The sequence below is a fragment of the Candidatus Brocadiia bacterium genome (genome assembly GCA_041658285.1).
In the GTDB taxonomy this organism is placed as follows: Bacteria; Planctomycetota; MHYJ01; order JACQXL01; family JACQXL01; genus JBBAAP01.
Genome location: JBBAAP010000014.1, coordinates 1 through 56,283 on the forward strand (window position 1 = coordinate 1; position 56,283 = coordinate 56,283).

Genomic DNA, 56,283 nt, shown 5'->3' on the forward strand with positions numbered 1-56,283 from the left:
CTTCCGTAAAAGATATTATCGGAGTCGAGTCGATTTTTCAAGGAGTTTTCTCCCCCCAAAACTCCTTGATATCTGCAACTTATTCCCCTTCATTCCTTTGTCTCAAATGCGCTGACGTTGAACAGTGAGGGGGTATCTACCCCTAGTCTGGGGGGATATCCCCCCTTATAGGTATTTTGAGCACAAAAGCGTGACTGAAATACGAAAAAAGGCATACTTAATACTGAAAGTTTTTCAGGTTTCAGGGCTATAATTTGGCTTTAAAAACATATGCCGCGTAAAGCATCTTTCATAAAAGTTACTGTTGAGCAAGACCAGGAATTAAGAGATTTTATCAATAAAAACGAGGCGCCGGGCGGTGATATACGGGCGTCTATCCGGGGCCGGACCATCCTGGCTTCAATTCGAGGGATGACAGTTAAAGAAATTGCCAAACGCCTTGGATTCACCGAGCGGATAATCTGGTCCTGGCGGGCGGACTATATAAAACACGGACTCGAAGGATTGAAATAAATTGGTTCTTTCTCGGGGATGGTCGTGAGTGCCTTGCCTTAGAGCGGGGCTTTAGTTAAGACCTTCATTTTCTTGAAACGGCGTAAGAAATAAGTAAGCTGATTTAGAGGATAAATTAATTATAAGTATTTACCACGAAGTCACGAAGTTGAAAAGGCACGAAACTTATTATTTCTAACTTTCGTGTTTTCGTGGTTAAAAGAGGGCATTGTAGTTATCCCGATGATACTTCGTTCATCGGGATCTAAGCGACACTAAAAGCATACCGACACTGCATGTCGGTATATTTAAGTGTCGTTAAGAGGAGCTAAGATGAAGCAAGGTTTCGTGGTAGCCGTGGTCGGCGCGACCGGAGCGGTCGGGCTGGAACTCATCCGTATCCTGGAACAGCGCCTGTTCCCCGTAGGCGAACTGCGCTTATTTGCATCGGACCGCTCGGCCGGCAAGGTGACTACCTTTAAAACTCCCAACGGACAAATTAAACTGCGTATCCGCAAGGTCGAGCCGGAGTGTTTCCTGGGAGTTGATATCGCCTTCTTCTGCGCCGGTAGTTCGGTCAGCAAGGAGTGGGCTCCGGTGGCCGCCCGCAACGGCGCCGTGGTCATAGACAAATCGGCCGCTTTCCGGATGGATAAGGCCGTGCCGCTGGTGGTGCCCGAGGTCAATCCCGGCGCCATCGCCACTCACAAGGGCATCATCGCCAGCCCTAACTGCTCGACCATTCCGCTGGTGATGGTCCTGAAACCCCTGAACGATTACGCCCGGGTGAAACGGGTGGTGGTGTCCACTTACCAATCGGTCTCAGGCGCCGGCCTTAAGGCCGTGGCTGAGATGACGGACGAGGCCCGGGCTCTGCTGTCCGGCCGGAAATACCAGCGCCGGATTTTCCCGCACCAGATTGCCTTTAACGTCATTCCCCAGATACCGCAATCCAATGCCTTCTGCCAGGATGACTATACCGATGAAGAGGTCAAGATGATTCAGGAGACCCAGAAGATAATGGGTAACAGTTCCATCAAGGTCAGCCCGACCTGTGTCCGGGTGCCGGTCAACCGCGGGCACGCCGAGTCGGTCAATATAGAGTTCTCGAGGCCGATATCGCCGGCCAAGGTCCGGGCGTTGCTGGCCAAGGCGCCGGGCATCCGGGTGATAGACGATCCCAAGCATCAATCATATCCGATGCCGGTGGACGTGGCCGGTAAGGACGACGTGCTGGTCGGCCGGATCCGGGTAGACCGGACCGTCAAGAACGGCATAAACCTGTGGCTGTGCGGCGAGAACCTGCGCAAGGGCGCGGCCCTCAACGCCGTCCAGATAGCGGAGACGGTCATACAGGATTATAAATAAAGCCACGGATTACACAGATTAATCTGATAAATTGATACATTAAATTAAGGATGTAGATATGAGATATGTTTTTATATTGTTAGTTTTGAGCTTATTTATTGTTGCCGCGGGGAAATCTGTGGAATCTGTGGCAGATATAGAGCAGTTATCCCGTGACGGCAAGAAGGTCGAGGCGGCCCGGGCTTACAGCAAATTGATAAACGCCGAGCCGGAGAATATCGAGGCGCACCGCGGTTACCAGAACCTGATGCGCGAGGCCGGCGATATTGAACGGGTCCGCAAGGAATATCTGGCCAGGCTCGAGGCCAACCCGGACAGCCCGCTCTATAATTATCTGTACGGACGTCTGATGGAAGGCGCCGAGCTGGAAAAGGCCTTCCTCCAGGCCATCAAACTGGACAAGACCTTTTTCTGGGCTTATTACGGGCTGGGCCAGTTCTATAAGGACAACAAGAAATACGACCAGGCTATGAAGTATTTCGAAGACGCCACAAAGGTCTGGCCGGAGTTCCTGGAGGCGCGGCACTGGCTGGCTATGATGGCTTACGAGTCCGGCGATATCGACCGGGCTATCGCCGAATGGGCCGCGGTGCTGGCCAAAAAGCCCGGCTATATTGACGCCCAGCTGGGACAGGCCATCGCCTACAAGGCCAAGGGCGAATATATCAAGGCCCTGGACATTCTTGAGCCGTTGATGATGGCCAAATACTGGAAGGCATTTGAACCGGCCATCCAGTGCTACCACGCCCGGGCCAACTATAAGCCGGCCATCCAGGCCCGCAAGCAGTTGCGCGAGATGAGCGCGACCATTCAGGCCATTCCGGACCAGATAACCGTGGACATCATTCGCACCGATAAATATATCCTGATTGCCCGCGAGTTCATCCGCTCCGAACAGAATCGGCTGGAGTTCGATGTTTACACCTGGCAAGAGGAGAAGGACAAGGTCCTGGATATTTCCGTCCGTCAGCCGGACAAGCTCTTGTATTCGTCAAGGGTTAGGGAGACCACCCTGGTGTTGCTGAGGAAAGAAGGCAAAAGTGACGACGGCAAGCCGCTGGCCGAAGAGGTGGCGTCTTATTATAAGATGATACCGTCATACCAACGCGTACTGGCCGATGTGCAGGAATACCTGAAGAAGTAGTTCCCGTAGCCACAGAGGCGCTCTACGAACCCTGACGGATTCTCAGAGCGAGAACCCGGAACGGGCAGAGAACACAGAGATAATTAATAATTTTATTTGGCCTCCGTGAACTCTGAGGTTCTGTGGCTAATAAGGTGAAATGAAGCGTAATATCAAATTGATCATCGAATATGACGGCACCAACTACTGCGGCTGGCAGATACAGAAGAACTCCCGGACCATCCAGGCCGAGATAACCAAGGCCATCGAGGAGATGACCGGCCAGAAGACGACGCTTTACGGGGCCAGCCGGACCGACAGCGGCGTGCACGCGCTGGGGCAGACGGCTAATTTCCGTACCCAGAGCAAGCTCGAGCCGGCCCGGATACAGCGCGGGCTGAACGGGATTCTGGATAGGGACATCGTCATCAGCCAGGCGGTTGAGGTGCCGGATAAGTTCAACGCCCGGTACGATGCCAAGGACAAGGTTTACATATATACCATGCTTAACGGTCCGGTGCGGACGGCCCTGCAGAGGCATTTCTGCTATTATAATCCACAGCCGGCATCCGTAAGCTTGATGCAGAAGGCGGCCCGGTACCTTGAGGGCCGGCACGATTTCCGCGCCTTTGCCTCCAAGGCCGGCAGTTATAAGGACAGCGTCCGGACGATTTATGACATCAAGGTCACCGGCAAGCGGCTGGCCGGCAACAGCCGGATGATTTACTTTAAATTCCGGGGCGACGGGTTCCTTTATAATATGGTGCGCAACATCGTCGGCACGCTGTTATTAACAGGTTATAAAAAGATTGCGCCGAACGCGGTAAAAGATATACTCAAGTCCAAAAACCGGGCCAAGGCCGGACCGAACGTGCCGGCCAAAGGTCTGTGCCTGGTTAAGGTGGAATATTAACCGATTATGAACTGGATTGACATCATATTCTCCGTGGTTTTGCTTATCGGTATCATCCTGGGGGTGTATACCGGTTTCTGGTGGCAGTTCATCAGGTTCTTCCTGCTGCTGGTGGCTCTTTACAGCACGCTTTATCTGCACGAACCCATTGCCAAATGGATTGGTCCGGAGATGGCCGACCCGTATATGGCCCAGCTTTTAATTTACCTGGTGGTATTTACATCCATCTACCTGATACTTTTTATGATTACCTGGGTGATGGAGATAACCTTTGGCAAGAAGTCCAAGGGAGAGAAGAAGTCCAAAGAGTCAAAAGGAGACAAGAAGCCCAAAGAGTCCGATGAGCCCAAGGAATCAAAAGGCGGCGGCAAAGGCAAGTCCGGCAAGAGCACGCTCAATAGGGCGTTCGGCGGCCTGTTCGGGTTCATGAAGACGGCGCTTATCTGCGGTTCGATACTGCTGGGCGTCAGCTATTACCCCACATCACAGCTTAGGGCACAAGTCAAGGAATCGGCTTTTGCCAAACCGCTGTTGTGGTACACCCGCAAGGTGGCTCTGTTTATGCCACACAAATATAAGCAGAACATCAGGTCTTTTATAGACAGTATTACCCGCCAGCAGAAAGCGCCGGAAACAGAAGGGCGGTAGATCCTGTCTATGAAAGTAGTTCACATCATCACCCGCTTGATACTGGGCGGCGCTCAGGAGAATACGCTCATCACCGTCGAGGGTCTACAACGGATGCCCGGTTATCCATCGGCTGTTAGCGACCTGTCTGCCGACAGTCAGACAAAGGAGCGTTACAGCCGAGGATACTCGGCAGATAAGTCGTTCCTCCAACTGCCGAAGTACGAGGTGACGCTTATCAGCGGCCCGGCGCTCGGGCCCGAAGGCGAACTGGTCAAGCGGGCCCAGGACAATAAAGTAAACCTGATCATCATTTCCCAGATGCGCCGGAACATATTTCCCTGGCTGGATTTGATATCGTTTATCAGGATATTTTTCCTGCTCAGGAAACTCAAGCCCGATATCGTCCATACGCACAGCACCAAGGCCGGCATCTTCGGCCGGATTGCGGCCAAACTGGCCGGAGTCAAGATTATCATCCACACCATCCACGGAATGCCGTTTTATCCTTACCAGCCGCGGATAGCCAACTGGTTTTACACAGCGCTGGAATGGCTGGCCGCCAAGGTGACCGACAGGATTATCTGCGTGGCCGACGCCATGACGGCGCAGGCGCTGGCCGCCGGCGTGGGCAAGCCGGAACAGTACACCACCATCTACAGCGCGCTGGAAATGGATAAATTTGTACCGCTCAAGACCAGGCTCGAAGAGCGCCGGGAGCTGGGCATCGGGCCGGACGACAAGGTCATCGGCGTGGTGGCCCGGCTGGCCAATCTGAAAGGCCACGAGTATTTGATTCGGATAGCCCACCAGATTATTCGCGAGGTGCCGGAAGTCAAATTGATGTTCGTCGGCGACGGCGCGTTGCGTGAACAGATTACCAAGGATGTCAAAGAGCGCGGGCTGGTCGGCCGGGTGATATTCACCGGGCTGGTCGAGCCGCAGCGCATACCCGGACTGATTCAGGCGATGGACGTGTTGGTGCACCCGTCGCTCCGGGAAGGTCTGGCCCGGGCGCTGCCCCAGGCGCTGGCCCTGGGCCGGCCGGCGGTATCGTTCGATATCGACGGCGCCCGCGAGGTGGTGCTGGACGGCCGGACCGGGTTTATCATTCCGCCTCCGCAGGCCGGACGGGAGTACGACTCGCTGGATAAGATGGCCGAGAAGATAATTTATCTGTTGAAGAATCCGGCTGAAGCGGCTAAGATGGGTCAGGCCGGCAAAGAACACATCAAGCAGAACTTTGATTCTGCGTATATGGTCAGCCGCATCGGACAGGTCTATGAAGAGGCGGCCAAGCAGAAATCGGCGCCGCCTACTTCCCTATAAACGTCTTGATACTTTCCACCACGTAGTCCTGCTGCTGGCTGGTCAGCTCCGGATAGATGGGCAATGACAGCGCTTCGAGCGAGGTCTTTTCCGATACCGGCAGGTCGCCCGGTTTGTATCCCATATATGTAAAGCATTCCTGGAGGTGGAGTGGCAGAGGATAATAGACCTCGGTGCCGATGCCGCGTTCCTTGAGGAAATCCCTGAGCCCGTCTCTTTTGCCTTTGACGATGATGGTATACTGGTGGTATATGTGGTTGCAGTCCGGATGGACAAACGGCGTAGTGATGACGCTGTCCAGCCCGGCTGACTTAAAGAGTTTGTTGTAATAAGCGGCCCGTTCGGCCCGGCCGGTGCTCCAGTTGTCCAGGTATTTGAGTTTGGCCTTGAGCACGGCCGCCTGGAGCGTATCCAGCCGGCTGTTCATGCCGACATACTGATGATAATATTTCTTGGAGCTGCCGTGGACGCGGAGTTTGCGGACCATCTGTCCGAGGTTATCGTCGTCGGTGGTGACCAGCCCGCCGTCGCCCCAGCAACCCAGGTTCTTGGACGGGAAGAACGAGAATCCGGTCAGCGCGCCCATGGTGCCGGCCTTTTTGCCTTTGTATGTCGAGCCGATGGCCTGGGCCGCGTCTTCGACCACGGCGCAGTTATGCTTTCGGGCCAGCTCCAGGATGGGCTGCATCTCGGCGCACTGGCCGTAAAGATGGACCGGCATGATGGCTTTGGCTTTCTTGGACTTCTTTAGGGCGTCGGCAATCCGGTTGGGGTCGCAGTTGAATGTCTTGGGGTCGATATCCACGAATACCGGCCGGGCGCCGGTCCGGGCGATGGAGCCGGCCGTGGCGAAGAATGAAAATGTAGTGGTGATGACCTCATCCCCGGTCTTGATATCCAGGGCCATCAGGGACAGGAGCAGGGCGTCCGAGCCTGAGGCCACGCCGATGGCGTGCTTGGCGCCGACATACTTAGCCGCGGCGGCCTCGAACTCGGCCACTTCTGGGCCCATAATGAAGTGCTGGGAATCAATGACTTTCTGGATGGATTGCTGGATGTCGTCCTTGATTTTCTGATGCTGCATTTTAAGGTCCAAAAGCGGGACGTTCATAATGTGCTCCTTGTTTTACTTAGTTAAATAAATCACAAATAGAATAAGATAAAAAATACCGGCCTATGGTCAAGTAATTTGATAACAATAAGGATGTTGAGCAGAGTTACGGCAGACATAAGGACGAGTCGCTCATTGGGTAATGGCAATATAATGTAAGATGAACAGGAACTTGATGTTCGGAATTGGAGACAAACGCCCCGTTAATGGGGGTGTTTTAGACCAGGCGAAAACAAACTTGAAAGATTGACACCGATTTTTCTTGCAAAGCTTTTTATAAATGATAGATTAAGAGGACTCGGTCAAGACAAAAATCAGTCTGGGCCAGACGGGTGGTTAAAGACCCGTCCGCGGTCGAGACAGGAACAATCGTTAATGAAAAAGGAGAAACCTTGTCTCTGGGCTAAAGCCAGCGAAGGTCGTATCTGCAAACACGGGTTCAATTGCGGAGCCTGCGGATATGGGCAATCGCTTCTGAAACAGGAAGATAAGAAGATCAAGGAGTTTACGGATAAAGCGGGGACCGACAATGTCCGTCCCGATAAGCTGAAAGAGCCGATGGAGAAGAGGCTCGATAAACCAGCTGCCGGACCCGGCAATCATAAGGATAACTCCGGTACCGCAAAGAAGACCGGCATATAGCACAATTCTTCTCCTTAATTTGTGAGGTTACCATGACTCAATCAACGCTTCTGACGGCCACGATACTTGTTCCCATCATCTGCGGCATACTTTGTTTCATACTTCGCAACCGGGCCATCCGGACATTGCTCATCACCGTCAACGCGCTGATACTTATCGCCAGTTCCGTCTGGCTTCTGACCGGAGGCGAATTCACTTTCTCGCCGGAACCATACTGGAATACCATCATCACCGTGCTGGATTTCGCCCTGCTGACGTATTTCCTCTACATCGGCTTTGCCAGCGGCAACCTGGCCGTAATTGTGTTGTCATTGCTCCAGATAGTTCCGCTCGGTTACTTTGAATACACCCAGGGCCATAACCTGGAAGCCAGCCCGTCGTTTGTGGTCGACCAGTTGGCCATAATTATGTGCCTGGTCATATCCATAGTTGGTTCGCTTATTTCGCTTTACGCCATCAGGTATATGGACGAGCACGAAGAGCACCTGCATCTGGCCAAGTCGCGCCAGCCGGTATTCTTCCTATTCTTTATTCTGTTCCTGGGCGCCATGAACGCGCTGGTATTTGCCAACAGCCTGATGTGGCTGTATTTCTTCTGGGAAGTGACCACCCTGGCTTGTTACCAGTTAATCCGGCACGATCTCAACGCCGAGGCCAAGAACAATGCCCTGCGCGCATTATGGATGAACCTTATCGGCGGCGTAGGTTTCGTGGTGGCCATTATCATGATTCAAAGCTCGATGAGCACGTTATCCTTGACCGAAGTTGTCCATAGCCCGGCCGGCGCGGCGATGCTGATACCGCTGGCCCTGCTCTGCCTGGCCGGATTCACCAAATCGGCTCAGCTGCCGTTCCAGAACTGGTTGCTCGGCGCCATGGTCGCGCCCACTCCGGTTTCGGCATTGCTCCATTCATCCACCATGGTTAACGCCGGCGTTTACCTGCTGCTCAGGCTGGCGCCCGCTTATAAGGGTTCGCCTCTTTCGACCATGGTCATGCTCATCGGCGCTTTCAGCTTCTTCGTTACGGCCATCATTGCTATGACCCAGAGCAACGCCAAGAAACTGCTGGCCTATTCGACCATCGGTAACCTGGGCATCATCGTTATGTGCGCCGGGCTGAATACACCCCTGGCCATTACTGCCGCCCTGATACTCCTGGTTTTCCACGCCGTATCCAAGGGCTTGCTCTTTATGTGCGCCGGCGTCATCGAGAATAAGATACACAGCCGTGATATCGAGAAGATGTCCGAGCTGATTACCCGGATGCCGTTAACCACCGTCATCACCGTCATTGGTATCATCACCATGTTCCTGGCGCCGTTCGGATTGCTGGTCGGTAAATGGGCTACCATGGAAGGCGCTATGCAGGCCAATACCCAGTGGGCGCTTATTGCCGTCATTATGCTGGTGCTGGGCAGCGCCGCCACTACGGTGTTCTGGACCAAATACCTGGGCCGGCTTATCAACCAGTCTTCGTTCGACGGCAAGCACCCGATCGAGCCGCTATCGTTCTTATACAAGCTTCCGCTGATTTCGCTGGTCCTGATTGCCGTTATTATGAGCATCCTGGTTGCTCCGCTTTACGATACCGTTATCATCCCGGCCGTAAGCGCCCATTATCAAGCGATTGTTAACACCGGCAGCTGGAATATCAATATTCCGCAGATTGGTTCATTCACCACCTGGCCGCTGTTCATCGTGGTCATAGCGGCGTTGTTGATGCCGTTGCTGCTGCTCAGGTCGCGCAGGCAGGATATCGGTCCGGTTTATATGTGCGGCGAGAACGCCCCGGCCGGCGCCTGCGAGTTCTGCTCCATAGCCGATTCCAGCGAGCCGCTCCAGACCGGCGGTCTGTATTTTTCTGACACCATCACCGAGGCTTCGATGGAAAAGATATTCACGCCCATCGGCATTATCATGATATTGGTGCTGTTCGGGCTATTATTGTAGTTGTAGTTAAAATAATTAAGAGGGGAGAATACGTATGAGTCCATTAGTAATCGCCATCATCGCTTTAGTCGCCGCACCGATAATCAGCGGGATATTAAAAGGCATCGACCGCAAGTTCACCGCTCGTTTGCAGGGGCGCATCGGGCCGAGTTGGTTCCAGCCGTTTTACGATGTCATCAAGCTCTGGAACAAAGACCGGAATGTTGCCTATACTTCGCATCTTATGTGGGCTTACGGCTATATCGGCCTGATGATGGCCAGCCTGGTGATGTTCGTTATCGGTGGCGATATCCTGATAACCCTGTTTCTGCTGGCCATGGGCAGCGTTTGCTTCGTACTCGGGGCGTTGAGCATCAAGTCACCTTACAGCCATATCGGCGGCAACCGCGAACTGGTTCAAATGCTGGCTTACGAACCGATACTTTTCCTAGTGGCCCTGGCTATTTATATGAATACAGGCAGTTTCAATCTGGGCAAGATTGCCACTCTTCAGACGCCGATGGTATTAACGCTGCCGCTGGCTTTTGTGGCCATGATTATTGTTCTTCTCATCAAGATGCGCAAGTCGCCGTTCGATATCTCCATGTCGCACCACGCTCATCAGGAAATAGTGCGCGGCCCGATTACGGAGTTTTCGGGCAAATACCTGGCGCTGGTTGAGCTGGCCGAATGGTATGAGCTGATTGTTATTATGGGCCTGATTGCCGTATTCGGCGTATCGACCATGTCCAATACCTGGGTCAGCAATCTCTGGATTATCCTGCCCCTGGTTTCTTATTTCATCGTCCTGGTTATTGATAATGTTACGGCCCGCTTGACTTGGTCTATTCTGCTTAAGTTCAGCTGGACCTTCGGCATCGGGCTGGTGATTCTCAATATGATCGGCTATTATATCATAAGATATTATAATACCATAAAGTAAGACGGAGGTAATTATGGGTTTAGTAACCAATTCAAGAGTGAAATCACCCTGGGTGCTTCATTTCGACTGCGGCAGCTGCAACGGATGCGATATCGAGATTCTGGCCTGCCTGACTCCGCTTTACGACGTGGAGCGTTTCGGTATCGTCAATATCGGCAACCCCAAGCACGCCGATGTGCTGGTGGTCACCGGTTCGGCCAACCGCCGCAACTCCCGGGTGCTTAAGAATCTTTATGACCAGATGCCTGGGCCCAAGGCCGTTATCGCCATCGGTTCCTGCGCCTGCACCGGCGGCGTCTTCAACGAATGCCCCAATATCCTGGGCGGGGTGGACAAGGTTATCCCGGTCGACGTTTATATCCCGGGCTGCGCCGCCAAACCCGAAGCTATCATTGACGGAGTAGTTCTGGCATTGAATAAAATAGCCGGAAAAGCGGCTGCTAAAGAAGGAGCAACGGCATGAGCAACACTAAATTCGTAGGAATCATCAAGGGCACCAATGAAATCAACGTCACCAAATCAGACCTGATTCCGACCATCCAGAAACTGTCCGCCAAGAGTCTGCGCTTTACCACGGCTTCCGCGGTGGAGCATCCGGACAAGATGGAAATCATCTACCACTTTGCCGACGATAGCTACAAGCTGACCAATGTCCGCCTGAGCTTTAAGAAAGGCGAAGAGGTGCCTTCGATTTCATCCATCTACCTGGCCGCGGTACTGATCGAGAACGAAATCCACGATATCTTCAACGTGGAATTCACCGGGCTGGCCCTGGATTACCACCAGAAATTTCTTCTGACCGAGGATTCCCCTCAGAAACCGTTGGTCAAGACCTACAGCGAGATAATGAAGATGGCGCCCCGGAAAAGGGGCCGTTGCCACGACGCCTGCCCGGCCGGAATAAACGTGCCGCGCTACGTCCGCCAGATAGCCGAAGGCAAATACAAGGAAGCCCTGGAAACGGTCTATCGCCGCAACCCGCTGCCGGCCATCTGCGGCCGGGTCTGCTTTGCCCCCTGCGAAATCAACTGCCGCCAGAGCCTTAAAGGCGAGCCGGTTATGATCCGGATGCTTAAGCGGTTTATCACCGATAAAATAGGGCTGGGCGTTCCCAAATCCAACGCACCCAAGACCGGCAAGAAAATCGCCGTTATCGGCGCCGGCCCTGCCGGATTAGTGGCCGGTTACTACCTGGGGCGCAAAGGACACTCCGTGACCATATTCGATTCACTGCCCAGAGCCGGCGGTATGATGATCGCCGGTATTCCCGAGTATCGTCTGCCCCGTGATATCATGGACAAGGAAATAGATATCATCAAGCAGCAGGGCGTTGAAATAAAGCTTAATACCAAGGTTGAAAGCGTCGAGAGCCTGTTGAAGGAAGGCTACAACGCTGTGCTGGTGGCCACCGGCGCCCATAAGAACATGGAAATGGGCGTGGCCGGAGAGAACTGCCAGGGCGTGCATAACTGCGTCACCTTCCTGCGCGACGTCAACCTGGGTAAGAAGGTCAGCCTGGGCAACAAGGTGCTCATCGTAGGCGGCGGCAATTCAGCCATCGACGCGGCCCGGGTGGCCCGCCGGACCGGCAGCAAAGATGTGACCATGCTTTACCGCCGGACCCAGAAGGAAATGCCCGCATCGGAGAAGGAGATACACGAGGCGCTGGAGGAAGGCATCAAGATAGAAAACCTGTGCGCCCCGACCAAGATAGAAAACAAGAACGGCAAGGTGGCCGTGACCTGCATCCGGATGAAACTGGGCGCGCTGGATTCCAGCGGTCGGCCCAGGCCCGAACCCATACCGGGCAGTGATTTCGTCATCGACGCGGACGCCATTGTTTCTTCCATCGGCCAGTCCGCCGAACTGCCGCCCAACATGGGCGTGGCCCTTAATAAGAAGGGCAAGATAGATGAAATCAAGATAAAGGGCGTGTTCGCGGCCGGCGATATCGTTACCGGGCCGGCTTCGGTGGTCGAAGCCGTCAAGACCGGGCGCGAAGCCGCTTCTCAGATAGATAAGTACTTGGGCGGCGACGGTATGATGGCCGCCGAGGAAAAAGTCGAGGGCGACGAGTTCGTCACCCGGATAAATCCAGGAGCTACGGCCAAGGAAAGCAAGCAGTGCCAGAATCCTTGCATGGACGCCGGTAAACGGACCGACGGTTTCAAGGAGGTCGAGCTGGGCTTGGATGAAAAGGCCGCCCGCGAAGAAGCCAACCGCTGCTGGGGCTGTGATTGGACAGAGTTCTAGATAGCAGTTCCGCTTTAGCGGAATACTGCTATCTACCCCTAGACCCTGAGGGGTCTCGGGGCGAGAACCCGAATGGGTACTGGGCTGATATAGTTATCAGCCCATGTATAAAAACAAAAGATAGGTCCGTTAAGAAGCGGGCTTGATAATATAAAAGTAAACAGGAGATAAAATTATGCATAAGACAGTAATTCCGTTTGGTCCGCAGCACCCGGTCCTGCCCGAACCTCTTCAGCTTAAGATAGTATGCGAGGGCGAGAAGGTAGTTGAGGCAATTCCCCAGATAGGTTATATCCACCGCGGCATCGAAAAGGGCGGCGAGCTGAAAGATTTCCAGCAGACCGTTCACCTGATCGAGCGCACCTGCGGTATTTGCAGTTTCATCCACGCCATGACATATTGTCAGGGAGTTGAGGACCTGCTTGGAATAGAAGCCACCCCGCGGGCCAAGTACCTGCGTACCGCCTGGGCTGAGATGTCCAGGGTGCACAGCCACCTGCTTTGGTTGGGCCTGCTGGCCGACGCCATCGGGTTCGAGTCATTATTCATGCAGATGTGGCGTATCCGTGAAAAGGTGCTCGACCTGCTGGAAATGACCACCGGTAACCGGGTCATCCAGTCCGCCTGCGTCGTCGGCGGCGTGCGCCGCGATATCGACGCCCAGATGGCCGCCCGGATAAAGGTTGAGTTGGCCAAGGTCAAGGAAGACCTGGATGAACTCTTGCCGGTGCTCCTGACCGATTATACCTTGAAAGTAAGAACCGTGGGCAAAGGCGTGCTGACCAAGGATCAGGCCTCTTTACTGGGCGCGGTCGGACCGACCGGCCGGGCCAGCGGACGCAACCACGACCTGCGCACGCTCAAGTACGCCGCTTACGGCGATATGGATTTTGAACCCATTCTGGAAACCGAGGGCGACAGCTACGCTCGCGCTTTAGTCCGAACTAAGGAAATATATCAGTCCATCGGCATGATTAACCGGGCGCTGGACAAGGCGCCGGCCGGCGAAATCAGGGTCCATCCCCAGTCCTGGCCCAACGGCGAGGCTATCTCCCGGGTGGAACAGCCCCGCGGCGAGGTGTTCTATTATATCAAGGGCAACGGCACCCGCTACCTGGAACGGCTGAAAATCAGGACGCCCACTTTTGCCAATATCCCGACACTGCTGGTTATGCTGCCCGGCTGCGAAATAGCCGACCTGGCTGTGATCGTGTTGTCCATAGACCCGTGCATTTCCTGTACGGAAAGGTAAATATATTATCCCGGCAGTAGGCCGGGATCTAAGAACCTGTAACGTCCTTGGCCGATGGATATCGGCCAATTACTAACCGGTTCTAAGAGGAGTTTATATGAGCAAAATGCTTAGCAGGGTTATCAAGAATCTGTTTTCCAAACCGGCCACCCGGAAGTATCCTTTTGAAGTGCGTCCGCCGCTGGACGGCTCGCGCGGCAAACTGACCTTTGACCAGGCCAAGTGCGACCAGTGCGGCGACTGCCAGCGGGTATGCCCGGCCGGGGCTATCGAGGTTAACGAAAAGGAAAAGAAGCTCTCCTACGACCCGTTCCGCTGCATTTATTGTTGGGTTTGCGCCGAAAGCTGCCTCCAGGGTGCTATCAAGACCGAAGGCCAGCACCACGCGCCGGCTTACACCAAGGAAAAAGAGACTCATAAATCTGACAAGAAGAATTAGTGCCGGGTCGAGTGGAACGAGTTACCGGCACTAATATCCAGTTAGGCTTGCCTTAAATGGATTAGTCACATCAGAGAAGCAATAATATCACCAGTTAAATCTGCTGTATCCGCTTACAAAAAATAAATCATAAAATCAGTGACCGAAAATACTTGACACATTGTTTTATATCAGTATATTCAGAATATACTGATTTATCAGAATAGATTAGGAGGCGATGATGGCTAAAAAAGGAAAGTCGAAATCCGAGTGTGTATGCGCCGATGGGGATACCGGCCAATGCTGCATGGAGTCTATGGTTACGGTGGACGAGCGCGGACAGATGGTCCTGCCCAAAACCCTGCGCGACAAGGCCGGCATCCGGGCCGGCGACAAGCTGACGCTGATCGGCTGGCAAAAAGGCGGCAAGGTCTGCTGTATCTCCATGATTAAGTCTGACAACTTTGCCCAGGTGCTCAAGAATATGCTCGGTCCGATGATGAAAGAGATGATAACCAAGTAGGTAGTATATAAAATGCAGAATGTAGGAGGTTGATATATGAAAAAGAGCGACATAAAGAAGATAGTCAAGGCCGGCTATGGAAAGATAGCCAAGAGCGAATCATCCTGCTGCGGTAGTGGATGTGGCTGTGGCGGTGGTGGCGTTGGCCTGTCCCAGAGCATCAGCCGGGGCATCGGTTACAGCGACGCCGAGATAAAGGCCGTGCCGGACGGCGCCAACCTGGGCCTGGGCTGCGGAAACCCGCTGGCGCTGGCCTCGCTTAAGCCCGGCGAAACGGTGCTGGACCTGGGCTCCGGCGCCGGGTTCGACTGTTTTCTGGCATCTAAGAAGGTCGGCCCCAGGGGCCGGGTCATTGGCGTGGATATGACGCCGGAGATGATAGCCAAGGCCCGGGCCAATGCACGCAAGGGCAATTACGCCAACGTCGAGTTCAGGGCCGGCGAGATAGAAAAACTACCGGTTGACGACGGCTCAATTGATATCATTATTTCCAACTGCGTTATCAACCTGTCGCCGGACAAGCCGGCCGTATTCAAGGAAGCGTTCCGGGTCCTGAAGCCGGGCGGACGGCTGATGGTTTCGGATATCGTTATGGTCAAGCCCATGCCCGCGGCCATAAAGAAATCCATCGGCGCCTATGTCGGTTGCCTGACCGGTGCGTTAATGAAGGCCGATTATATCCGGGCGGTCAAGGATGCCGGGTTTGGCAAGGTGGAGGTGCTTGACGAAGCCGCCTATCCGATAAAATACCTGGCCAACGACCCGACGGCCCAGGCATTGGCCCAGACGGTGAATGCCAGCTCCAAAGCGGTGCAAGAGGCGGCCAGGTCCGTGGCCAGCATCAAGGTCAGGGCAATCAAGGGGTAAGGGGGGTATCCAGCTGTACTGGGTAGGGTACTCAGCTATACGCACTAGGTATCCCAGCTATACCAGCCAGGGTATCCAGTATACCCAGGTAGTATACCTAACTGTGCTACCTAGGGTATCCAGTAACGGCAAGTAGTACCCCCAGCGCCGGCAGAAGGTATTCCGAGCTGTACCACCTAGTATATCCAGCGTTATTACCCGGTACCCCCAGCACCATTACCCTATACCCCTAACTAGTATAGGGTGTACCCCTAGCTACCCTACCCCGGGGGTGGGGGTAGGGTACCTCTACCCCCCAGGTAGGGAGGGGTAGGGTACCCCCTCTGATTATCTTGACACCAGGGCCGGAAGTGATAGTAATTCAATCTTTATTTTATTTATTAGAACGGAGCATAATTATGAACAGACAGAATATCTATCTGGACCGGTTTCAGAAGAAACTGGGCGAATTAAAACTGGACGCCTTCCTGGTCCTGAACACGGTCAATGTCCAGTATCTTTCGGGGTTTACCAGCGGCGATTCGTGGATGGTGGTGACGCCCAGCAAGGCATTCTTTATTACCGATTTCCGTTATGTCGAGCAGGCTGAGCAGGAACTCAATAACTGCAAGTTGGTCCGGCATACCAAGGGTTTGGTAGCCGAATCAATAAACCTGATGAAACAGTCTCGGGCCAAAAGGGTCGGTTTTGAGGACATTCATATCTCGCTGGCCCTGTTTAACGACCTCAAGAAGCGCACTCCCGCCAAGATAAAACTGATACCCCAGCAGAACGTCATTGAGACCCAGCGGATGATAAAGACGGCCGATGAGATTCGGCTTATCCGCCAGGCGGTTCGTTGCGCCGAGGAGGCCTTCAGCCGCATCCGCCGGTTTATCAGGCCGGGGCTGACTGAAAAGGATATCGGGTACAAGCTGGAATCATATCTCCGCGACGCCGGGGCCTTGGGCGGTTCTTTCCCGCCGATTATCGGCATCGACGAGCGCGGGGCTTTGCCTCACGCGCCGCTGACCGACAAGCCGGCCGGCAAGCAATGCGCCGTGTTGATAGACTGGGGCGCCAATTATAACGGCTACTGTTCTGACCTGACTCGGGTGCTGTTCCGGGGCAAGGTGCCGCCGCTGACCCGCCGGATTTACGATATTACGCTCGAGGCACAGAACCGGGCCATCGAAAAGGTCAGGCCGGGCGAGCTTATCGGCGCGGTTGACGACGCGGCCCGGGGCTGGATTGCCAAACACGGTTACGGCAAGTATTTCGGGCACGGACTGGGGCACGGCATCGGCCGGGGCGGGCACGAGATGCCGCGCATAGGCTCCAAATCTACCATGCCACTCCAGCCGGGGATGGTCTTTACCATCGAGCCGGGGATTTACCTGCCCGGCAAGGCCGGTGTGCGCATCGAGGATATGGTCATGGTTACCGATACCGGTTATGAACTGCTCACTCACGTGCCCAGGGAAATCAGGGATATGATTATTTAGCCACAGATTGCACGGATTTAATTTATGGCAGATGCGAAAAGACCAATTGCTATTACTGTGATTGGGTATGTTTCGCTGTTTTTTGCTTGCTTCATGATCTTGGGCAATATTATAAGTTATATCATTATCAAGTCACATGAAGCTAATTCCTCTTCATTTATTCTGCAAGAAAGCCCGCATAGATATATTAAAATAGCAGCGTTTTTGTCAGTACTATTCGGGGTATTCTTGTTAAAAGCAAGTATAGATTTTCTAAAGCTGCGTGCTTGGGCAAGAAAAGCTATTGAAATAATTTCTTGGGTATGGATAGTCTATGTGGCAGGCCTTATTGTATTTATAACAGTCAGGTATTTTATGGTAGGCGACGGAAATCTGTTAGCAATTCCATTGATAATAATGGGTATAATTATGGCCTCAATGGGTGCGATACCCTCTATTGCAATTATTTACCTTTTAAGAAGTAGATCTATAAAAGATGTATTTGGTAATAAAACATCTCAAGAGACAACTAATAAGTAATCCGTAAAAGCCAGTTTCAACCTGATTAATTTAATCCGTGTAATCTGTGGCTAAAAATATGCGTTACGAAGAGCCGGTTTACCGCCCGCCGTCCGAGTCGGACAGCCTGATTATCCAGGCGACCATAGGCTGCCCGCACAACAAGTGCTCCTTTTGCGGAATGTATAAAGGCAAGCGCTTCCGCATCCGTAAGGTGGCTGACATCAAGGAAGACTTGCTTGCGGCCCGGGATACCTACGGCCCCGACACCATACATTCGATATTTTTCGCTGACGGCAACACTATCATCATGCGCACCTCACAGCTGGCTGAGATATTAGCCTATTCATACGAGATTTTTCCCAAGCTTCAGCGGATAACCCTTTACGCCTCGGCTAAGTTCATTAAGTTCAAGACTCTGGCCGAGTTGGAAACTCTCCGTAAGGCTGGACTGAAAAGGGTGCATAAGGGGTTGGAAAGCGGTAGCGATAAGGTATTGAAGCTGATAAACAAGGGGGCAGACAGCAAGACGATGATAACCACCGGACGGTTGGTCAAGGATGCCGGATTGGAGCTGAGCGAATACGTACTGGTCGGCATCGGCGGGCAGGAGTTGTCCGAGGAGCATGCCCGAGAAACGGCCCGGGTGTTGAGCGCCATCAACCCTGATTTCATCCGCCTGCGCACCTGGGTGCCGGTGGAATCGGCGCCGCTTTATAAGGATTACGCCGCGGGTAAGTTCAAACTGCTCACGCCGCACCAGGCCTTGCGCGAGACTCGCCTGTTGCTGGAAAACCTTAAGGGCGGAGGCCTGCTCCTGAGTGACCACGTTTCTAATTTTGTCAATATTTCAGGCTACATCAACCGCGACCGCCAGAAGATGCTGGACAAGATAGACCGGGCACTCAAGATGGATGAATCGGAATTCCGGCCTTCTGTCATTGATGTGCTCTAAAGATACAGCGCCGGATAAATCATCCCGGTAGCCTCCTTTTTTATTGACATCATTGTATTATTTACTATAAATAAGCTTAATATTAAGAAAGGATAATAATATGAAGATTCTATCACGCCTGATGAAAACATCCAATTGGTTGGTCGCGGTCGCGGCCGGAATTTTTGGATTCCTATGGTTTGCCGACAAGATTAATTTAGACATGATATCAAAATGGGCTTACCAGACTAACACCGAGAATCCGTCCATGAGGACGATTCTGATGCTGTTGGCCGGCTATGTGGTGGTATTTAACCTGGCCTACGTGCTGGGCAATGTTTTCCGGCGTAAGTATGCCTCTATTATCAAGGTTAACGTTCCAGAAGGCGACCTGACCATCGACGTCTCGGCTATCGAGGATTCACTGCGCCGTTCGGTCAAGAAACTGCCGGAAATAGCCGAAGCCCGGGTGCATCTCTATAAGGAACGCAAAGGCGAGAAACCTATCCGCATCTGCACCACCTTTTCCGCCTGGGAAGACGCCAACATCAAGGAACTGACCGATAAAATCCAGAGCTCCATCAAGATACGGTTTCAGGAGATACTTGATGTTAAGGAACCTCCAGTCTTCACGACACTTCTTTCCAATATCGTGGTAGACAAGGATTCGAGGCGGACAGAGAGCAAGAAGCGCGCCAAGGAACGCGATATGGCCGCCCAACGGATGTTCTACGGCCCGGAATACCCGGTGGATTAAACCTCAGGCGATACCATAAAATTGCTTGGGAGTATAAATTAAGCAGCACAGGAGTAAGATATGAACAAAAATATTATCAAGGTCGCATTATGCTTGGTTTTAGGCGCGGGATTGTTCATAGCTTTAAGCCGGGTTCCGGTATTATCGGAAGACAAGAAACAGGCCGAACCCGAAGCCCAAGAACCCGAAGCGGAGCCGGCTAAGGGCGGCGACCAGCCGGCCCAGAAGGTTTTGGACAATATGACATATTCCCGCAAGGCTGATTATAGTACCATGTCCAGATTGATTCAAGAGGATGTTGTCCTGCTGGGGTGCCGGGACGATGACCCGGAGGGTTATGAGGACCAGGTCCAGGAAGTAATGAAAGCCTTAAGCATCAGTTATACCGGAGTGACTCGTCAGGAGTTGGAAACATATAATTTTTCCAAGACCGCTGCCTTGTTGTGTAACTGTAGCGAGCAGGGCGTTTCCCAGAAGGCGGCCGATAACATCAAGACTTTCCTGGCCAAAGGCGGGTACCTGTTTGCTACGGATTGGGCCATAGACGGAGTTATCCGCAAGGTGGCGCCGGGCAGTCTTAAGTCGTTGGGCATGGGCAGCCAGCAGGGCAAGCAGATGACTATGGTTTCGCCGTTCGAGAAGAATAAAGAGCATTTATTTTTAAGGGGTGTTTTTCCCAAGGACAAGCCCAGCCTGCAGTGGATGTTGGATCAGGGTTTCAAATATTACTCGGCCGAAAAGCCCGAAAACGTAACGGTGTTGATTGTGGGCGATGAGAAGATGAAAAAGGAATACCGCACTGACTTGGTGGTCGTTTGTTGGATTTATAACGGCAAGGGTGGCTATAACCCCAAGTTTAATGAGGAACAGCAGAGTAAGACCGGGGATTACTTAACCAAGCGCGCCAAGCAAGGCGTGATAATGTATGTTAACAGCCACTTCTATATGCAAAAAGTCGGGCTTAAGGACGTTCAGGGCAATTCATCGATGTACCAGTTGATTGCTAACTTCCTGATAGACGCCAAATTGGCCAAGAATGCTCGTTTGCAAAAGAAGTGATATTTAATCCAGGGCTTCCAGCGCCGCTTTGATTATCCCTTGCTCATTGAGTCCAAGCATATCTAAAAGCTTATCCCTCGAGCCGTGTTCGATGAACCGGTCAGGTATGCCCAGTCGGATAATTACAGGTTTACTGATTATGTTTGCGGATTGATTGACAAACTCCAATACGGCGCTTCCGAATCCTCCGGTAAGCACATGTTCCTCCGCAGTGATGATGAATGGCATCCGTCCGGCCAGTTCGGCGATGAGCTCTTCATCCAGCGGCTTGGCGAAGCGGGCGTTGACCACGGTTAGTTCGATGCCTTTACCGGCCAAGGTTAACGCGGCGCGATAAGCCGGATAAACCATAGAGCCGTAGGCGATAATGGCGCCGGCCTTTCCTTCCTTAAGAATCTCGGATTTACCAAGTTTTAGTTCGGTATCAGACATTTTTGGTTCCGCGTCCGGCGCGGTTGTCCGTGGATACCTGATGAAGGTTGGCTGGTTTAGCGTGGCCGCAAACCGGAGCATGGTTTTCAGTTCCGGTCCGTCTTTGGGCGCCATGAGCACGAATTCGGGGAACATCCTCAGGTAAGCGATATCATAAACGCCGTGGTGGGTTGGGCCGTCGCTGCCGACCAGCCCGGACCGGTCCAGCGTAAATACGGCCTTAGTTTTTTGCAAGGCTACCTCGTGGAAGAGCTGGTCAAAAGCCCTTTGGAGGAAGGTGGAATATATGGCTACCAGCGGCTGCAGGCCGCCTTTGGCCAGCCCGCAGGCCAGTCCGATGGCGTGCTGTTCACAGATGCCTACATCATAATATCGTTCTGGTAACGCCTGCTGGAACTTGACCAGCCCGGTGCCATCCGGCATGGCCGCGGTGATAGCGACTATTTTTTCGTTGGACTTGCCCAATTCCACCGCTGCATCGGCAAAGATATCGGTGTAGTTAGGCGACGGCGGCTTGGGCGGAGTATTGCACTCTATGGGTTGTTTCGACTGGGCTTTACCCGGCCCGATGCCGTGCATCCGGTAAGGGTCTTCCAGTGCGTCCGGCGAGCCGCAGCCTTTTTCGGTCAGGACGTGCAGGATAACCGGCTTTTTAAAGCGCTGGATTTCCTTGAGGTTCTTAATCAGAAGGGGGATATTATGACCGTTGACCGGGCCGTAATAAGACCAGCCCAATTCCTCAAAGATAAAACCGCCCAATACGCCGACGGCGGCGGAGCGGATATGGGTCAGGGCTTTTTCCATGGGCTGGCCGACCATGGGAATCCGGTCCAGCGCCGAATAGACGTCTTTCTTAAGGTTTTCGTAGAGATGGGTCATCCGGAGCTTGTTGAGGTAATTAGCCATGGCGCCGATGGTGCGCGAGATGGACATGGTGTTGTCATTAATGATGACAATGATATCTTTTTTCAGCGCACCGGCCTGGTTTAAGGCCTCCCAGGACATGCCGCAGGTCATGGCCCCGTCGCCGACTACAGCGATGACTTTTTGATCGCGCCGGGAAATCTTGTTGGCGCAGGCGATGCCCAGGGCGGTGGAGATAGCCGTGCCGGCATGGCCGACCGTAAAGGTGTCAAATGCGCTTTCTTTGGGGTTAGTGAATCCGCTCATTCCATTCTGGGTGCGTAGAGTATCAAACTCCTTATTCCGTCCGCTCAGGATTTTATGGGCGTAGCATTGGTGGCTGACGTCCCAGATAATCTGGTCCGTGGGGAAGTTAAAAACGTGGTAAAGCGCGATGGTCAGTTCGATTACGCCCAGGTTCGAGCCCAGATGGCCGCCGTTTTTGTTGACCACGTTCATTATTCGCTGGCGGATTTCCTCAGCCAGCTTGGGCAGCTCCTCGAACGGTATTTTCTTTATCTCGGTCGGCGATGTAATGGTTTCTAGCAATGACATAAACTAGCATTATATCGGCCGAGGCGGTGTTGTCAATATATAGGTGGCAGTTGGAGCGGGGCGTACTTTTCTTGACGTTTAAACATATACCCTGTATAGTATAATGAATCATGAGTATTCTATCCATCATTATTGTTGGATTGGGGTGTTTGGGTCTGGGCTACATATTTTTCGGGCGTTTCCTGAGCCGGTATTTCGGACTTGATCCCAAGGTCTGTACCCCGGCTGTAGAGATTAACGACGGCGTGGATTACGTGCCGGCCAAGGCGGGATTCCTGGTCGGTCAGCATTTATCGGCCATTGCCGCAGCCGGTCCGATTGTCGGTCCGGTTTTGGCCGGGATCTGGTTCGGCTGGCTGCCGGCGATACTATGGATAGTCCTCGGCGCGATATTTATCGGCGGTGTGCATGATTTGGCCGCGCTGGTGGCCTCGGTCCGGCATAAGGCCCTGTCTATCGGTGAGATTGTCAAGCAACATATCAGCAAGTCGGCTTTTTACCTGTTTCTGATTTTTGTTTGGTTGACCCTGATATACGTTATCATTGCTTTCACCGACATTACCGCCGAAACTTTCAAGACCGTTATTTCAAATGAAGCTTATGGTCCGGGCGTAGCGGCGTCATCAGTTCTTTACCTGGCCATAGGTTTTGCAATGGGCATTTGTCTTTACAAGTTGCGGATGCCACTCTGGTTGGCCACCGCGATATTCATTCCGATGGTGTTGTTCGTGGTCTGGCTGGGCCCTAATTTGCCAAAGTCTATTCTGGCTGCATTCGCTTCGCCGGGCGTCAAGACTTGGGATGTCATACTGCTGGGTTACTGCTTTATGGCTGCGATTATCCCGATGTGGTTGTTATTACAGCCCAGAGGTTATCTGGGCGGATGTTTCCTGTACGGGACAATTATAGCCTGCCTAGTAGGCGTATTTTTCGGCGGGTATAATATTAATTACCTGGCCGTCAACCTTGAGGGTTTCAATAGTTTGTTTAACAATAAACCGGTTTTCCCGCTTTTGTTTATTACCATTGCCTGCGGTGCGATATCAGGTTTCCACGCGATTGTGGCATCAGGCACGACCTCCAAACAAATCCGGTGCGAACCGGACGCCAAGACCGTCGGATACGGCGCGATGATACTGGAAGGCGTATTGGCGCTGCTGGCCCTGTCCACGGTGATGATACTTATGCCCGGCGACGAGACTTTGAAGAAAGATCCCAACCAAGTCTATGCCATCGGAATCGCTAAATATATGGGGTTGCTGGGCATAGATTTTAACCTGGCGCTTTCTTTTGCATTGCTGGCGTTTTCCACCTTCGTCTACGACACGCTTGACGTTTGCACCCGGTTGGGACGATATGTTCTGCAGGAACTGCTCGGTTGGCACGGCCGGGGCTCGGCGCCGGCGGCCGCGTTTATCACCCTGCTTATTCCGCTGGGGTTCCTGCTGATGACCAAGGAGCACGCCTATCTGGTGGCCTGGCCGGTATTCGGCACCAGTAACCAGCTGTTGGCCAGCCTTACACTTATGGGCTTGTCGGTCTGGCTCTGGCAGACCGGGCGGAATCCGCTGGTGACGCTGATTCCTATGCTGGTAATAATGGTAATGACTTTCTGGTCGTTGGTATTATTGATAATGCCGGGAATAAATGCCGTAATAAGCGGTACGGCGCTTAACCTGCAGGGAGTGGTTATAACTGTTACGTCCGGAATTCTGTTTATCCTGGCTGTTTGCGTGATTATCGTTACTGTAATAGCGGTCATCAAAAGAATCGGGGCCAAGACGACACCTATTTAAATCGGACAGTAACTGCTTATCTTGACACAATATCATTAATTAGTTATTAATTGTATTTTAGAAGGAAATAAATCATGAATCCAACAACTCTTATAAACCGGTTCGGTTCGCCTAAAATAATGGTTTTAGGCGACCTGATACTGGACAAATACGTTTGGGGCAGGGTGGAACGCATCTCACCGGAAGCGCCTATTCAGATACTCAATGCCCAGCGTGAGGGTTTGCGCTTGGGTGGTGTGGCTAACGTGGCTCATAACGTGGTTACTTTAGGCGCCAAATCAGATCTGGTTGGGGTAGTAGGTAACGATGATACCGGCCGGCAGATAAGGAATTTATGCCGTCAGTTCGGAATCAATACGGCCGGGATAGTTTTGGATCGTGTCCGGCAGACGCCGCTGAAAACTCGGATGATTGCCCAGAACCAGCAGGTCCTGCGGGTGGATAACGAAAGCCTGGCACAAATTTCAGCTGCGGCCGAGCAATCGATATTATCATACATAAGGCGTAATATAAAGCATTATGATATCATCTTGATATCTGATTACAACAAAGGTACGCTGACGGACAGTCTTTTAAAAGCGGTTATCCGGATTGCCCGGTCCGGCCAGAAAAAGGTGGTCATAGACCCCAAGGGCCGGGATTACGGCAAATACCGTGGCGCTACGGCGCTGACGCCTAACCGGCTCGAGGCGGAACTGGCTACAGGTATAAAGATTAAGGATGAGGCGTCCAGGAAACAGGTCGCCCGAAAACTGATTAAGGACGCTAATCTTGATTTCGTCATAATTACTTTGGGTGAGAAGGGTTTATATCTGCTGGACAGGAAAGGTTATGAAGTCTATGACCCGGCCAGGCATCTGGACGTTTATGATGTCACCGGCGCGGGCGATACGGTACTGGCAACTCTGGGTATGGCGTTTGCCGGAGGACTCGGCTACAATGAAGCTTTGCATCTAGCCAACCTGGCCGCCGGTGTGGTGGTCAGTAAGGTTGGTACTGCTACCGTGACCAGGCCTGAGATTATCGAGCATTACCGGAATCTTAATGACACTGCTCAGGGAAGCAAACTTATTCCCCTTACGGAACTTTTAGGTATTCTTAAGGGCATAACTGCCTCTGGTAAAAAGGTCGTTTTTACCAACGGTTGTTTTGATATCATTCATCCGGGACATATCGCTACGCTTGAGTTTGCCAAGTCACGGGGTGATATTCTTATAGTCGGCATCAATTCGGACAAGTCGGTAAAATGGATTAAAGGTCCGTCCCGGCCGATTCTGAGTCAGTCCGACCGGGCCTGCGTTTTGGGCGCGCTGGCCGTGGTTGATTATATAACCATATTCGACGAGCCGACGCCGCTCAACTTGGTCAAACAGATAAAGCCCGATATTTTGATAAAAGGCATGGATTGGCAGTCCAAGGGCGTAGTTGGTAGTGATGTTTTAAGGAAATACGGCGGCCGGGTGGTCCTGGCGCCGATAGTCAAAGGATTGTCAACGACGGATATCATAAAAAGAATAAAAAATATATGACAAACATCAAATTATTACAGCAGGTGACGGAGAATATCCTGGAATCGGCTCAGGCTAAATACATGCTTCTTAACGAATCTGAGGTTATCGTTCGGATTGCCGAGGTGATGATAAAGGCGTTAAAGCGCGGGAATAAGGTGGTATTGTTCGGCAACGGCGGCAGTGCCGCAGACGCCCAGCATATCGCGGCCGAGATAGTCGGAACCTTCTGTCGGCGCAATCGCCGGGCTTTGCCGGCCGTAGCCTTGACGACCAATACCTCCAATCTGACTGCCATCGGCAATGATTTTAGCTTTGAGGATATATTTTCCAGACAGGTCGAGGGTTTGGTTAATAAAGGCGACGTGGTTATCGGCATCTCCACCAGCGGCAACTCACCTAACGTTCTTAAGGCCATCAAGACTGCTTGCCGGCGCGACGCCTATACCATCGGGTTTACCGGGTTAAAGAATAATAAGCTGAGAAAGCTGGTCCATATATGTTTTTCCGCGCCGTCCAATAAAACCCCGCATATCCAGGAATGCCATATCACAGTTGGTCATATTGTCTGTGACCTGATAGACAAATCATTCTAATGATTTATTATATTTTGTGCGTGGTAATAGGTTACCTCATTGGTTCCATACCTTTCGGGTATATTCTGGTTAAGCTGAAGAAGGGAATAGATATCCGCACCGTAGGCAGTGGTAATATCGGCGCGACTAATGTCGGACGGGTTTTGGGCTGGCCTTGGGGGGTACTCTGTTTTTTATTAGATTCGATAAAAGGATGTTTGCCAACAGCTTATGTGTTTACTAATTCTTATGGTATATATGGTGAATTTGATGGTTCTGGATTCTATGATTGTTTTTTACCAAATATTAGTTTTGGAACTGTTATAGGCTTGTCACTAATTATTGGGCATCTTTTTCCACTATATCTTCGCTTCAAAGGCGGGAAAGGAGTCGCAACAGCTTTAGGAGTATTTTTAGTAATTACGCCTTATCCAACATTTATTGCATTATGCACGTGGATATTATTTGTTCTTGTGTTCCGATATATTTCTGTGGCTTCAATAGTTTCAGTAGTTAGTTTGGTAATAAGCTCTATTCTATTAGCTGATTTTAAGAAAAGACCATTATCTTGGTCAGCACATTATTATATATGGGGTATAAGTGCTTGTATTATTGTAGCGTTATTGGTAATTATTAAACATATACCAAATATCAAGCGTTTGATAGTCGGCACAGAACCAAAAGTGAAACTCTGGGGTGCTAGAGGCAAGATACAAGATACAGGCGAAAAGGAATAAACTTATAATTATGAAACACAACATATTGGTTCTGGGCGACGGTGGCTGGGGCACAGCCCTAGCGCTGTTGCTCCATAACAACGGTTGCAAAGTTACACTTTGGAGCAAGTTTCCGGCTTATGTCAATAGAATGCGGGCCACGCGGGAGAATACCAAGTTTCTGCCTGGTATAAAAATCCCGCAGGGGATAGAGCTGACTGCCGATATCGAAGCAGCCGTCAAAGGGGTATCATTTATTATTATGGCCGTGCCGACTCAGCATTGCCGTGGCGTATTGGCCGAATTAAAACCATATTATGACAGGGATATACCGGTAGTTTCGGTTGCTAAGGGCATCGAGCAGTCGACCATCAAGCGTCCGAGCGAGATTATCAGGGATATCCTTAACCCCAAATATATCGCGGTGCTTTCCGGGCCGAGCCATGCCGAGGAAGTATCACGCAAACTGCCGGCCAGCGTGGTAATTGCATCGCCTGATGCTAAACTTGCCAAGCAGCTGCAGCATATATTCAGCAATGATTATTTCCGTGTTTATATCCAGAAAGATGTCACCGGCGTGGAAGTGGCCGCGGCTATAAAGAACATCATCGCCATCGCGGCCGGTATCTGCGATGGGTTGGGGTTGGGCGATAATACCAAATCAGCGCTGCTGGTCCGCGGGATGGTGGAGATTTCTAGGCTGGGCGCGGCTATGGGAGCCAAGAAAGAAACATTCTTTGGTTTGGCCGGTATGGGTGACCTGATTACTACCTGCATCTCGCCGCACGGCCGCAATCGGGCCGTCGGGTTACGCATTGGCAAGGGTGAAACACTGAAACAGATTATTGATTCAATGGAGCAGGTGGCCGAAGGCGTCTGGACCACCAGAGCCGCTTTACAGCTGGCCGGCAAACATAAGGTTGAGATGCCCATTACTAAAGAGGTGGCTAATATTTTATTTAAGAATAAAAACCTGAAGAGAGCCATAAAGGACTTGATAAAGAGGCCTCTTAAATCGGAATAAAATGAAAGTTGCAGCTATTATCGTTGCCGCCGGCTCAAGCACCCGACTGAAAGGCAAGGTTCATAAACCCTATCTTCTTTTGGGAAGGAAGCCGATTCTTCTGCACAGCCTGCAGGCGTTCCTGAAGATTCCGCAAATCAGCCAGATTATTATAGCGGCGCATCCGCGGGATATGGAACGGGCAAACCGGCTTGTCAAACCGCTTATTTCAAAATATAATGCACAGATAGAGATAGTCATAGGCGGCGCGACCAGGAGCCACTCTGTTCATAATGCTTTTAAGAATATCAATAAAGATATTAATATAGTTTTGATTCACGACGTCGCCAGGCCGTTCATTGCCAAGGAAGACATAGTTAAAGTTATTAATAAGACTCGTGATAAAGGCGCGGCTATTCTGGCCAGGCCGGTAACGGACACGATAAAATCAGTTGCCAAAGGATTGCGTATTCAAAAGACTATCCCCAGGAATATTCTCTGGGCGGCTCAGACTCCCCAGGGTTTCAGGAAAGATATTATATTAAAGGCGTACAGTCTCAGAAAGAGCAATCTGGCTGATTATACTGATGATGCCGGAATAGTTGAGTCGATTGGGGCGATGGTCTATATAATTGAGGGTTCGGCGAACAATATCAAAATCACTACGTCAGCTGATTTATGGACCAAACAGAAAATAAAATAACTACCCCCTTGAACGAAGAGGCTGTCATTTCTCGGGCGCCTCACTATTCTTTAGCTCATTATATTTATAAGACCGGTTGGTTTAGGCTATTGCTCGGGGCGTTATCAGGTTTGCTTCTGGTTATAAGCTACCCGCCGTTATCTTTTGGAATTATTGGCTGGGTGGCGCTGGTGCCGATTTTTGTAGCCATATTCAGCTCTCCTTCATGGAAAATAGCCGGGTTATCGGCACTGATTACCGGAGTTGTATTTTATTCAGTATCACTGTCATTCTTCATCGAGGCGTTTGGGTTGTTTGGTTGGGTGGTGCTGAATCTTTTCTCTATTTACCTTTTTATTTTTGCCATTTTCATGTGGTTTCTGGCATCGCGTATTGGATTGGGAAAGGCATTCTTTTTTATACCGATATTCTGGACTGGGATAGAATATTTTCGCTCGGAAGGTTACTACCTCAGATTCGGTTGGTTGAGTTTGGGATACTCTCAGGCTCCGTATAATGTTCTTATTCAGGCCTGCGATATTTTCGGGGTTTACGGGCTGACCTTTTTGATTGTTACGGTTAACGCCGTTATTGCTTGGTTTGTTTTTGAGCGAATCAGGCGGCGGATATGGCTGTGGGGATTATGGGGCATTGTTGCGGTTATATTCGTATGGCTTATTACATACGGCAATTATAAAAACACCTATTTGCCTAAATATCTTGATAAAGATTTGTCAATGCGCATACCGGTCGCGGTAGTGCAGGATATGTTCGGGTCGGTGGACAATTATATCAGGATGACCAACGACGCGGTTGGCGGTAAACAGGAAAGTATTGTAGTTTGGCCCGAGAGGGCGGATATGAATTTGGTTTCAGCACCGAAGAAACGCAGTTTAATAGAGGCGTTGGTCAGAGATAAGAAAATATATCTGATAACCGGTACGATTGAGGAAGCTGACGACCAGGCTAGGTTTTCTAATCTGGCCGTAATGTTTTCGCCTCAGGGTGAAGTCATCGGGCGATATGCCAAGCAGGTTCCGGTCCAGCTGGTTGAAACTATGGTTAAACCGGGAACGAAATCAGGGATATTTGATTCTCCGATTGCTAAAGTTGGCGTGCTAATATGCTACGAGGCCGCTTTTACAAACCTGGAGTTACGGTTAGCCAGGAAAGATGTTGATTTTATTGTTATGCCAACCGCCGAAATGGGTGGTTGGGGTGGATTATCGCACCGGCATCACGCATCAATTATCCCGTTCCGGGCTATTGAAACTCGTCGTCCGATACTTCGTTCAGCCGCCATAGGCATTTCAATGATTGTCAATTCAAGTGGCAAAGTAGAAGCTCAGATTGATCACCTGGCTACCGGTGTGATTAAAGGCGAAATCAAAAAAGGACAGGGGAAAACAATATTCGTTCAGTACGGTTATTTTTTGCCCAGATTATGCCTGGCCATATTTGCGATTTACCTGGCAGGTGCAATTCTGGTATTGCTTTATCGAGCGGTAAATAACCGACTGGTTAATTGATTAGTTTAAGGAGATGCTATGAAAAAGATTTTGCTTATGGGCATAATTGTACTCATATCAATTTCGGTATTTGTCATGTCTTTTGGCGCTGATGAAAAACCTACGGCTGCTGAGAATTCAAAAGAAATAACTTTACCGGCTCCGAAAAACACCGGGACAATGTCTTTGGAAGAGGCTATATTAAAGCGTCATTCAGTGCGTGCTTATAAGTCTGACGAATTGACTTCGGAGCAGTTGTCGCAGTTACTCTGGTCGGCTCAGGGTTTGAATCCGCGTAAAAAGTTTATGGCCCGCAATGCGCCGTCAGCCGGAGGCGTCTATCCGATGGAGGTCTATGTGCTGGATAAGGCCGGGATTTATCAATACATAGCTAAGAGCCATTCATTAAAACAGGTTAAGACTGGTGATACGAGAAAGTTACTAGGCGAAGCGGCTTACGGCCAGTCTTATATCGTTCAGGCATCGGTGGATATTGTCTTAGCTGGCGATGTGGCTAAGTGCGCCAAGCATTATGGCGATCGCGCTTCGCGATATGTAGCCATGGAGGTTGGGCATATCGGACAGAATATATCACTTGAAGCCGTTGCTTTGGGTCTGGGCACCGTGATGATCGGGGCGTTTGACGACGAAAAGGTGAACGAGGTTTTGAGCTTGCCGGACAACTTGAGCGCTTTTTATATAATACCCGTGGGTTATTCCAATGAATGAAAATATGACCCGTCTGGAATATCTGTTAACTATTAACAGCGTTAGTGGTATCGGATCAGTCCTTTACGAGCGGCTCATCAGCCATCTGGGTAGTATTGAGAATATAGCCGACGCTTCTGTTTCGCATATAGCTTCGATTCCGCGTATGGGCCGGCAGCGCGCTGAACAGGTAAAAGAAGCTTTTAAAGACGAAATGGGCAAGCGAGAAATGGAGTTAGCCGGGAAGTATAATATTAAAATCATATCCTGTGAGGATGATAATTACCCCGAGAACCTTAAAAATATATTTGATTATCCTCTGGTGCTTTATGTTAAAGGAGCTATTAAGGAAGTTTTATCTAAAGATGGTTTTGCCATAGGTATGGTTGGTTCCCGACGGGCGACGCTTTATGGTGAAGCCCAGGCTAGTCGGTTGAGTTACGCACTGGCCGAATACGGTTTCTGCATCGTGAGCGGTTTAGCCCGTGGGGTTGATGCCGCATCTCATAACGGATGCCTTAAATGCAAGAGCGGTTATACCGTTGCGGTGTTAGGCAATGGTTTGTCCCGGATTTATCCGCCAGAACATAAAAAGCTGTCTGAACGGATTATTGAATCGGGCGGAGCTTTGATTTCAGAACTTCCGATTCAGTCTCCGCCTTTGAGCCAGAATTTCCCGGCTCGGAATCGGATTATCAGCGGTTTGTCATTGGGCGTGGTGGTGGTCGAAGCGCCGCTTAAAAGCGGTGCTTTAATTACGGCTGATCTGGCTCTGGACCAGGGGCGCGAAATATTCGCCGTGCCGGGGAAAATCGACAGTCCGTTCAGCCATGGCTGCCATAAACTTATCAAGCAGGGCGCCAAGCTGGTGGAGAATGTGGATGATATTCTGGATGAAATTACATTACTGTCTTATTCTAAAAGCCCGGCTGCAGATAAGGCAATAGCAGCCCGGAACAGGATAGCCCGAAAACCGCTTGATTACAAAGAAGAGTTGATAATATCAAAGTTAACCAAAGATGAACCCCGGCATATAGATGATATCATAGATGCTAGCGGGCTGCCAGCCGCAATTATTTCCAGTATGCTTTTGACAATGGAGCTAAAACAGCTGGTCAGGCAGATACCTGGTAAGGGTTATGTCTTGCGTTACGAATAGTTTGACGGGCAGACTCTTCCGGTAAAATTAGATTGACAATCGGTTTGTCGGTTTATAGCATTATATAAAATGAAATATGCCTTAGCTGTTTCGTGGTTGTTTATTCTGTCCCTGGTTTGTTATGGGGAGGTAAGCGAAGCAGAACAAAGAATCATCGATCGCTTATCCACGGCTTCCGTGCCGGACAAAGAGATTGATCTGGCTGAAACATCCCTGATTATTGCTTCCACAGTTTATTCGGATATTGACACTAAAAAGTACCTTGCCAAAATTGATGAGATGGCTCAAGACATCAGGAATTCCTTAAAAACAGAGCTCCGGGGAAAATCAGAGCAGGAAAGCATAATTTTGGCCATTAATAAGTACCTCTATAAGAATATTAAAATACACGCCGAATCGGTCATCCAGGAAAATAGTAATACCGGTAAGCCGATTGAAATAAACCGCGACAAATTCCTGCTTAATAAAGTTTTGGATAATCTTAATGGTAATTGTCTTGGGCTGACTACGTTATACTGGTGCTTAGCCGAACGTCTTAACCTGCCGCTCCGGGCCGTGGTTATACCTCAGCATGTTTTTCTAAGATATTATTCTGGGGAGGTTAGCTACAGGAATATTGAACCAACTTCTAACGGTGCTGAGATTTCAAATGAAAACTATGAGAAAAAGACCCGCGAGACAGTCAGCGAGGAGCTTAAATATAGCTTCCCGGTTAAAATGCGGTTCAAAGAGTTTTCTAAAGAAGAATTCATCGGGTTGATTTTATATAACCGCGGTGTGGATTACCTCAAAAAACGTAATGCGGATAAAGAAGCCATGGATGATTTTAGTAATGCCATAAAACTGGCCCCTGGGTTTGCGGATAGTTATAAGAACCGGGGTGTGGGATATATCAAGACGGGGGAGTATATTGATGCGGCCAAAGACTTGCGCCAGGCTGTGCGTCTTGAATCTGACTGCCCGATTAATTTATTTAATCTCGGTGTGGCTTATCTTAATCTGGAAGAATACGCTGAGGCCAGGAAGAATTTTGATTTAGTGAGCGAACTCGCCCCGGATTACATCGATGCTTATCTTAACAGAGGGGTGGCTTCTTATAAGCTTCAGCAGTTTGATCAGGCGCTCAATGATTTTGAGAGTGTCATCACGATTAAAGCCAAGGAGAAAATAGAAAAGGAAAATTTGAGTAAGGCATATTATTATAGCGGATTGATTTACTTCAACATGAAAAGGTATCCGGAAGCTATAAGTTACTACGACAAGGCTTTGGAAATTAAGCAATCGTGTGATATGTTTCATAACCGGGGTATAGCTTACGCGATGTTGCTTAAATACGGCGAAGCGGCCGCTGATATGGAACGGGCGCTTGAATCGGCCTCCGGGAAATCACCCAAGGAGTACGCTGATATTTTGAGGAATCTCGGCGTCACTTATTATAAGTTAAGCAACTACCAGCGCTCGATGGATGCTTTGGAAAAGTATCTTAAATTAATGCCTGATGATAAAGAAGTTCAAGTCATGGTTGATTCTCTTAGCGAAAGGTTGAAATGATAAAAGCCGTAGTTATTATTCCTGCCCGATACGGATCGACCAGATTATTTGCCAAAGCGCTTCTTAAAGAAACCGGCAAATACATGGTTCAGCATACTTATGAGCAGGTCAAGAAATGCCGTAATGTATCCAGAATAATAATTGCTACGGACGATGAGCGGATCAAAAAAGCGGCTCAGAGTTTCGGCGCCGAGGTGCGGATGACTTCTCCGAAACATACCTGCGGTACCGAGCGGATTGCCGAAGTTGTCAGATCAATGCCAGCCGGCCAAATTCCTTACATTATTAATGTTCAAGGCGATGAGCCGGAGATAAATCCCGGAGATGTTGACCGGATGATTGACGGCCTGCATAAAACCGGTGTTGATATGACAACTCTGGCCTGCCCAATCGGATATAAAAAAGACCTGGTTGATTTCAATAAGGTTAAAGTCAAATTAGATAAACACGGCTTTGCGTTGTGGTTCAAGCGAGTGATTAAAAAAGAATCTCTAAAAAATATTACAACAAGCGAAGTTTACCGCCATCTTGGTGTTTATGGTTATAAAAGGCGTTCTTTAATAAAATTTACGAGCCTGGCGCCGACTCCTTCAGAAATTGCCAACCGGTTGGAGCAGTTAAGGGCGTTGGATAACGGGTTCCGGATAAAAGTAATTTTGGCGAAAGACGCTCATTATGGGATAGATACCAAAGAAGATTACATGAATTTTATAGAACGGACAAAAATAATAAAAGGAAGGTAAGAATGAAAAAGCTTATAAAAACAGAGCATATCGAATGGGTAAAGATGCTGCCATTGAGCAAGGTTAAGTATCCGTTAATGATCAGCGGCATAGAGTCCGTGACCATGAAAGAGCTTTTGAAGATGGGTTTCAGCTTGAAGCATATGGATTTATTCGGGCACGACGGGGATTATTACGGGCCGCGAAGCCTTAAAGCGGCGGTAGCCGGATATTATAAAGTCAACCCGGATAATATCGCCCTGATTGGTGGAGCCAATATGGCTATCTATATGGCCTGCGCCGCGCTGTTAGAAAGCGGTGATGAGGTAATTATTGAATCGCCTTCGTATGAACCGATACGCCGTGCGGCCGAATCTATGGGTGCAGTTATAAAACTTTTGCCGCGGCGCATGGAAAACCGCTATCAACCTGATCCGGCAGAATTAAAAAGGTTAATCACTTCTAAAACCAGATTGATTCTGACAACCAACCTGCATAATCCATCCGGCATAGCCATGGATGATGATGTAATGGAAGGATTAATCGATATAGCTGAAAAGAAGGGCGTGCTTTTGGCCGTGGACGAGATTTACCGTGATTTCCTGGTTGTCCAGAAAACGCTTAAGCAAAAACCAGCGCCGCTTTTCACGCGGAGCCCTAATGTCATAACGCTTTCCAGCCTGACTAAGGTCTATGGTCTGGGTTACATGCGGGCCGGTTGGCTTATGGCCGAACCGAAATTGGTTTACCGTTTCCTGCGGACTTATGATTATATGACGGCCAGTGACGCCTATCCGGCCCAGATGATTGCGCTTTTCTGCCTCAGGCGAATCAATACTCTTATTGAACGAACCAGGAAGATAATTGGTAACAGTCTGGAGATAATGAAGGAATGGATGGCTGATCAGGAATATAAGCAGCAGCACCTTCCGGAAAGGAAAAAGATTGCCTGGTGCCCGCCAGACGGGGGTATCACTTGTTTCATCAGACTGCCTGTTGGGTTGGATGCTTTCAAGTTTATCAACCGTCTTTATAAGCGTTATGATACGCTGGTTGTGCCGGGTGATTTCTTCGGAACGCCTGGACACATCAGAATCGGGTTTGGGATAAAGGAACGACTGCTCCGCCAGGGTCTGAGCCGAATCGAAAAATGTCTTAACGAAATGCGCTGAAAAGTTTGTAAACACCCGATTTTTCGCTGATACCGGCCAAATTTCAGGATATTTCTTGACAGACGGCGGATTCCATAGTAAACATAAAAAGACTATTTTAAAGGAGCTGATAATGCGGAAAGCGTTGGTTGCATTGCTGGTATTTTTTACCGCTATATATGGATGTACCAGTTCCGCATCCGGCCCGGTCGAGCCGACAAAACCCGTATCAGTTCAGCCCGCCCTCAAAGAGTTTGCCAAAAACCTGATCACCCCTTCATATTATAAGGGCGAGTTATCGTGGGAGAATGTGGAGTTCATCCTGCATTCATCTTCGAACGGCCGCATCCTGACGGTAGATTCCGAGTATCCATATTCAGTGCCGGTAAGTTTCGGTTACTGCAAAGAGCGAATCTATATCCATTCCACGCCGAGCGGCCGGAAAATAACCAATATCCAGAATAATCAAAAAGTGCTTTTTACGGTAGACCGTTATAAGGAAGATGAAGGCTGGGTTAGCATAAACATATTCGGACAGGCTAATATAATTCATAATGCTGAAGATAAAGCCATGGCTATGGCCCGTTTCCGGCTGGCCTATATGAGCGCGCCGGACGAGATAGAACAGAAGGCGTCCGATATAAAAGTGATTCCGCCCGATGGCGCGATGGCAAAGATGCCCGAAGTTCCGATGATTATGGTGGAAATAGTTCCCGAAAAAGTAACCAGCCGGTTGTTGGGAATACCCAAGGAATGGTTACCCAAGATGCCTTACCTGGCGGATGAAAATATGATACCTGCACCGGTAAATAACCCTTTATCGGAAGAAGACGCGAAGGTGTTCCAGGGAATCCTACCCGCAGATACTGTAAAATGGGCTCTTTATTCCTGTTCGGCCGGACGAATAAATGTTCAGGGTAAAGATTACCCCTATTCGGTCCCGGTTAATTACGCCTATTTTAACGGGAAGCTGTATCTTCATTCCAAGAACTGGGGCGAGAAGATCGAGGATATGAAAAATAATCCCCGGATCAGTTTTTCGGTCGATCGTTTCACCAAGACTAAATGGGTCAGCGTCAATATATTCGGCGAAGCCAAACTTATTGAAGATTCCGCCCAAATAAGCCTGCTGATGAATAAATACATGGCCGCTTTCAACAGCTCCGATTACACCAAGATTGAAGAGATAACCGCACAGATAAAAGACCCTTCCAGCGACCCGAAGTCGCGTGAAATGATGAATCGGGCCGGTCCGCGGATGGTTTTAATCGAGATCACTCCGCACCGGATTACCAGCAAAAGCAATAATATGCCCTTGAATCAGGCGAAACTACCGTATGTTCTAGAAGGCCTTATGTTCAAAACAGCAGTAGAAAGGCAGCAAGATGTCGGAGGAATTCACCGAGCGTTTGATGATAAATAGCGACATCCGGCTGCTCAAAGTCGCGCGGGAATTTATAAGCCGGTTGGTAAAGCTCAGCAAGTTAAACCCGGCCGAAGAAAATAAAATAGTCTTAGCCGTTGATGAGGCGCTGAGTAATTCTATTGAACATGCTTATGAAAATAAGAAGGTCGGTTCCATTGATATCCATGTGGCGTCGTCCCGGGAACGATTCCAGGTGGAAATTACCAATGGTGGCAAGATTTTTGATTCGGATAAAGTGAAAATTCCGGATATTCTTAAATGCATCCGGAGCCGGCAGAAAGGCGGGCTGGGCATTTTCCTTATCCGCCAGGTGATGGACGAAGTTAAATATTCATCAAAAGATGGACAAAATCATTTGGTGTTGGTTAAGTATAAAGCTAAATCATAGGTCAATGTAGGAGGATATTAAGATGAGTGAATTTTCCATTAGTACGCAAAATCTGCCTAACGGCATCGTCGCGCTTAACCTTAAAGGTTTTCTCGACGCCTATACATACGAGCAGCTGGAGCAGGCGATTAATAATTTCTTTGACAGCAAGATTTACCGTTTGGTGGTCGATATGAGCGGCGTTGATTACATCAGCAGCGCCGGAGCGGGCGTTTTCATCGGAGCTATAGGCATCGCCCAGGAAAACCGCGGGAATATCGTTATCATCAGGCCGACACCCCCGGTTAAAGAGGTTTTTGACCTGCTCGGTCTTACCCAGATTTTTCCTGTCACCGCTAATATGGAATCGGCCATCAAGATTCTTGAGTCATAATAATCGGATGTCTTAATTCAGGTCGGACTCCCATGAAATATTATCTGGTCAGCGCCTGCTTACTGGGTATTAAATCCCGCTATGACGGCGGCAGTTCCCTGAATCATTCACTGGCCGCAACCCTTCGCGGGAAACCGGTTCTGATAATATGCCCTGAAAAACTGGGATTATTGAAGACCCCGCGCTTGCCCGCCCAGATAACGCCCATTGATTTTAAGAGCAGAAATACCGGCGAATTGGACGGGCATGACGTGCTTCGGGGCAGGGCCGGAGTGCGCTCTAAAACCCGCAGTGTAACCGGACAATTCATTAAGGGTGCCTTCAGGGCCGGACAACTGTTGGAATATGTCGGCATAACCAAATCTTATCTGAAATCACGCAGCCCGTCCTGCGGTTACGGCCGGGTCTATTTCCGCGGCTCGAAAAACCCGAACACTGCGCGCTTGATAAAAGGCGACGGCGTATTCGCCGCCCTGCTCAGGGAAAAAGGAATAAAAGCAACAAGCCTATGAAACCGATGATAATGCCTTTCGGCAAAAGCTCCATAAAACTGAATCTTCCGGCCCGGCCGGGTTGCACCGTGCTGCGGGCCCGGCCGATACCGCCCGTTAAAAATATCATATCGGCCGTAAGCCGGGTGCTGGATAATTCTTCCGGCACCAAGCCGTTCAATAAGATTTTCCGGCCCGATGATAAAATCGCTATTGTGGTTCCGGACAAGACCCGGCGCTGCGGGACCGATTTGATACTAAATATATTTATCCGGCGGTTGGCTGGAATCGGCGTGCCGCTTAAAAACATAACCGTTATCCTGGCTCGGGGACTGCACTCGGCCCATAAACAGGCGGAGATAAAAAGAATCGTCGGGCGCAATAGATACGGTAAAATCAGGATAGTCGACCACGATTGCCGCAATAAAGATGAACTGGTTTATATCGGCCGGACCTCATTCGGCACTAGGCTGGAAATAAACCGCTGGGCGGCCGAAGCGGATAAGGTTATCACCTTGGGTGTGGTCCAGTACCATTATTTCGCCGGGTTTTCCGGCGGGCGCAAAATGATTCTTCCGGGTATCGCCGGATATGACGCCATCAATCAGAACCACAGCCTGGTGCTTAACCGCTTACCCGGTAAAGGCAAGAATCCCATGGCTGCGCTGGGACAGATGTCCGGCAATCCGGTTAACGAAGATATGATTGAGGCGGCCCGGATGTTTAAAGTCAGCTTTGCCGTCAACCTGGTCGTTAATCACCACGAAGATATCATAAAAGTGTTCGGCGGTGATATCATAAAATCACACCGGTCCGGCTGCGATTTTGTCAATTCATTCGGGCGGGTAATCCTGAAAAAACCGGCTGACCTGGTTGTAGCCTCGGCCGGAGGTTATCCGACCGATATCAACTATATTCAGGCCCACAAGACCATCGAACATTGTTCCAAGGCCTTAAAAACAGGCGGCAGTATGCTTGTCCTGGCCGAGTGCCCGGAAGGTGTCGGTTCGGATATTTTTGTGGATTATCTCAAATACGGTACTGCCGCTAAAATGGAACAACAGCTTCGGGGAAAATATGTCGTTTCAGGACAGACAGCGATGTGCTCTCTGATAAAAGCCCGGAAATTCGACATACATATCCATTCAAGGATTCCCGTCAGCCTTCTTAAGAAGATGAAACTTAAGCCGGCGGCAAATCCGCAGTCAGTCCTGAATAAACTGCTTTCAACCCTTCCCGATAATGCCCGCATCCTGGTTTTCCCCGAAGGCCACAGCCTGATGCCGGTAATCAAACCGTAAGTTCGTTAGTTATTTATCAGGGATGTATCTGGATGTGAAAATATCGCATCGGCTTTCCGGTTTCCCGGCCGAGAGGTTCCGGCGTAACTCTTTTGCCAGCCTCAGCGCTTCCCGGGATGAAGAGCATAATTTGAATATCGTTGAGCCGCTGCCGGAAACCATCACGCCCGGATCGGCAATCCGTTTAACTGTTTGCCAGGTCTTCATTAGTTCCGGGTATAATCTCAGGGCCACCGGTTCCAGGTCGTTATGCATCAGCCGGGATATTTGTTTTATATCGCCGGCGGTCAAGTATTGGATTATAGTGTTGATATTATTATCGGGTTTAGCCGGCAGTAGCTTCAGGTTCCGGTAAATATTCTTGGTCGGCACCGGGAACCCCGGGAAAATGAGCAGGTAATGGAAATCCTGTTTTATTGCCAGCGGAAAGATTATCTCGCCCCGGCCCTTGACCAGCGCCGTTCCGCCGTAGATGAAGAAAGGCACGTCCGAGCCGATTTTAGCCGCCTGCAATGCCAGCTCGCTTCGGGACAGGCCCAATTTCCACAGCCGGTTAAGGCCGGTCAGCGTCGACGCGGCATTACTGCTCCCGCCGCCCAGCCCGCCGCCCACAGGAATGCGCTTGGTCAGGGAAATCCGCACGCCCTGCCTGATATGGTACTCCCGCTTGAACAGCTCGGTCGCCCGGTAAACCAGGTTATCCTTGCCGGTGCTTAGCCCGGCATCATCGGTGGTGATGCTTATTCCGCGCCGGGACTCTGAAATCTCCAGCTGGTCCGAAAGGCCGATGGTCTGGAATATGCTTTCCAGCTCGTGGTATCCGTCCGGCCGTTTGCCGGCCACTTTCAGGTAAAGGTTGACTTTGGCCGGCGAGCGCAGTTTGAGCTTGGGCATAATCTAATGATTGATGATTAAAGCGGCAATGCAGATGACGATTACCAATATGCACAGCAGCCGGAAATTCTTCCAGGCCGTCTTGATGATGTCGCGCGGATTGTCCGAGGCAATGCTCAGCCCCAACCCGGTCGAAATGATAGCCGTGGCAAGGACGAACAGGCCGATAACGGTTAAAGAATACAGCATGGTTTAATTGTTTTCCTTCTTCGTGGTTTCCGCGGCCGGCGGCTGGAACAGGCTCAACAGCACGACCAGGTTGAGCGCGCCGCCTATGGACACGAAAAGCAGCCCGATATCGTGATAAGCCATGGGAATCCGGCCGGCCGGGGTAAAACTGGTGAATAGCTGCGAAATTAGGAACACCAGTCCGCAGCCGAACTTGGAAAGATAATAAAACGGGTTGTCGTAAAAGCGGATACTCCGGAAATCGGAAAGGATAATCCCGATGATAAGCGTTAATACCACCAGCTCTAAAATCAGCCAGGCCTTGAGCTTCTTGCCGTAGAGCCAGTGTCCCGCGCCGGGGATAAGCCAGCCCAATAACGCCGCGTATATGATTTTCATCACATCTTGAACTTCTCGCCCAGGTATTTGCTCCGGGCGATGGGGTCTTTCATTATTTCGTCGGGCGAACCCTTGCTGAGTATCTGGCCTTCGTCGATGATGTACGAACGGTCGGTCACGGCCAGGGTCTCCCGGACGTTGTGGTCGGTTAAAAGTATGCTCAGCCCTTTGGCCCGCAGCCGCCTGATGATTTCCTGAATCTCGTTGACGGCAATCGGGTCGATGCCCGAAAACGGTTCGTCCAGAAGTATCAGCGCCGGTTGGGTAATCAGCGAGCGGGCGATTTCCAGGCGGCGCATCTCGCCGCCCGACAGGGTATAGGCCTTCTGGCGCGACAGGCTGCTCAGCCCGAATTCCTCCAACAACCGCCCGGCTTCGGAGAATTGACGGCCCTTGCTTATCGGACGCGTCTCCAATATGGCCAGCAGGTTCTCCGCTACGGTCATATTCTGGAATACCGAGTGCTCCTGGGGCAGATAACCCATCCCGTGCCGGACCCGCTTGTAAATCGGGAATTGCGAGATGTCTATCCAGTTTTCCTCGCCCGGTTCCTGGGTATCGGATGTGTTAGAATTGAGATAAACCGTCCCGGATGTAGGCAAAACCAGCCCGATAATCATCCTGAAAGTGGTCGTTTTCCCGGCCCCGTTGCGGCCTAAAAGCCCGACTATCTCGCCCTTGCCGATATCAAAGCTGATGCTTTTTACCACCTCGCGCTTGTGATACATCTTTACCAGTTTCTCGACTCTTAACAGCATATTTTTATGTGTTTTTATCTGTTGATAATTTGTGGATAACTTTCTCTATATCAAGTTATCACATTTCAAGATTATTTCTTTCATAACTCATTATATTATAATGAGATATTGAATGTGGAAAACTTTTTTATATAATTGCATATATTATATGCAGTTATATATCTTAACTTCTCCTGGTAATGCCTGTAATTGAGCCCAAAACAGCCCTCTCAGGCCATTATTCATAACTTAATATTTATTAAGAGCTTATATTCCCTTCTGTGGAAATCAGGTTTATAATCTTTTTGCCTTAATTGATGATTTTAACCCTTTTAGGGGGCCAATAAACCATAATTCCGCATCCAAAAATCTCATCTTTATCGACAAATATAGAATTTTCCTCTTTTATATCAACAATATCAGCATATTTAATCTCGTAAGTTAGGCCCCAGATATCACCACCACGGTTTTCCGCCTCAATGCGTTGAATTCGTAATAGTCCGGCGGCCTGATCATCATTAAAAAAACGAGGTTCAGGATCGCATTCAATAACCCGCCCGTCTTTAAGGGTAATAATTTTCTTCGTCCACAACCGGCTGTCCTTACTGTTGGGGACGTTATCGCCGAAGACGACGTATTTATTCTTGGGGATAAACACGGGCTTGTCCTCCTTGAATACGCTCCTGTAATCATAATCGCCCGAATAATAGACATCCCGGAGTATCCTCAAATCCCACAGCGTCACTTCTTTGGCATTGGCGCCGATGGATATCTTGTTGTCGAAAAACCGGGTCACATCGTCGAAATCTTCCATATAACTATGCCGGAATATTTCCCTGCCGTCCAGCAGGACGCAAATCATCCCGTCGAAATTCATGCACTCAACCAGGTGGTCCTTTGCCTCCTTGACATTGACCTTATTCAGTATGAAGGACTGCGAAGTGGGCGGCGTCGAGGTCTTGTATTCGGCCAGCGAGTTCTCCCCGGTCCGCAGGAACAGCGTAAATCCGCCGTTGACGGTGTTAAGCGACAGCTTCAGCTCAGCGCCGGCCTCGGGCATCCGGAACCGGGCGGCCAGTTTTATGTCCGGCACGATGTTCCGCCCGCCACGTCCGTCCGGGTAATGGTCTCGCACATTACGGCGGTAGCTCAGCTCGCTGTTGGTGAATGACAGCCTGCCGTCACGGACCGCGAACTTATCCCCGTAATTGGCCACATCCCATTCATCCCGGAACACGCCCTCGGCGCCGTCCCATTCATAGGCCGGTATCCACATGGCCTGCTGGGTGTCCAGCCGTTTACGGGTGATGGTGAATTTGTCCCGTCCGGTCGGTTTGGAATATAGGTCGCCCCCGTGGATGAGCAACTCCTCGTCGGGCAGGCCGACCACGCGCTTGATGAAGTTGGTCGATTTATTTAGCGGATACTTGAAAAGGATTACGTCAAACCGCTTGGTCTGGTGGAAATACAGGCCGAACTTGTTGGCGATAATCCGGTCGCCGTTGGCCATATCGCCGTGCAGGGTCGGCTCCATCGAGCCGCTGGGAATCTTAAAGACCTCGATGCAAAAGCACCTTATCAGCATGGCCATGACAAAAGCCACGATGAAGATTTCCAGGTTGCTCCGGGCCCATTCCAGCGAATGCTTGAGACTCATAAATAAATACCTTTTATTTGGTTGTTTCCATCACGGCCAGGAAGGCGTCCTGCGGGATGTCCACCATCCCGATGCTCTTCATCTTCTTCTTGCCTTCCTTCTGCTTGTTCCAGAGTTTGCGTTTCCTGGTGATATCGCCTCCGTAGCACTTGCCGGTGACGTTCTTGGCCATCGGCGCGATATTCTCACGGGCCACGATGCGCTTGCCCATGCTCGCCTGCAGCGCTATCTGGAACAGGTGCCGCGGTATCCGCTCCCGGAGTATCTGGATAATCCGCCGGCCCTTGGATTCGGCCTGGTCCATATGCACCAGAGCCGAAAAGGCGTCCACTTCCTTGCCGCCTACCAGTATCCTCAGCTTGACGATGTCCGCCGGCTGGTAGCCCATCAGGGCGTAGTCCATCGTGCCGTAGCCGTGCGTGGCTGATTTGAGCTTGTCGTAAAAGTCGTAGATAATCTCGGCCAGCGGCATGTCGTAGCTCAGGATTACCCGAATCTGGCTGATGTATTCGGTCCGGATATGCTTGCCCCGGCGGTTTTCGCACAACTGCATCATTGTGCCGATGGCGTCAACCGGGACAATCAGCTTGACCCGGACTATCGGCTCCCGGATTTCCTTTACCTGGACGTCGTCCGGGAACATGGCCGGGTTTTCAATCTTGATGGTGCGCATATGATTGTGGTCGTTCATTACTATCTCGTAGGGCACGTTCGGCGCCGTCCGGATTAACTGCGCCTTCTCCTCGCGCTCCAGCCGTTCCTGGATTATTTCCATATGGAACAGGCCCAGGAAACCGCACCGGAATCCCATGCCCAGGGCCTCGGATGTTTCCGGCTCGAACGAGAACGAAGCGTCGTTCAGGCCCAGCCGGTCCAGCGCCCTTTGCAGGTCCTTGAACTCGGTGTCGTTGGTCGGGTAAAACCCGGCAAAGACCATCGGCAGCGGCTCCAGGTAGCCGGGCAGTGCCGGCACGCTGGTGGTTTCCTTATGGGTCACCGTATCGCCCACCTTGACGTCGCGGATATTGCGGATGCCCGCGATGATGTAGCCCACATCGCCGGCCGTCAGCTTCTGGGTGCTGAACATGCCCGGATTGAACTTGCCCACCTCCTCAACCTCGTAATTCTCCTTGGTCCGCATCATCCGCACGAAATCACCGGCCTTGATGGTGCCGTTCATAAGCCGGACGTAGATAATCACGCCCCGGAACTCGTTATAGACCGAGTCGAAAATAAGGGCCTGGAGCGGTTTGTCCGGTTCGCCTATGGGCGGCGGCACGAAATCTATCACCGCGTCCAGCAATTCCTCGATATTGGTGCCGTCCTTGGCGCTGACCAGGAAGATATCCTCCGGCTTGACGCCCAGGGTGTTTTTCATTTCCTCCTTGATGATGTCCACCATGGCCGTGGGGTGGTCTATCTTGTTAATCACCGGTATAATCAGCAGGTTGGCCTGCTGGGCCAGCAGGGCATTGGCCACGGTCTGTGCCTGTACGCCCTGTGTGGCATCTACCAACAGCAGGGCGCCTTCGCAGGCGCGCAGGCTCTTGAGCACTTCATAGCTGAAATCCACGTGGCCGGGCGTATCAATCAGGTTAAGCTGGTAGTTCTTGTAATGCATGGCCACGGCCTTGGCCTTGATGGTCACGCCCCGCTCACGCTCGATGGCGTTGCTGTCCAGGTACTGCTTCACCCCGACCATCTTGCGCGACTCCACCGTCTCGGTTATCTCCAGAAACCGGTCCGCCAGGGTCGACTTGCCGTGGTCGATGTGGGCGATGATGCAGAAATTACGAATATGGTCTAATACGGACATACAATAGCTTTAGCTATGGCCGGCAGTTTGAGTTCCGCCCAAAGGCGGGACGAATTACCTGCCGGGTACCCCTAGACCCTGAGGGGTCTTGGGGCAGCTCCGCAGAGCATCCCGCTTATAGGGACAAGAACCCTCACGGGTACTGGGGCCAATAAATTACTACATTATAAACCCAAGTATGAATTATACGTTCCTAGTTAACATTCAGACTGCTCATTCATAAATAAAATACCCGCTTTGTCAAGTGAAAGACAGTCCAATCTGAAATTTATGCTTGACTTTCCCCCTCCCGCCCGTTACAATACCGGGTAGCGAAGCCTCCTGCCCCTAGACCCTGAGGGGTCTTGAGACAAGCCCGCAGGCTATCCCGCTTATAGGGAAGAACCCTCATGGGTAAGGACTTATCCAGTGCGAAGCACTGGGTTAGTATCACGAAGCCCCCAGCATATTTATAGTTGACATATCAGTCCTGAATGGTTTAATATCAATAAGGAAACAAAGAGTCTAAGAGTCTAAATAGGGAAAGGAAGGGCGGTCTCATGAAAAACAAGATGATGTTGGTAGCGGCGCTGGCCTTATGCGCCGGGATATTGACCGGCGGTTGCGCCAGTTTGAATAACCCCGGCCGGACCGACCGGCCCAAAGAAGCGGTCAGCCAGAAGATAGACACCCAGTCGCTGGTATTAGACCTGGCCCTGTGGCTCGGGCCCTGGGCATTGCTGGGCGGAGGCGCCGGCAATCTGCTCGGGTTTGTCGGACTGGGCGGAAGCATTTACGACTTCGCCACCGAAAACATCTACCAGACCGAACCATCCTACCGGAGCAAGTATCCGGATAACCCCTAGATATTAAAGGACAGATAAGTCCCGGCCGGCCCGATCCATGCACAAGAATCTGTGCACGTGCACAAGAAATTGTGCATGAAAGCCCGGTTGACCGGGAATCGGGCCGATCCCTCCCAACCGGTGCTTGCAGGTTTATCCGGCGTAAATACAGGGCTGGCGGTCATTCACCCCTAAAATCCACCGTTTTATCATTGTCCGGCACGCGCTGGTCGAGATACCCAATAAGATATTTTGACTTCTTACCAAAAAATAATTCACAAATCCGGGATATTTTCTTGACAGATTTCACTAATGAGCCTATATTGCATCCAATTAAAGCAGTCTATTCTTTCTTAAAATAACTCCAAACAAAAGGAGGGTATCATGCCAAAAGTCAATTGGTCCAGATTAAGCCTGAGTTTTGTATTAATGGCCTTTTTAGTCCTGGGTTACGGCGGATTATGCGGGAGTGATAAGAATCCTAATACGGGTTCCAGTGCCGCTTTGGCCAAGAGCATTTCCGGCCAAGTTTATAAGCAGACCTCTGATGATAACATCATCCCGGTCGGCGACGCTGACATTACCATAGAATGGAGTGATAGCGTTCAGGCCGGCATCATTTCCAAGGCCGTTAACCATTCTGTTTCGGGTAAGACCAAATCAGACGGTTCGTATGATGTTCCCGGCATTCCTGAAAATGCCGCTATCACCGTTACTATTACCTCATCCGAGACTATCCAGTCGGTCGAAGTCATTACGAGCACTTTCGGCACGGATGCCAACTCGTCCGCTATTCTCAGGAACAAGCCCAAGAAAGTCGGCCGCATTAATAAATTACAGGATAACAATCTTAATACGTTTGACGACCCTGCGTTGCCCAGATGTCAGATATCCGTGCCGGCCAATGCCGTAACAAACGATATAGACAATATTTTACTGATTCCTACACACAGAGGAGAGAACCTGCCCAGGATTCCGGACGGTTATGTCTTTTTAGCCGGCGCTGATATCAAGACTCCGGCCGCGGTTTCTTTTGCTCCCGGCAAAGAAGCTACGCCTTACATTATACTGCCTTCCCAGATGCGGGCCGAAGAATTATCCACTGCTGATATCAGATTGATGGAGTTCATCAATAACCAGTGGGTGATAACCACTCCAGCCGGCAAGGGCAAGGTTTTTACCACCGGCCCATGGGCCGGGCATATCGGCCCGGATGACGTGGCTCCGGCCAAGCTAAAAGGCGTTCGGCCTTGGTGTTGGGTAAAGACCCAGCCCAACGCCGCCACTATCAGCGGTTTTGTAAGGGATACTGCCGGGAACCCTATCAGGGGTGCGTTTGTTTTCGGAGGCGGCATCATGGATAATTCCAGACCGGATGGGTCTTATACCCTTAGAAATGTGGCCGTAATTAAGGCCGATACCTTGTTGCCCGTAAATGTTACGGCCGTTGGCTATAAAATGTCCAACCAGTTTGTCAAAGTCTCGCCCGGCGCGACCGTTAATGGCGTGAATTTTGTTATGGAGTCGGAATCCGTTACCCAATTAGGCGGGATATACGGGCAGGTGGTTAACACCTCGACCTCAGCCGGCATCTACGGGGCCATTGTTACCCTGCAGACCAGCCCGTCTATCCGCGGTATGAAATACGACAATAAAACCACTACATCTGATTTGACTGATGATACCTTTTATGTTATTCCTCCGTCCGGAGTCGCCATTACCCAGTATAAATGGATGCTGGTATTGCCGTCAGGCGCAAGGTTTACCTCGGACTTGGAAAACGGTCCTTCCATAGTTCTGAACCAGTTGGCTACCGAAGCCACTAACGCCGGCCAGTCCCTTGTGATTGGCGCTTACAAAGTTGAACTGGAGGTTACATATACAGGCGGTAAAAAGGCCCTTGTTTCCGGCGGATTCCTTTTAAGGCAGATTGGACTGGTGCTTTACATCGCCGATATCAGGCTGCCGGTCAGCTTGGACGACCAGTTGACGCTCAAGGCTATGAGCGACTCGACTGGTAATTACAGGTTTGTCAGCCTGCCCATCGGCGAGGCATTTATAGCTTCGGCCAAGGCGGACGGATTTATTGGTTCAAATGCAATCGGGATTTCGGCCCTGACTGCCGGCCAGCAAAAACAGCAGGATTTCTCCCTGGCCACCATGGCCTCCGACCTTGAGCCGCCCTCGCAACCCGGAAGCTTTACCGGCACGGCCCAAAGCGCTTATTCCATACAGCTAACCTGGAATGCTTCGAGCGACAACGTCGGCATTGATTATTACAGGGTTTATCGCGGCGGCATTGAAATAGGCAAAACCACGGCTACATCTTATATTGATTCCGGTCTTGCGGCTGGGACGTCGTATATATATATAATCGGCGCCTTTGATAAGGCCAATAACTCCGTTCTCAGCAGTTCTACCAGCATTACCACCCAGGGCATAATCGTGGATGGTATCGCCCCGAGCACGCCGACCAACCTAGCCGGTGTTTCGTTTAGCCCCAGCCAGATAAATCTTTCCTGGCTTGCCTCGTCGGACAATATCGGCGTCAGCGGTTATAATATCTACCGTTCTTCCGATGGCGTCACCTATACCGCTATTTGTTCTTTGCAGGGCACCAGCTATTCCAACTTCGGATTATCTGCCGCTACGACATACTGGTATAAAGTATGCGCTTATGATGCTATAGGCAATATATCGCCTTCCAGTGATATAATTAGCGTTACTACCCAGGCTATACTGGATACTGCCGCACCCTCAATTCCGACTGGGCTGGCCGCCTCGGCTTTTTCCTCGGGCCAGATAAACTTGTTCTGGAACACTTCCACCGATACCGGCGGTTCAGGGCTGACCGGTTACAAGATTTTCCGCTCTGTGGATGGCATATCTTATACCTTTTTGACCAATCTTTCATCTGTGCTTTCTTACTCCAACAGCGGACTGTCTGCTAGCACCACTTACTGGTACAAAGTGGCCGCTTATGACGGAGCCGGCAACACCTCGGCCCAGAGTTCGGCCGTCAGCGCCACTACCCACAGTTTCATCGACACCATCGCCCCATCCATACCGACCAATCTGGGTACCAGCGTGGTTACCTCGAATTCCATAGGCCTGACTTGGAGCGCCTCCAACGACAATGTCAGCATCTACAGATACAAGGTCTATCGCAACGGCGTTTGTATAGCCTTGGTGATAGCCACTAACTTTTTCGATACCGGTCTGACGCCGTCCACGGCTTATGCTTATACCGTCACGGCTTGTGACGAGACAGGCAATGCCTCGGCTAACAGCCTCACGCTCAATGTGTCTACCCTGGCTGACACCGCCGCGCCTTCGGCGCCCACCGGCCTGAGTGCCACCGCTATGTCGGCCAGCCGGATAAACCTGACTTGGGCCGGCTCGACCGACAATGTCGGTGTGGTTGGTTACAAGATCTACCGCAACTCATCGCTCTGCGCCACGCTGGCAGTCGTGCTTTCTTACAGCGACAGCGGCCTAGCCGGTTCAACCATATATAACTACACCGTTCGGGCGTATGATGCCGCCAATAATATTTCTCTGGACAGCAATGTCGTCAGTGCCACCACGCCGGCCGGAGTGGATACCCAGGCGCCCAGCATCCCGGCAGGGCTGGCCGCCAATCCGGCATCCTGCACCCAGATTAACGTCTCCTGGACCGTCGCAACCGACAATGTCGGGGTAGCCGGGTATAACATATACCGCGGTGGCGTTTTTATCTATTCAACCTCGCTTACATATTACAATAATACTGGGCTGGCCCCGTCAACGGCTTACGGCTATGCCGTTGCCGCTTATGATGCCGCCTATAACGTTTCCGGTATTTGCAGTGTGGTTACCGGCACCACCTCAGCTGATACCACCCAACCGTCAGTTCCGTCCGGGTTGAGCGCTACGGCCATAGCCTCTAGTCAGGTCAACCTGACCTGGGCTGGTTCGACCGACAATGTCGGTGTGGTCGGTTACAAGATCTACCGCAACTCATCGCTCTGCGCCACGGTAACGGCTATTCTCTTATACAGTGATACCGGATTGAGCGGCTCGACCACATATAACTACACCATTCGGGCATATGATGCCGCCAATAATATCTCTGCGGACAGCATCACCGCTACCGCTACCACCCCGGTTGCGGTGGATACCCAGGCGCCCAGCATTCCGGCCGGGCTGGCCGCCAATCCGTCATCCTGCACCCAGATTAACGTCTCCTGGACCGCCGCAACCGACAATGTCGGGGTGGCCGGGTATAATATATACCGCGGAGGCGTTTTTGTTTATTCAACATCGTTTACATATTATAATAATACCGGGCTTATGCCCAACACTGCTTATGGCTATGCTATTGCTGCCTATGACGGAGCCGGGAACATCTCGGCACAATGCGGCGTAGTCACCGGCACCACCCTTGCTGATACCAGCGCGCCTTCGGCTCCGACAAATCTCAGCGCCACTGCCGTAACATCAAGCCAGATAAACCTATCCTGGACCGGCTCGACCGACAACATTGCTGTCACCGGCTACAAGGTCTACCGGAACGGGTCTTTGTGCGCTAACCTTTCAACCGGACTTTATTACAGCGATACCGGACTAGAAGGCTCGACCCTTTATACTTATTACCTTTTGGCTTATGATGCGGCCGGGAATAACTCTACAGCGAGTATTACCGCCACGGCCACCACGCTGGCCGCTGTGGACACCCAGACGCCCAGTACCCCGACAACTCTTGTGGTTTCTTCTCCGACTTGCACATCCCTTCGACTTGATTTCGGAGGCTCTACGGATAACGTCGCAGTCACTGGTTATAAGATTTACCGTAACAGCGTTTACATCTCATCAGCCATAACCACCTACGATAATACTGGGTTGACGCCCAATACTGCTTACGGCTATACGGTTGCGGCCTATGATGCGGTCGGTAACATCTCGGTTCAATGTGGTGCGGTTACCGGCACGACCCTTGCCGATACCAGCGCGCCCAGCATTCCGGTCGGGCTGACCGGCACCGCAGTCTCCACCTCTCAGATAAACTTGTATTGGAATGCATCAACGGACAATGTCGGCGTTAGCGGCTACATGGTTTACCGGAATGGGACGCAAATTTCCACGGTAAATAATACAAATTACGCGGATACCGGATTGTCGTCCGGGGCAAGCTACAGTTATGCCGTAGTGTCTTTTGACTTGGCCAATAATATATCTTTGCAATGTTCGCCCATAACCGTGACGACCCAATCTTTTGGTAATGCCTTGGTTGCCCACTGGAAGTTTAACGAAAACTGCGGCACCACCGTTGGGGATTCCTCCGGTTACGGCAACAACGGCACGGTCTATGGCCCCACCTGGTCAGGCGATGCTTTATCTTTTGATGGAGTGAATGATTATGTGTCGTTTAATTACGCATCCTTATTAAACGGCGGTGATTTTTCGCTTCAATGCTGGTTTAAAACTTCAGCTTCCGGCATATACCAAGGTCTTTTCTTTAAAAACGATACGCACCCGCCATACAAATGGTTGGCATTGAGAATCACTCAGGCAAATGCATTGCAATTTAACTGCTGGGACGGCTATTCGGAATTTATCCTGACGGACAACTTGTCCGTGACTGATGGCAAATGGCATTGTGCAACAATGGTTAGGAATTCCAACACGGCAATTTTGTATCTTGACGGCGCCAAGCGGACACAGGGGACGCTCTCGTTAAATCTTAATGATATCGCTGGGACTGTTTTTATCGGCGTGGAGAATTGCATTGATTTTAACAGCAGATATTTCTTTAACGGGCAAATAGATGAAGGAAAAATCTACAACTATGCCCGAACGTCGGAACAGGTTCAAGCCGATTATAATGCTGTAATCTGTCAGTGGACCCAAAAAATCGCACAGGGCGCCGGTGGCTCGCCCAGCGCCAGATACGGCCACGATATGGTCTGGGATGGGACTAGGGTGATAATGTTCGGCGGTGAGGATGGCACTTCTTTCAAAAACGATCTGTGGTGGTATAATCCGGTAAGCAATACCTGGACTCAAAAGATAGCCCACGGCGCGCCCGGCTCGCCTGCCCAACGCTACTATCAGACCATGGTCTGGGATGGGACAAGGGTGATAATGTTCGGAGGCTGGAGCGCAATGAACAAGAATGATGTCTGGTGGTATGACCCCAACACCAATACTTGGACCCAGAAAATCGCCCACGGCGCGCCCGGCTCGCCGGCCGGCCGGTACATGCACTCTATGATTTGGGACGGCACTAATGTCATCCTTTTCGGCGGTTGGAACGCCAGTGTTTATTACAACGATGTTTGGTGGTATAACCCGGGCACCAACACCTGGACCCAGAAGATAGCCCACGGCACGCCCGGCTCGCCGGTTGGGCGTTATATGCCGACGTTTGTTTGGAATGGGTCAAAATGCGTTATGTTTGGTGGTTATGATTCATCCGCCGACAGGAACGATTTATGGTCGTATGACCCTTCGCTAAACACCTGGACTGAAAAAATAACCAACGGCGCACCCGGCTCGCCCCAGAAAAGAGTTGCTCCATCGGCAATCTGGGACAATAACCAGATGTTTATCTTCGGCGGCCGTGATACCGGTCCAGTTGATATGAATGACCTGTGGGCTTATAATCATACGACTAATGCCTGGACCAAATGTATTTCTGCTGATACTCCTTCAAATAGATTTGTTCATAAAGCCGTTTGGGACGGCGCCAAAGGCATTATGTTCGGCGGGTTTGCTACAACCGGCAGCAGAAATGACCTCTGGTGGTTAAATACGAGGAAACCCGTCGCCCACTGGAAATTTGACGAAGGCGCGGGCGTGATTGCCAATGATGTCTCCGGAAATGGAAACCACGGAGTGGTAAATGGGGCTACTTGGTCAGGAGGGGCGCTATCCTTTGACGGCGTGGATGATTATGTGAGCATTCCAGACTCTTCAACCTTAGACCTTTCTAATCAAGTGACAATTGAACTATGGGGCAGGTCGAACATTAACTGGGATTTGTATAATAACTATACGGGTTTGATAAGTAAAGGTACGGATACCAGTAATATGAATTACTGTATGCTCATCCCTTATTTCTACTCCACCTACGGCTTGTATTTTGAGATAGAAACTCCTACTAATAATGATGCTCACTCGCCAACGACTTTAGTAAAAGACACTTGGTACCACATCGTTGGAACATACGATGGGGTCAATATAAAAATGTATCTGAACGGCGTGTTGGTGGATGAACAACCTGATACCGGCCTGATGACCACAAACAACTATCCGGTTTATATCGGATTATGGAGAACTGCCTACAATGAATTCTTTAATGGCCAAATAGATGATGTAAAAATCTACAACTACGCCCGGAGTGCCGGTGATATTCAGGCGGAGTATAATGCTGCCACACTGGCCGTGGATGACTATGTCTGGGTGGCAAATCAGAATTCTAATAGCGTCACCCGCATAAAGAAATCTGATTCCAACACTACCACGATTGCTGTGGGAAGTAATCCAGTTGGAGTCGCGGTTGACTCGAATTATGCCTGGATAATAAACAATGCTTCTAATAATGTTACCCGCATCAAGAAATCTGATTCTACCACGACCACAATTGCCGTGGGGACTAACCCCAATGGAGTAACGGTTGACGAGACCTATTGTTGGGTGGCAAATTTAGGTTCTAATAATGTCACCCGCATAAAGAAATCAGATCTGACCACGACCACGATTGCCGTGGGGACCAACCCCATTGGAGTCGCGGTAGATGGGACTTATTGCTGGGTGGCAAATGCTTATAATGGTAGTGGTGGTAATAATGTTACCCGCATAAAGAAATCTGATTTGACCACGACCACGATTTCCGTGGGAACTTGTCCCTTTGGCGTTGCGGTTGACGAGACCTATTGCTGGGTGGCAAATAGTGCTTCTAATAATGTTACCCGCATCCTGAAATCAGACCTAACTACGACCACGATTTCCGTGGGAAGTAGCCCCCAGGGAGTAACGGTAGATGGGACCTATTGTTGGGTGGCAAATTATGGTTCTAATAATGTTACTCTCATCAAGAAATCGGACTTAACCACGAGCGCGATTACGGTAGGAATTGGTCCCCGTGGAGTCGCGGTTGATGCCACATATTGCTGGGTAGCAAATGACAGCTCCAATAATGTTACCTGCATCAAGAAATTTGATTCAAGCACGACCACGATTGCAGTTGGAACTAATCCCTATTCGCTGGGTGATATGACCGGTTATGCATATGATAATTATGCAAACCTGGCGGTAACAGCAGTGGATGATTATGTTTGGGTAACAAGCTTACCGACTAATAATGTCACGCGCATCAAAAAATCTAATTCCACTACGGCTACGATTGCCGTTGGTACTACCACGGGCTCAATTGCGACAGACCCTAAGTATGTTTGGATGGAAAATACGACTTCTAATAATATTACTCGTATCAATAAGTCTGATTTAACTACAATTACAATTGCCGTGGGAACTGATCCTTGTGGTATCGCGGTAGACGAAATTTATTGTTGGGTGGCCAATTATGGTTCTAATAACGTTACCCGCATCAAGAAATCAGATTTGACCACGACCACCATTAGCGTTGGAACTAATCCTACAGGAATGGCCGTTGATGGGACTTATGTCTGGGTGTCAAATCAGGGATCTAATAATGTCACTCGTATCAGAAAATCGGACCTAACCACGATCACGATTGCCGCAGGTGCTACCCCATCTGGAATCGCAGTGGATGCCACCTATTGTTGGGTGGCAAACCAGGGTGCTACCACTGTTACCCGCATCAAGAAGTCAGATTCCAGCACAACCACCATTACGGTGGGAAGCCAGCCCGTTGGAGTCTCGGCAGATGAGACCTATTGTTGGGTGGCGAATGCCGGCTCTGCTAATGTTACCCGTATCACAAAGTCAGATTCCAGCACGACTAATATTTCCGTAGGGAATCATCCTAATGGAATCTCAGTAGATGATACCTATTGCTGGGTGGCGAATGAGGGGGCTGGCAGTGGGAATACGGTTACCCGCATTAAGAAATCGGACTCTACCACAACTGCAATTACAGTGGGGAATCAGCCCAGTTCAGTGGGCGATATGACCGGCTATGCCTATGATAATTACAGTACGCAGATAATCTGGCAACTGAATACGCCTTTTGATCCTTCAACACAGGATACTATTTTGGCAACTGTTAATGGTAAACAGCACGGTGAGGATCAGGCACAAGCCACAGAAGTATTCAATAATAGAATATTTTATTATGTGTATACTGATGGAAGTGCATCACCATCTAAAGTTTATTGTTATAATCCTGCCAATGGGACTAACTCAGTTATTCTGTCGGAAACATCAGATAGTTTCCGTGCTATTAGAGCCATGAAAGGAAACTTGTATATCTCTCATAGTAATGGAAAACTTTGGAAATACGACGGTACTACTGTGGCCGAAATAGCGACCGGAATTCCATTAACAACCAGTATTACGGCAATGTGTGAGTTTAATAACAAGATGTATTTTGGAACGCAGCAAGGGGGTTATATTTACGAGTCCACTGACGGAACATTTTTTACTTTGAGGGCAACATTTAGTGGACGACCGTCGGTTCCTATGACATCCAACGATACAATCACAGATCTCAAGGTATGGAACGGATATCTCTACGCATGCAACTATGAATGTTATTACTATTCAGCAAAGATTGTTAGAAGTGCCGATGGAGTAACTTGGTCAGTTATGGGAACTTTTAATACGTATGGTTTTAATGGATTTGTTACTACACCTAACTATCTTTATGTTGCGTCCGTGGAAGACGCAAGCGGCCCCTCTCTGGCTATTAGAAGCAGCACAGACGGTGTTACTTGGAACAGGTTTTTTTACACTACATCTGAAGGTAAGTCTGCTTATGGTAGAGCGTGTTACTTCACCCAAACAGGCAGGGCATACTTTTTGAGTGGGTGGAATTATTCTGCTCTTTTCCCTTGCTACAATGGTAGTATTGAGTCGAGAATTACCTTATCGCACGGATTTAGCTCGCTTATAGAACTAAATGGTCGGCTTTATGGTATTGGCGCACAGAACGCAAGTAGTCCGGGAAGTTCACCGACTGTTATCTCTATTTTGGGGAACTATTCACAACAATAAGATATTGGGTCGTTGAGGACTCAGCGATTCAGGGTGTACGTCTTCAGCGCAAGTGATAGTTTTAAGGGGTTAAAACTAAGTTGCATTTCCGACTCCTGAAAATCTTCTACTATTTACTTTCTTTCTACGATTTAACG

The 56,283-nt window shown here is 50.4% G+C and carries 47 protein-coding genes; 39 read left to right on the forward strand and 8 right to left on the reverse strand.

Annotated features, from left to right (window positions below):
- Positions 1-270 precede the first annotated feature (270 nt).
- The 6 genes from WC980_09970 to WC980_09995 all read left to right on the forward strand — a co-directional run bounded on the left by WC980_09970 (position 271) and on the right by WC980_09995 (position 5,852).
- The gene (locus WC980_09970; protein ID MFA5795373.1) at positions 271-513 is read left to right on the forward strand and encodes a helix-turn-helix domain-containing protein; all 243 of its coding nucleotides are present in this window, start codon (positions 271-273) and stop codon (positions 511-513) included.
- A gap of 312 nt (positions 514-825) precedes the next feature.
- The gene (locus WC980_09975; GenBank protein MFA5795374.1) at positions 826-1,860 is read left to right on the forward strand and encodes an aspartate-semialdehyde dehydrogenase; all 1,035 of its coding nucleotides are present in this window, start codon (positions 826-828) and stop codon (positions 1,858-1,860) included.
- Between the two features lie 58 nt (positions 1,861-1,918).
- Positions 1,919-3,004, forward strand: coding sequence for a tetratricopeptide repeat protein (locus WC980_09980; GenBank protein MFA5795375.1), 1,086 nt, complete (start codon positions 1,919-1,921; stop codon positions 3,002-3,004).
- A gap of 139 nt (positions 3,005-3,143) precedes the next feature.
- A complete protein-coding gene (gene truA / locus WC980_09985; GenBank protein MFA5795376.1) occupies positions 3,144-3,896 on the forward strand; it encodes a tRNA pseudouridine(38-40) synthase TruA in 753 nt (250 codons plus the stop codon).
- Between the two features lie 6 nt (positions 3,897-3,902).
- Complete coding sequence (locus WC980_09990) at positions 3,903-4,544, forward strand: CvpA family protein (protein MFA5795377.1); 642 nt, start codon at positions 3,903-3,905, stop codon at positions 4,542-4,544.
- A 9-nt stretch (positions 4,545-4,553) separates the two neighbouring features.
- Positions 4,554-5,852 (forward strand): glycosyltransferase family 4 protein, encoded by a 1,299-nt coding sequence (locus WC980_09995; protein MFA5795378.1) that lies wholly within the window; start codon positions 4,554-4,556, stop codon positions 5,850-5,852.
- Here the strand turns inward: WC980_09995 and WC980_10000 are convergent.
- Positions 5,839-6,963: a DegT/DnrJ/EryC1/StrS family aminotransferase gene (locus WC980_10000; protein ID MFA5795379.1), complete on the reverse strand. Its 1,125-nt coding sequence runs from the start codon at positions 6,961-6,963 to the stop codon at positions 5,839-5,841. The genes WC980_09995 and WC980_10000 overlap by 14 nt on opposite strands.
- Before the next feature lie 375 nt (positions 6,964-7,338).
- Between WC980_10000 and WC980_10005 the strand changes: the two genes are divergently transcribed.
- The 14 genes from WC980_10005 to WC980_10070 all read left to right on the forward strand — a co-directional run bounded on the left by WC980_10005 (position 7,339) and on the right by WC980_10070 (position 20,524).
- On the forward strand, positions 7,339-7,605 hold the full coding sequence (locus tag WC980_10005) for a hypothetical protein (protein ID MFA5795380.1): 267 nt from the start codon (positions 7,339-7,341) through the stop codon (positions 7,603-7,605).
- A gap of 32 nt (positions 7,606-7,637) precedes the next feature.
- Positions 7,638-9,557 carry a proton-conducting transporter membrane subunit gene (locus tag WC980_10010; protein ID MFA5795381.1) on the forward strand — a complete coding sequence of 640 codons (1,920 nt, stop codon included), beginning with the start codon at positions 7,638-7,640 and terminating at the stop codon, positions 9,555-9,557.
- A gap of 34 nt (positions 9,558-9,591) precedes the next feature.
- Complete coding sequence (locus tag WC980_10015) at positions 9,592-10,479, forward strand: complex I subunit 1 family protein (GenBank protein MFA5795382.1); 888 nt, start codon at positions 9,592-9,594, stop codon at positions 10,477-10,479.
- A gap of 13 nt (positions 10,480-10,492) precedes the next feature.
- Positions 10,493-10,942, forward strand: coding sequence for an NADH-quinone oxidoreductase subunit NuoB (gene nuoB, locus WC980_10020; GenBank protein ID MFA5795383.1), 450 nt, complete (start codon positions 10,493-10,495; stop codon positions 10,940-10,942).
- Entirely contained in the window at positions 10,939-12,732 is a 1,794-nt protein-coding gene (locus WC980_10025; GenBank protein MFA5795384.1) for an FAD-dependent oxidoreductase, read from the forward strand. The genes nuoB and WC980_10025 overlap by 4 nt, the downstream gene beginning before the upstream one ends.
- Before the next feature lie 175 nt (positions 12,733-12,907).
- Entirely contained in the window at positions 12,908-13,984 is a 1,077-nt protein-coding gene (locus WC980_10030) for a nickel-dependent hydrogenase large subunit (GenBank protein ID MFA5795385.1), read from the forward strand.
- Between the two features lie 97 nt (positions 13,985-14,081).
- Entirely contained in the window at positions 14,082-14,423 is a 342-nt protein-coding gene (locus WC980_10035) for a 4Fe-4S binding protein (GenBank protein ID MFA5795386.1), read from the forward strand.
- Positions 14,424-14,643: 220 nt separating this feature from the next.
- Entirely contained in the window at positions 14,644-14,925 is a 282-nt protein-coding gene (locus WC980_10040) for an HgcAB-associated protein (GenBank protein ID MFA5795387.1), read from the forward strand.
- 36 nt (positions 14,926-14,961) lie between these two features.
- A complete protein-coding gene (arsM, locus tag WC980_10045; protein MFA5795388.1) occupies positions 14,962-15,792 on the forward strand; it encodes an arsenite methyltransferase in 831 nt (276 codons plus the stop codon).
- 398 nt (positions 15,793-16,190) lie between these two features.
- On the forward strand, positions 16,191-17,276 hold the full coding sequence (locus tag WC980_10050) for a Xaa-Pro peptidase family protein (GenBank protein ID MFA5795389.1): 1,086 nt from the start codon (positions 16,191-16,193) through the stop codon (positions 17,274-17,276).
- Positions 17,277-17,300: 24 nt separating this feature from the next.
- Complete coding sequence (locus WC980_10055; protein MFA5795390.1) at positions 17,301-17,795, forward strand: hypothetical protein; 495 nt, start codon at positions 17,301-17,303, stop codon at positions 17,793-17,795.
- Between the two features lie 58 nt (positions 17,796-17,853).
- The gene (locus WC980_10060) at positions 17,854-18,729 is read left to right on the forward strand and encodes a radical SAM protein (GenBank protein MFA5795391.1); all 876 of its coding nucleotides are present in this window, start codon (positions 17,854-17,856) and stop codon (positions 18,727-18,729) included.
- Positions 18,730-18,829: 100 nt separating this feature from the next.
- Positions 18,830-19,465: an alkaline shock response membrane anchor protein AmaP gene (gene amaP, locus WC980_10065; protein ID MFA5795392.1), complete on the forward strand. Its 636-nt coding sequence runs from the start codon at positions 18,830-18,832 to the stop codon at positions 19,463-19,465.
- 60 nt (positions 19,466-19,525) lie between these two features.
- On the forward strand, positions 19,526-20,524 hold the full coding sequence (locus WC980_10070) for a hypothetical protein (protein ID MFA5795393.1): 999 nt from the start codon (positions 19,526-19,528) through the stop codon (positions 20,522-20,524).
- Positions 20,525-20,527: 3 nt separating this feature from the next.
- Here WC980_10070 and dxs read toward each other — a convergent pair whose 3' ends face one another.
- The gene (gene dxs / locus WC980_10075) at positions 20,528-22,414 is read right to left on the reverse strand and encodes a 1-deoxy-D-xylulose-5-phosphate synthase (protein MFA5795394.1); all 1,887 of its coding nucleotides are present in this window, start codon (positions 22,412-22,414) and stop codon (positions 20,528-20,530) included.
- 110 nt (positions 22,415-22,524) lie between these two features.
- On the opposite strand from dxs, the gene WC980_10080 reads away from it, so the two are divergent.
- The 17 genes from WC980_10080 to larA all read left to right on the forward strand — a co-directional run bounded on the left by WC980_10080 (position 22,525) and on the right by larA (position 39,472).
- Complete coding sequence (locus WC980_10080; GenBank protein MFA5795395.1) at positions 22,525-24,210, forward strand: carbon starvation CstA family protein; 1,686 nt, start codon at positions 22,525-22,527, stop codon at positions 24,208-24,210.
- A 74-nt stretch (positions 24,211-24,284) separates the two neighbouring features.
- Positions 24,285-25,739, forward strand: a complete 1,455-nt coding sequence (rfaE1, locus tag WC980_10085; protein ID MFA5795396.1) for a D-glycero-beta-D-manno-heptose-7-phosphate kinase — start codon at positions 24,285-24,287, stop codon at positions 25,737-25,739.
- The gene (locus WC980_10090) at positions 25,736-26,314 is read left to right on the forward strand and encodes a D-sedoheptulose 7-phosphate isomerase (GenBank protein ID MFA5795397.1); all 579 of its coding nucleotides are present in this window, start codon (positions 25,736-25,738) and stop codon (positions 26,312-26,314) included. Before rfaE1 ends, WC980_10090 begins: the two co-directional genes overlap by 4 nt.
- Positions 26,314-27,030 (forward strand): glycerol-3-phosphate 1-O-acyltransferase PlsY, encoded by a 717-nt coding sequence (plsY, locus tag WC980_10095; protein ID MFA5795398.1) that lies wholly within the window; start codon positions 26,314-26,316, stop codon positions 27,028-27,030. The genes WC980_10090 and plsY overlap by 1 nt, the downstream gene beginning before the upstream one ends.
- Before the next feature lie 10 nt (positions 27,031-27,040).
- Entirely contained in the window at positions 27,041-28,033 is a 993-nt protein-coding gene (locus WC980_10100; GenBank protein MFA5795399.1) for an NAD(P)H-dependent glycerol-3-phosphate dehydrogenase, read from the forward strand.
- A 1-nt stretch (position 28,034) separates the two neighbouring features.
- A complete protein-coding gene (gene ispD, locus WC980_10105) occupies positions 28,035-28,715 on the forward strand; it encodes a 2-C-methyl-D-erythritol 4-phosphate cytidylyltransferase (GenBank protein ID MFA5795400.1) in 681 nt (226 codons plus the stop codon).
- On the forward strand, positions 28,691-30,223 hold the full coding sequence (gene lnt / locus WC980_10110) for an apolipoprotein N-acyltransferase (protein MFA5795401.1): 1,533 nt from the start codon (positions 28,691-28,693) through the stop codon (positions 30,221-30,223). The genes ispD and lnt overlap by 25 nt, the downstream gene beginning before the upstream one ends.
- An 18-nt stretch (positions 30,224-30,241) precedes the next feature.
- Positions 30,242-30,931 (forward strand): SagB/ThcOx family dehydrogenase, encoded by a 690-nt coding sequence (locus tag WC980_10115; GenBank protein ID MFA5795402.1) that lies wholly within the window; start codon positions 30,242-30,244, stop codon positions 30,929-30,931.
- Entirely contained in the window at positions 30,924-32,069 is a 1,146-nt protein-coding gene (gene dprA, locus WC980_10120; protein ID MFA5795403.1) for a DNA-processing protein DprA, read from the forward strand. The genes WC980_10115 and dprA overlap by 8 nt, the downstream gene beginning before the upstream one ends.
- A gap of 69 nt (positions 32,070-32,138) precedes the next feature.
- Positions 32,139-33,620: a tetratricopeptide repeat protein gene (locus WC980_10125; protein MFA5795404.1), complete on the forward strand. Its 1,482-nt coding sequence runs from the start codon at positions 32,139-32,141 to the stop codon at positions 33,618-33,620.
- Positions 33,617-34,363 carry a 3-deoxy-manno-octulosonate cytidylyltransferase gene (kdsB, locus tag WC980_10130; protein MFA5795405.1) on the forward strand — a complete coding sequence of 249 codons (747 nt, stop codon included), beginning with the start codon at positions 33,617-33,619 and terminating at the stop codon, positions 34,361-34,363. Before WC980_10125 ends, kdsB begins: the two co-directional genes overlap by 4 nt.
- A gap of 2 nt (positions 34,364-34,365) precedes the next feature.
- Positions 34,366-35,514, forward strand: coding sequence for an aminotransferase class I/II-fold pyridoxal phosphate-dependent enzyme (locus WC980_10135; GenBank protein MFA5795406.1), 1,149 nt, complete (start codon positions 34,366-34,368; stop codon positions 35,512-35,514).
- Between the two features lie 112 nt (positions 35,515-35,626).
- The gene (locus tag WC980_10140) at positions 35,627-36,916 is read left to right on the forward strand and encodes a pyridoxamine 5'-phosphate oxidase family protein (protein MFA5795407.1); all 1,290 of its coding nucleotides are present in this window, start codon (positions 35,627-35,629) and stop codon (positions 36,914-36,916) included.
- Complete coding sequence (locus tag WC980_10145) at positions 36,879-37,307, forward strand: ATP-binding protein (protein MFA5795408.1); 429 nt, start codon at positions 36,879-36,881, stop codon at positions 37,305-37,307. Before WC980_10140 ends, WC980_10145 begins: the two co-directional genes overlap by 38 nt.
- 22 nt (positions 37,308-37,329) lie before the next feature.
- Positions 37,330-37,680 carry an STAS domain-containing protein gene (locus WC980_10150; protein MFA5795409.1) on the forward strand — a complete coding sequence of 117 codons (351 nt, stop codon included), beginning with the start codon at positions 37,330-37,332 and terminating at the stop codon, positions 37,678-37,680.
- Positions 37,681-37,712: 32 nt separating this feature from the next.
- The gene (locus WC980_10155; protein ID MFA5795410.1) at positions 37,713-38,192 is read left to right on the forward strand and encodes a DUF523 domain-containing protein; all 480 of its coding nucleotides are present in this window, start codon (positions 37,713-37,715) and stop codon (positions 38,190-38,192) included.
- A complete protein-coding gene (gene larA / locus WC980_10160; GenBank protein MFA5795411.1) occupies positions 38,189-39,472 on the forward strand; it encodes a nickel-dependent lactate racemase in 1,284 nt (427 codons plus the stop codon). Before WC980_10155 ends, larA begins: the two co-directional genes overlap by 4 nt.
- 9 nt (positions 39,473-39,481) lie before the next feature.
- Here larA and ispE read toward each other — a convergent pair whose 3' ends face one another.
- The 6 genes from ispE to lepA all read right to left on the reverse strand — a co-directional run bounded on the left by ispE (position 39,482) and on the right by lepA (position 45,143).
- Positions 39,482-40,366, reverse strand: coding sequence for a 4-(cytidine 5'-diphospho)-2-C-methyl-D-erythritol kinase (gene ispE, locus WC980_10165; GenBank protein ID MFA5795412.1), 885 nt, complete (start codon positions 40,364-40,366; stop codon positions 39,482-39,484).
- Between the two features lie 3 nt (positions 40,367-40,369).
- Positions 40,370-40,555: a hypothetical protein gene (locus WC980_10170; protein MFA5795413.1), complete on the reverse strand. Its 186-nt coding sequence runs from the start codon at positions 40,553-40,555 to the stop codon at positions 40,370-40,372.
- A 3-nt stretch (positions 40,556-40,558) separates the two neighbouring features.
- Positions 40,559-40,933, reverse strand: coding sequence for a DUF6677 family protein (locus tag WC980_10175; GenBank protein MFA5795414.1), 375 nt, complete (start codon positions 40,931-40,933; stop codon positions 40,559-40,561).
- The gene (gene lptB, locus WC980_10180; protein ID MFA5795415.1) at positions 40,933-41,691 is read right to left on the reverse strand and encodes an LPS export ABC transporter ATP-binding protein; all 759 of its coding nucleotides are present in this window, start codon (positions 41,689-41,691) and stop codon (positions 40,933-40,935) included. The genes WC980_10175 and lptB overlap by 1 nt, the downstream gene beginning before the upstream one ends.
- A 289-nt stretch (positions 41,692-41,980) precedes the next feature.
- The gene (lepB, locus tag WC980_10185; GenBank protein MFA5795416.1) at positions 41,981-43,327 is read right to left on the reverse strand and encodes a signal peptidase I; all 1,347 of its coding nucleotides are present in this window, start codon (positions 43,325-43,327) and stop codon (positions 41,981-41,983) included.
- A 13-nt stretch (positions 43,328-43,340) separates the two neighbouring features.
- Positions 43,341-45,143: a translation elongation factor 4 gene (gene lepA, locus WC980_10190; GenBank protein MFA5795417.1), complete on the reverse strand. Its 1,803-nt coding sequence runs from the start codon at positions 45,141-45,143 to the stop codon at positions 43,341-43,343.
- A 539-nt stretch (positions 45,144-45,682) separates the two neighbouring features.
- On the opposite strand from lepA, the gene WC980_10195 reads away from it, so the two are divergent.
- Entirely contained in the window at positions 45,683-45,988 is a 306-nt protein-coding gene (locus WC980_10195) for a hypothetical protein (GenBank protein MFA5795418.1), read from the forward strand.
- A gap of 363 nt (positions 45,989-46,351) precedes the next feature.
- Positions 46,352-56,146, forward strand: a complete 9,795-nt coding sequence (locus WC980_10200) for a LamG-like jellyroll fold domain-containing protein (protein MFA5795419.1) — start codon at positions 46,352-46,354, stop codon at positions 56,144-56,146.
- Positions 56,147-56,283 lie beyond the last annotated feature (137 nt).

Excerpts from the sequence above, each read along its gene's own strand:
- WC980_10055 (MFA5795390.1), top strand. The coding sequence starts at position 17,301 with ATGGCAGATGCGAAAAGACCAATTGCTATTACTGTGATTGGGTATGTT.
- WC980_10030 (MFA5795385.1), top strand. The coding sequence starts at position 12,908 with ATGCATAAGACAGTAATTCCGTTTGGTCCGCAGCACCCGGTCCTGCCC.
- WC980_10050 (MFA5795389.1), top strand. The coding sequence starts at position 16,191 with ATGAACAGACAGAATATCTATCTGGACCGGTTTCAGAAGAAACTGGGC.
- lptB (MFA5795415.1), bottom strand. The coding sequence starts at position 41,691 with ATGCTGTTAAGAGTCGAGAAACTGGTAAAGATGTATCACAAGCGCGAG.
- truA (MFA5795376.1), top strand. The coding sequence starts at position 3,144 with ATGAAGCGTAATATCAAATTGATCATCGAATATGACGGCACCAACTAC.
- nuoB (MFA5795383.1), top strand. The coding sequence starts at position 10,493 with ATGGGTTTAGTAACCAATTCAAGAGTGAAATCACCCTGGGTGCTTCAT.
- WC980_09970 (MFA5795373.1), top strand. The coding sequence starts at position 271 with ATGCCGCGTAAAGCATCTTTCATAAAAGTTACTGTTGAGCAAGACCAG.
- WC980_10100 (MFA5795399.1), top strand. The coding sequence starts at position 27,041 with ATGAAACACAACATATTGGTTCTGGGCGACGGTGGCTGGGGCACAGCC.
- WC980_10195 (MFA5795418.1), top strand. The coding sequence starts at position 45,683 with ATGAAAAACAAGATGATGTTGGTAGCGGCGCTGGCCTTATGCGCCGGG.
- ispE (MFA5795412.1), bottom strand. The coding sequence starts at position 40,366 with ATGCCCAAGCTCAAACTGCGCTCGCCGGCCAAAGTCAACCTTTACCTG.
- WC980_09975 (MFA5795374.1), top strand. The coding sequence starts at position 826 with ATGAAGCAAGGTTTCGTGGTAGCCGTGGTCGGCGCGACCGGAGCGGTC.
- WC980_10145 (MFA5795408.1), top strand. The coding sequence starts at position 36,879 with ATGTCGGAGGAATTCACCGAGCGTTTGATGATAAATAGCGACATCCGG.
- WC980_10010 (MFA5795381.1), top strand. The coding sequence starts at position 7,638 with ATGACTCAATCAACGCTTCTGACGGCCACGATACTTGTTCCCATCATC.
- amaP (MFA5795392.1), top strand. The coding sequence starts at position 18,830 with ATGAAGATTCTATCACGCCTGATGAAAACATCCAATTGGTTGGTCGCG.
- WC980_10025 (MFA5795384.1), top strand. The coding sequence starts at position 10,939 with ATGAGCAACACTAAATTCGTAGGAATCATCAAGGGCACCAATGAAATC.
- rfaE1 (MFA5795396.1), top strand. The coding sequence starts at position 24,285 with ATGAATCCAACAACTCTTATAAACCGGTTCGGTTCGCCTAAAATAATG.
- WC980_10140 (MFA5795407.1), top strand. The coding sequence starts at position 35,627 with ATGCGGAAAGCGTTGGTTGCATTGCTGGTATTTTTTACCGCTATATAT.
- plsY (MFA5795398.1), top strand. The coding sequence starts at position 26,314 with ATGATTTATTATATTTTGTGCGTGGTAATAGGTTACCTCATTGGTTCC.
- WC980_10080 (MFA5795395.1), top strand. The coding sequence starts at position 22,525 with ATGAGTATTCTATCCATCATTATTGTTGGATTGGGGTGTTTGGGTCTG.
- WC980_10005 (MFA5795380.1), top strand. The coding sequence starts at position 7,339 with ATGAAAAAGGAGAAACCTTGTCTCTGGGCTAAAGCCAGCGAAGGTCGT.
- lepB (MFA5795416.1), bottom strand. The coding sequence starts at position 43,327 with ATGAGTCTCAAGCATTCGCTGGAATGGGCCCGGAGCAACCTGGAAATC.
- dprA (MFA5795403.1), top strand. The coding sequence starts at position 30,924 with ATGAATGAAAATATGACCCGTCTGGAATATCTGTTAACTATTAACAGC.
- WC980_10040 (MFA5795387.1), top strand. The coding sequence starts at position 14,644 with ATGGCTAAAAAAGGAAAGTCGAAATCCGAGTGTGTATGCGCCGATGGG.
- kdsB (MFA5795405.1), top strand. The coding sequence starts at position 33,617 with ATGATAAAAGCCGTAGTTATTATTCCTGCCCGATACGGATCGACCAGA.
- WC980_10175 (MFA5795414.1), bottom strand. The coding sequence starts at position 40,933 with ATGAAAATCATATACGCGGCGTTATTGGGCTGGCTTATCCCCGGCGCG.
- WC980_10135 (MFA5795406.1), top strand. The coding sequence starts at position 34,366 with ATGAAAAAGCTTATAAAAACAGAGCATATCGAATGGGTAAAGATGCTG.
- lnt (MFA5795401.1), top strand. The coding sequence starts at position 28,691 with ATGGACCAAACAGAAAATAAAATAACTACCCCCTTGAACGAAGAGGCT.
- WC980_09980 (MFA5795375.1), top strand. The coding sequence starts at position 1,919 with ATGAGATATGTTTTTATATTGTTAGTTTTGAGCTTATTTATTGTTGCC.
- WC980_10170 (MFA5795413.1), bottom strand. The coding sequence starts at position 40,555 with ATGCTGTATTCTTTAACCGTTATCGGCCTGTTCGTCCTTGCCACGGCT.
- WC980_10125 (MFA5795404.1), top strand. The coding sequence starts at position 32,139 with ATGAAATATGCCTTAGCTGTTTCGTGGTTGTTTATTCTGTCCCTGGTT.
- WC980_10155 (MFA5795410.1), top strand. The coding sequence starts at position 37,713 with ATGAAATATTATCTGGTCAGCGCCTGCTTACTGGGTATTAAATCCCGC.
- WC980_10070 (MFA5795393.1), top strand. The coding sequence starts at position 19,526 with ATGAACAAAAATATTATCAAGGTCGCATTATGCTTGGTTTTAGGCGCG.
- WC980_10035 (MFA5795386.1), top strand. The coding sequence starts at position 14,082 with ATGAGCAAAATGCTTAGCAGGGTTATCAAGAATCTGTTTTCCAAACCG.
- ispD (MFA5795400.1), top strand. The coding sequence starts at position 28,035 with ATGAAAGTTGCAGCTATTATCGTTGCCGCCGGCTCAAGCACCCGACTG.
- WC980_10015 (MFA5795382.1), top strand. The coding sequence starts at position 9,592 with ATGAGTCCATTAGTAATCGCCATCATCGCTTTAGTCGCCGCACCGATA.
- lepA (MFA5795417.1), bottom strand. The coding sequence starts at position 45,143 with ATGTCCGTATTAGACCATATTCGTAATTTCTGCATCATCGCCCACATC.
- dxs (MFA5795394.1), bottom strand. The coding sequence starts at position 22,414 with ATGTCATTGCTAGAAACCATTACATCGCCGACCGAGATAAAGAAAATA.
- WC980_09990 (MFA5795377.1), top strand. The coding sequence starts at position 3,903 with ATGAACTGGATTGACATCATATTCTCCGTGGTTTTGCTTATCGGTATC.
- arsM (MFA5795388.1), top strand. The coding sequence starts at position 14,962 with ATGAAAAAGAGCGACATAAAGAAGATAGTCAAGGCCGGCTATGGAAAG.
- WC980_10200 (MFA5795419.1), top strand. The coding sequence starts at position 46,352 with ATGCCAAAAGTCAATTGGTCCAGATTAAGCCTGAGTTTTGTATTAATG.
- WC980_10115 (MFA5795402.1), top strand. The coding sequence starts at position 30,242 with ATGAAAAAGATTTTGCTTATGGGCATAATTGTACTCATATCAATTTCG.
- WC980_10060 (MFA5795391.1), top strand. The coding sequence starts at position 17,854 with ATGCGTTACGAAGAGCCGGTTTACCGCCCGCCGTCCGAGTCGGACAGC.
- WC980_10090 (MFA5795397.1), top strand. The coding sequence starts at position 25,736 with ATGACAAACATCAAATTATTACAGCAGGTGACGGAGAATATCCTGGAA.
- larA (MFA5795411.1), top strand. The coding sequence starts at position 38,189 with ATGAAACCGATGATAATGCCTTTCGGCAAAAGCTCCATAAAACTGAAT.
- WC980_10000 (MFA5795379.1), bottom strand. The coding sequence starts at position 6,963 with ATGAACGTCCCGCTTTTGGACCTTAAAATGCAGCATCAGAAAATCAAG.
- WC980_10150 (MFA5795409.1), top strand. The coding sequence starts at position 37,330 with ATGAGTGAATTTTCCATTAGTACGCAAAATCTGCCTAACGGCATCGTC.
- WC980_09995 (MFA5795378.1), top strand. The coding sequence starts at position 4,554 with ATGAAAGTAGTTCACATCATCACCCGCTTGATACTGGGCGGCGCTCAG.